The organism is Neorhizobium phenanthreniclasticum (assembly GCF_040066075.1).
Lineage (GTDB): Bacteria > Pseudomonadota > Alphaproteobacteria > Rhizobiales > Rhizobiaceae > Neorhizobium > Neorhizobium petrolearium.
Map to the genome: position 1 here is coordinate 1 of NZ_JBEAAL010000021.1, position 57,447 is coordinate 57,447.

53 protein-coding genes (1 of these 53 only partly in view) are annotated in these 57,447 nt (G+C 59.8%); 47 read left to right on the forward strand and 6 right to left on the reverse strand.

Annotated features, from left to right (window positions below; translation table 11 throughout):
• The 5 genes from ABK249_RS23370 to pqqE form a co-directional block, all read left to right on the forward strand.
• A partial coding sequence (locus ABK249_RS23370) for a hypothetical protein (RefSeq protein ID WP_348864216.1) occupies nt 1-215 on the forward strand: 215 nt, incomplete at its 5' end.
• Nucleotides 216-281: 66 nt separating this feature from the next.
• Nucleotides 282-1,220, forward strand: a complete 939-nt coding sequence (pqqB, locus tag ABK249_RS23375; RefSeq protein WP_227704082.1) for a pyrroloquinoline quinone biosynthesis protein PqqB — start codon at nt 282-284, stop codon at nt 1,218-1,220.
• A complete protein-coding gene (gene pqqC / locus ABK249_RS23380; protein ID WP_227704081.1) occupies nt 1,217-1,972 on the forward strand; it encodes a pyrroloquinoline-quinone synthase PqqC in 756 nt (251 codons plus the stop codon). Before pqqB ends, pqqC begins: the two co-directional genes overlap by 4 nt.
• Nucleotides 1,972-2,268 carry a pyrroloquinoline quinone biosynthesis peptide chaperone PqqD gene (gene pqqD / locus ABK249_RS23385; RefSeq protein WP_037153132.1) on the forward strand — a complete coding sequence of 99 codons (297 nt, stop codon included), beginning with the start codon at nt 1,972-1,974 and terminating at the stop codon, nt 2,266-2,268. The genes pqqC and pqqD overlap by 1 nt, the downstream gene beginning before the upstream one ends.
• A complete protein-coding gene (gene pqqE / locus ABK249_RS23390) occupies nt 2,265-3,368 on the forward strand; it encodes a pyrroloquinoline quinone biosynthesis protein PqqE (protein ID WP_037153130.1) in 1,104 nt (367 codons plus the stop codon). Before pqqD ends, pqqE begins: the two co-directional genes overlap by 4 nt.
• An 85-nt stretch (nt 3,369-3,453) precedes the next feature.
• On the opposite strand, the gene ABK249_RS23395 is transcribed toward pqqE, so the two are convergent.
• Nucleotides 3,454-4,683, reverse strand: coding sequence for a CaiB/BaiF CoA transferase family protein (locus ABK249_RS23395; RefSeq protein WP_037153127.1), 1,230 nt, complete (start codon nt 4,681-4,683; stop codon nt 3,454-3,456).
• Between the two features lie 693 nt (nt 4,684-5,376).
• Between ABK249_RS23395 and yghU the strand changes: the two genes are divergently transcribed.
• From yghU to ABK249_RS23410, 3 genes are all read left to right on the forward strand, one after another.
• Nucleotides 5,377-6,270 carry a glutathione-dependent disulfide-bond oxidoreductase gene (gene yghU / locus ABK249_RS23400; RefSeq protein ID WP_227704080.1) on the forward strand — a complete coding sequence of 298 codons (894 nt, stop codon included), beginning with the start codon at nt 5,377-5,379 and terminating at the stop codon, nt 6,268-6,270.
• A 172-nt stretch (nt 6,271-6,442) separates the two neighbouring features.
• Nucleotides 6,443-7,090, forward strand: coding sequence for a TetR/AcrR family transcriptional regulator (locus ABK249_RS23405; protein WP_227704079.1), 648 nt, complete (start codon nt 6,443-6,445; stop codon nt 7,088-7,090).
• Nucleotides 7,071-7,619 carry a sigma-70 family RNA polymerase sigma factor gene (locus ABK249_RS23410; protein WP_037153121.1) on the forward strand — a complete coding sequence of 183 codons (549 nt, stop codon included), beginning with the start codon at nt 7,071-7,073 and terminating at the stop codon, nt 7,617-7,619. Before ABK249_RS23405 ends, ABK249_RS23410 begins: the two co-directional genes overlap by 20 nt.
• A 69-nt stretch (nt 7,620-7,688) precedes the next feature.
• Here the strand turns inward: ABK249_RS23410 and ABK249_RS23415 are convergent, their stop codons facing one another.
• Nucleotides 7,689-8,762, reverse strand: a complete 1,074-nt coding sequence (locus ABK249_RS23415; RefSeq protein WP_227704078.1) for an ornithine cyclodeaminase — start codon at nt 8,760-8,762, stop codon at nt 7,689-7,691.
• A gap of 165 nt (nt 8,763-8,927) precedes the next feature.
• A complete protein-coding gene (locus ABK249_RS23420; RefSeq protein ID WP_227704077.1) occupies nt 8,928-9,578 on the reverse strand; it encodes a glutathione S-transferase family protein in 651 nt (216 codons plus the stop codon).
• Between the two features lie 368 nt (nt 9,579-9,946).
• Here ABK249_RS23420 and ABK249_RS23425 point away from each other — a divergent pair, with 368 nt between their 5' ends.
• Genes ABK249_RS23425 through ABK249_RS23455 form a run of 7 tightly spaced genes read left to right on the forward strand, consistent with a single transcriptional unit; the run spans nt 9,947 to nt 16,907 of the window.
• Nucleotides 9,947-10,981, forward strand: coding sequence for an ABC transporter substrate-binding protein (locus ABK249_RS23425; RefSeq protein WP_037153114.1), 1,035 nt, complete (start codon nt 9,947-9,949; stop codon nt 10,979-10,981).
• A 5-nt stretch (nt 10,982-10,986) separates the two neighbouring features.
• A complete protein-coding gene (locus ABK249_RS23430; RefSeq protein WP_227704076.1) occupies nt 10,987-11,802 on the forward strand; it encodes an ABC transporter ATP-binding protein in 816 nt (271 codons plus the stop codon).
• The gene (locus tag ABK249_RS23435) at nt 11,799-12,620 is read left to right on the forward strand and encodes an ABC transporter permease (RefSeq protein WP_037153108.1); all 822 of its coding nucleotides are present in this window, start codon (nt 11,799-11,801) and stop codon (nt 12,618-12,620) included. The genes ABK249_RS23430 and ABK249_RS23435 overlap by 4 nt, the downstream gene beginning before the upstream one ends.
• A gap of 42 nt (nt 12,621-12,662) precedes the next feature.
• Nucleotides 12,663-14,021, forward strand: a complete 1,359-nt coding sequence (locus tag ABK249_RS23440) for an FAD-dependent oxidoreductase (RefSeq protein ID WP_227704075.1) — start codon at nt 12,663-12,665, stop codon at nt 14,019-14,021.
• Nucleotides 14,018-15,175, forward strand: a complete 1,158-nt coding sequence (locus ABK249_RS23445) for a CaiB/BaiF CoA transferase family protein (protein WP_227704074.1) — start codon at nt 14,018-14,020, stop codon at nt 15,173-15,175. The genes ABK249_RS23440 and ABK249_RS23445 overlap by 4 nt, the downstream gene beginning before the upstream one ends.
• Nucleotides 15,172-15,948, forward strand: coding sequence for an enoyl-CoA hydratase-related protein (locus tag ABK249_RS23450; RefSeq protein WP_227704073.1), 777 nt, complete (start codon nt 15,172-15,174; stop codon nt 15,946-15,948). The genes ABK249_RS23445 and ABK249_RS23450 overlap by 4 nt, the downstream gene beginning before the upstream one ends.
• 35 nt (nt 15,949-15,983) lie before the next feature.
• Nucleotides 15,984-16,907, forward strand: coding sequence for a LysR family transcriptional regulator (locus ABK249_RS23455; RefSeq protein ID WP_227704072.1), 924 nt, complete (start codon nt 15,984-15,986; stop codon nt 16,905-16,907).
• Nucleotides 16,908-17,075: 168 nt separating this feature from the next.
• On the opposite strand, the gene fdxA is transcribed toward ABK249_RS23455, so the two are convergent.
• Entirely contained in the window at nt 17,076-17,411 is a 336-nt protein-coding gene (gene fdxA, locus ABK249_RS23460) for a ferredoxin (protein ID WP_037153094.1), read from the reverse strand.
• Between the two features lie 280 nt (nt 17,412-17,691).
• Between fdxA and ABK249_RS23465 the strand changes: the two genes are divergently transcribed.
• The 9 genes from ABK249_RS23465 (at nt 17,692) to ABK249_RS23505 (ending at nt 28,702) form a co-directional block, all read left to right on the forward strand.
• A complete protein-coding gene (locus tag ABK249_RS23465) occupies nt 17,692-18,480 on the forward strand; it encodes a GntR family transcriptional regulator (protein WP_227704071.1) in 789 nt (262 codons plus the stop codon).
• Between the two features lie 30 nt (nt 18,481-18,510).
• Nucleotides 18,511-19,614, forward strand: coding sequence for an ABC transporter ATP-binding protein (locus tag ABK249_RS23470; protein ID WP_227704070.1), 1,104 nt, complete (start codon nt 18,511-18,513; stop codon nt 19,612-19,614).
• Between the two features lie 9 nt (nt 19,615-19,623).
• Nucleotides 19,624-20,553, forward strand: coding sequence for an ABC transporter permease (locus tag ABK249_RS23475; RefSeq protein WP_227704069.1), 930 nt, complete (start codon nt 19,624-19,626; stop codon nt 20,551-20,553).
• 9 nt (nt 20,554-20,562) lie between these two features.
• Complete coding sequence (locus ABK249_RS23480) at nt 20,563-21,444, forward strand: carbohydrate ABC transporter permease (protein ID WP_037153085.1); 882 nt, start codon at nt 20,563-20,565, stop codon at nt 21,442-21,444.
• 69 nt (nt 21,445-21,513) lie between these two features.
• Nucleotides 21,514-23,034: an extracellular solute-binding protein gene (locus ABK249_RS23485; protein WP_407722132.1), complete on the forward strand. Its 1,521-nt coding sequence runs from the start codon at nt 21,514-21,516 to the stop codon at nt 23,032-23,034.
• A 75-nt stretch (nt 23,035-23,109) separates the two neighbouring features.
• Nucleotides 23,110-25,440, forward strand: coding sequence for an alginate lyase (locus tag ABK249_RS23490; protein WP_227704067.1), 2,331 nt, complete (start codon nt 23,110-23,112; stop codon nt 25,438-25,440).
• 30 nt (nt 25,441-25,470) lie between these two features.
• Complete coding sequence (locus ABK249_RS23495; RefSeq protein WP_227704066.1) at nt 25,471-26,220, forward strand: SDR family NAD(P)-dependent oxidoreductase; 750 nt, start codon at nt 25,471-25,473, stop codon at nt 26,218-26,220.
• 8 nt (nt 26,221-26,228) lie between these two features.
• Nucleotides 26,229-27,398 carry an SGNH/GDSL hydrolase family protein gene (locus ABK249_RS23500; RefSeq protein ID WP_037153077.1) on the forward strand — a complete coding sequence of 390 codons (1,170 nt, stop codon included), beginning with the start codon at nt 26,229-26,231 and terminating at the stop codon, nt 27,396-27,398.
• A 56-nt stretch (nt 27,399-27,454) separates the two neighbouring features.
• Entirely contained in the window at nt 27,455-28,702 is a 1,248-nt protein-coding gene (locus ABK249_RS23505) for a glucarate dehydratase family protein (RefSeq protein WP_037153074.1), read from the forward strand.
• A 19-nt stretch (nt 28,703-28,721) separates the two neighbouring features.
• Here ABK249_RS23505 and ABK249_RS23510 read toward each other — a convergent pair whose 3' ends face one another.
• Entirely contained in the window at nt 28,722-29,738 is a 1,017-nt protein-coding gene (locus ABK249_RS23510; RefSeq protein WP_227704065.1) for a LacI family DNA-binding transcriptional regulator, read from the reverse strand.
• Between the two features lie 129 nt (nt 29,739-29,867).
• Here ABK249_RS23510 and ABK249_RS23515 point away from each other — a divergent pair, with 129 nt between their 5' ends.
• From ABK249_RS23515 to ABK249_RS23540, 6 genes are all read left to right on the forward strand, one after another.
• The gene (locus tag ABK249_RS23515; RefSeq protein ID WP_037153067.1) at nt 29,868-30,902 is read left to right on the forward strand and encodes a Gfo/Idh/MocA family protein; all 1,035 of its coding nucleotides are present in this window, start codon (nt 29,868-29,870) and stop codon (nt 30,900-30,902) included.
• A 12-nt stretch (nt 30,903-30,914) separates the two neighbouring features.
• The gene (locus tag ABK249_RS23520; protein ID WP_227704064.1) at nt 30,915-31,817 is read left to right on the forward strand and encodes a sugar phosphate isomerase/epimerase family protein; all 903 of its coding nucleotides are present in this window, start codon (nt 30,915-30,917) and stop codon (nt 31,815-31,817) included.
• Between the two features lie 66 nt (nt 31,818-31,883).
• Entirely contained in the window at nt 31,884-33,116 is a 1,233-nt protein-coding gene (locus ABK249_RS23525) for an ABC transporter substrate-binding protein (protein ID WP_227704063.1), read from the forward strand.
• 113 nt (nt 33,117-33,229) lie between these two features.
• A complete protein-coding gene (locus ABK249_RS23530) occupies nt 33,230-34,132 on the forward strand; it encodes a carbohydrate ABC transporter permease (RefSeq protein ID WP_227704062.1) in 903 nt (300 codons plus the stop codon).
• Nucleotides 34,129-34,956, forward strand: coding sequence for a carbohydrate ABC transporter permease (locus tag ABK249_RS23535; RefSeq protein ID WP_227704061.1), 828 nt, complete (start codon nt 34,129-34,131; stop codon nt 34,954-34,956). Before ABK249_RS23530 ends, ABK249_RS23535 begins: the two co-directional genes overlap by 4 nt.
• Nucleotides 34,953-36,026 (forward strand): ABC transporter ATP-binding protein, encoded by a 1,074-nt coding sequence (locus ABK249_RS23540; RefSeq protein ID WP_227704060.1) that lies wholly within the window; start codon nt 34,953-34,955, stop codon nt 36,024-36,026. Before ABK249_RS23535 ends, ABK249_RS23540 begins: the two co-directional genes overlap by 4 nt.
• A 70-nt stretch (nt 36,027-36,096) precedes the next feature.
• Here ABK249_RS23540 and ABK249_RS23545 read toward each other — a convergent pair whose 3' ends face one another.
• Nucleotides 36,097-36,855 (reverse strand): IclR family transcriptional regulator, encoded by a 759-nt coding sequence (locus tag ABK249_RS23545; RefSeq protein WP_227704059.1) that lies wholly within the window; start codon nt 36,853-36,855, stop codon nt 36,097-36,099.
• Nucleotides 36,856-36,965: 110 nt separating this feature from the next.
• Here ABK249_RS23545 and ABK249_RS23550 point away from each other — a divergent pair, with 110 nt between their 5' ends.
• The 17 genes from ABK249_RS23550 to ABK249_RS23630 all read left to right on the forward strand — a co-directional run.
• Nucleotides 36,966-37,901, forward strand: coding sequence for a polysaccharide deacetylase family protein (locus ABK249_RS23550; protein WP_037153752.1), 936 nt, complete (start codon nt 36,966-36,968; stop codon nt 37,899-37,901).
• A 43-nt stretch (nt 37,902-37,944) separates the two neighbouring features.
• Nucleotides 37,945-39,438, forward strand: coding sequence for an ABC transporter substrate-binding protein (locus ABK249_RS23555; protein ID WP_037153048.1), 1,494 nt, complete (start codon nt 37,945-37,947; stop codon nt 39,436-39,438).
• A gap of 18 nt (nt 39,439-39,456) precedes the next feature.
• The gene (locus ABK249_RS23560) at nt 39,457-40,377 is read left to right on the forward strand and encodes an ABC transporter permease (RefSeq protein WP_037153046.1); all 921 of its coding nucleotides are present in this window, start codon (nt 39,457-39,459) and stop codon (nt 40,375-40,377) included.
• A 10-nt stretch (nt 40,378-40,387) separates the two neighbouring features.
• Nucleotides 40,388-41,251 carry an ABC transporter permease gene (locus ABK249_RS23565; protein ID WP_037153043.1) on the forward strand — a complete coding sequence of 288 codons (864 nt, stop codon included), beginning with the start codon at nt 40,388-40,390 and terminating at the stop codon, nt 41,249-41,251.
• A 10-nt stretch (nt 41,252-41,261) separates the two neighbouring features.
• Complete coding sequence (locus ABK249_RS23570) at nt 41,262-42,044, forward strand: SDR family NAD(P)-dependent oxidoreductase (RefSeq protein WP_227704058.1); 783 nt, start codon at nt 41,262-41,264, stop codon at nt 42,042-42,044.
• 5 nt (nt 42,045-42,049) lie between these two features.
• On the forward strand, nt 42,050-43,045 hold the full coding sequence (locus ABK249_RS23575) for an ABC transporter ATP-binding protein (protein ID WP_227704057.1): 996 nt from the start codon (nt 42,050-42,052) through the stop codon (nt 43,043-43,045).
• Complete coding sequence (locus tag ABK249_RS23580; RefSeq protein ID WP_227704056.1) at nt 43,042-44,019, forward strand: ABC transporter ATP-binding protein; 978 nt, start codon at nt 43,042-43,044, stop codon at nt 44,017-44,019. The genes ABK249_RS23575 and ABK249_RS23580 overlap by 4 nt, the downstream gene beginning before the upstream one ends.
• A gap of 24 nt (nt 44,020-44,043) precedes the next feature.
• Nucleotides 44,044-46,398 (forward strand): penicillin acylase family protein, encoded by a 2,355-nt coding sequence (locus ABK249_RS23585; RefSeq protein ID WP_227704055.1) that lies wholly within the window; start codon nt 44,044-44,046, stop codon nt 46,396-46,398.
• A 106-nt stretch (nt 46,399-46,504) separates the two neighbouring features.
• Entirely contained in the window at nt 46,505-46,933 is a 429-nt protein-coding gene (locus ABK249_RS23590; protein WP_037153749.1) for an RrF2 family transcriptional regulator, read from the forward strand.
• 204 nt (nt 46,934-47,137) lie between these two features.
• Nucleotides 47,138-49,342, forward strand: coding sequence for a 4Fe-4S binding protein (locus tag ABK249_RS23595; protein ID WP_407722129.1), 2,205 nt, complete (start codon nt 47,138-47,140; stop codon nt 49,340-49,342).
• A 25-nt stretch (nt 49,343-49,367) separates the two neighbouring features.
• Nucleotides 49,368-51,287, forward strand: coding sequence for a TAT-dependent nitrous-oxide reductase (gene nosZ, locus ABK249_RS23600; protein ID WP_037153028.1), 1,920 nt, complete (start codon nt 49,368-49,370; stop codon nt 51,285-51,287).
• A 32-nt stretch (nt 51,288-51,319) separates the two neighbouring features.
• Nucleotides 51,320-52,669 carry a nitrous oxide reductase family maturation protein NosD gene (locus ABK249_RS23605; RefSeq protein WP_037153027.1) on the forward strand — a complete coding sequence of 450 codons (1,350 nt, stop codon included), beginning with the start codon at nt 51,320-51,322 and terminating at the stop codon, nt 52,667-52,669.
• Nucleotides 52,666-53,568 carry an ABC transporter ATP-binding protein gene (locus ABK249_RS23610; RefSeq protein WP_227704053.1) on the forward strand — a complete coding sequence of 301 codons (903 nt, stop codon included), beginning with the start codon at nt 52,666-52,668 and terminating at the stop codon, nt 53,566-53,568. The genes ABK249_RS23605 and ABK249_RS23610 overlap by 4 nt, the downstream gene beginning before the upstream one ends.
• A complete protein-coding gene (locus ABK249_RS23615; protein ID WP_227704052.1) occupies nt 53,565-54,392 on the forward strand; it encodes an ABC transporter permease in 828 nt (275 codons plus the stop codon). The genes ABK249_RS23610 and ABK249_RS23615 overlap by 4 nt, the downstream gene beginning before the upstream one ends.
• On the forward strand, nt 54,389-54,949 hold the full coding sequence (locus tag ABK249_RS23620; RefSeq protein ID WP_037153017.1) for a nitrous oxide reductase accessory protein NosL: 561 nt from the start codon (nt 54,389-54,391) through the stop codon (nt 54,947-54,949). The genes ABK249_RS23615 and ABK249_RS23620 overlap by 4 nt, the downstream gene beginning before the upstream one ends.
• Nucleotides 54,942-55,937: an FAD:protein FMN transferase gene (locus tag ABK249_RS23625; RefSeq protein ID WP_037153742.1), complete on the forward strand. Its 996-nt coding sequence runs from the start codon at nt 54,942-54,944 to the stop codon at nt 55,935-55,937. Before ABK249_RS23620 ends, ABK249_RS23625 begins: the two co-directional genes overlap by 8 nt.
• Nucleotides 55,938-56,130: 193 nt before the next feature.
• Nucleotides 56,131-57,447, forward strand: partial view of a bifunctional sugar phosphate isomerase/epimerase/4-hydroxyphenylpyruvate dioxygenase family protein gene (locus tag ABK249_RS23630; protein WP_227704051.1) — the 5' portion only. It continues 573 nt past the right edge of the window; the window shows 1,317 of its 1,890 coding nt (coding positions 1-1,317); its start codon is at nt 56,131-56,133; its stop codon lies off the right edge, out of view.

Genomic DNA, 57,447 nt, shown 5'->3' on the forward strand with positions numbered 1-57,447 from the left:
GAGGTGCGATTGCGTTCGGATGTAACGCCGCGAATTTCAGAGCTTGCGCCCGAGGGCGCACGATGCCGGGAGGAGATCAAATTGTTGATCTCAGGCAAAGAGCGAAGAGGAGAAAGCTTATGAAGAAAAGCTGGAAAAAGCCGACAATGTGCACGGTCGCTGTCGGAATGGAAATGTCACGCTATTATTCCGCCGACCTCAAAGCCAAGAAGTAAGAGCATTTACCGCTCCATGTGGCGTTCACGCATGGAGCGGCTGCCGTCGGAAGGAAGCATTGTCACATGCGGCTGAAGATTCTCGGCTCCGCGGCGGGAGGGGGATTTCCCCAGTGGAACTGCAACTACCGGCTGAGCCGTTCTGTCCGTAATGGCGAAGACGGTTTTCGACCGCGGACGCAATCGAGTCTGGGTGTCTCTGCTGATGGCAAAAACTGGGTTCTCTTCAATGCATCCCCGGATATTCGCGAGCAAATTGCGGCAATTCCCGAGCTGCAGCCGAGGGAAGATGGCCCCCTGCGTGCTTCGCCTATCCAAGCCGTTATCCTGACGAATGCGGACGTCGATCACATTGCCGGACTCTTGAGCCTGCGTGAGCGGCATCGCTTCGTCATTTATGCAACCGCGCGGGTTCTACGCCTACTCGCGGAAAACAGTATTTTCAATGTTCTCGACAGTGAACTGGTCGAGCGCCGCGAACTTCTGCTGAATATCCCGACGCCGATTGCGGATTGGCAGGGCAAGCCGACATCCATCGTGGTCGAGGCGTTTCCGGTTCTCGGTAAGGTGGCTCTGTTTTTGGAGGATGCCGACAAGGCGGAAGAGGGTTTCGGCACGCAGGAGGGCGACACTGTGGGAGTTCGCATTTGGCAGGAGGGTCGTGAGTCCTCGGCGTTATATGTCCCTGGCTGTGCAGCTGTCGACGCCGATCTGAAAGAAAGAATTGCCGCTGCGACATGTCTGCTTTTCGACGGCACGGTCTACACCGATGACGAGATGTTGAGCGCCGGCGTCGGCGCCAAAACCGGCCGGCGCATGGGACACCTGCACATCGGCGGTCCTGAAGGGTCCATGGCTCTGCTTGCCGATGTTGCACCGGAGCGCCGCATCTATGTTCACATCAACAATACCAATCCGATCCTCGGCGAAAATTCCCCCGAAGCGGCAGCCGTGAGGGCAGGAGGCTGGGAGATCGGCTATGACGGGATGGAGATCGGCCTATGAGCGATTTTGCAGACGCGGCGCGCAATGGATTGACGCCGGCCGCGCTCGAAGAGGTACTTCGTCAGATCGGGGCTGAGCGATACCACAACAGGCATCCCTACCATCACAGGATGACGGCGGGCGCCCTGACCAAGGCCGAGCTTCAGGCATGGGCGCTCAACCGGTACTGCTATCAGGCGATGATCCCGCGCAAGGATGCGACGATCATCGCCCGGGCGGAAGACCCGGAATTTCGCGTCGAATGGCGCCGCAGGATCGAAGATCACGACGGAACGAATGGCTGGAATGGCGGCATCGCCCGGTGGATCAAGCTGGCGACCGGGCTGGGGCTCGACGAAGAGACAGTGAAGAGCGAGCGATTTGCCCTGCCCGCCACTCGCTTCGCTGTTGGAGCGTATCTGTCTTTCTGTACCAATCGCAGTCTGCTGGAAGCCGTGGCGTCGTCGTTGACGGAGTTGTTTTCTCCGGTGATCATCGGCGAGCGCGTTCCGGCCATGCTGGCGAAGTACAGCTACGTAACCGAAGATACGCTCGCCTATTTCATGCCGAGGCTGACGCAGGCACCGCGGGATTCCGATTTCGCGCTCGCCTATGTCCTGCAGCACGCGACCGACCCGGAAAAGCAGCAGACCGTCATCAATGCCCTTGTCTTCAAATGCGATATCTTGTGGGCGATGCTGGATGCCCTGGACTACGCCTATGGAGGTGGCGGCAGTATTCCGCCGGGCGCCTTCGTGCCGGAGGCGATCTGATGGAGGCCCGCCGTCAGCGTGTCATTCTGTCCGGAGAAGCGAGACCTCGCCTGAAGCGCTATGTAAGGCTGCAGTATGATCCGGTTCGCGGTGCCTGGGCGCTGCTTTCGCCGGAAAGGGTTTTCTGGCCGGATGAGGTCAGCCTTGATATACTCAGGCTGTGCGACGGCCAGCGCACGGTTTCGCAAATCGTCGACGAGCTCGCCGGCCAGTATGATGCAGCTCGCGAAGATATCGCACCCGATGTCGAACAGTTCCTGCAGGAATGGTCCGACAGATTTCTGGTGACGCTATGAGTGATGCACCTCTGCCTCCGATCGGCATGCTGGCTGAGCTGACGCATCGCTGTCCCCTGCAATGCGTCTACTGTTCCAACCCGCTCGAACTGTTGAAGGCCGACAAGGAGCTTTCGACGGACGCATGGCTTGCTCTCTTTGAAGAGGCGGCCGACCTCGGGGTCCTGCAGATCCATCTGTCCGGGGGCGAGCCGACGCTCAGGCCGGATCTCGAACAGTTCGTAAGCTGTCTGGCACGGCGCGGTGTCTATACCAATCTCATCACCGCCGGTGTCGGCATCGCCGAAGGGCGAATTGAGAGGTTATGTGACGCCGGTCTCGATCACGTGCAGTTGAGCATCCAGGGCGCCAATGCTTCGACGACAGAGAAGATCGGCAACAACCGCGGCGCGCATGAGAAGAAACTCGAAACAGCAAGGCGGGTCGTGGAACTCGGCCTGCCGCTTACGATCAATGCGCCCATCCACCGGCACAATATAGAGGAAGTACCGGCTTTCATCGATCTCGCGCTTTCCCTTGGCGCGCAGCGGTTGGAGATCGCCAATGTGCAATATGCAGGCTGGGCTCTCCTGAACCGCAATACCCTCATGCCCGACCGCGAGGCGGTGGAACGTCAGGTCGAGATCGTCGAGGAGGCTCAGTCGCGGTTGCAGGGAATTCTGGCCATTGATTTCGTCGCGCCCGATTATTTTGCGGTCTATCCGAAACCCTGTATGGGCGGCTGGGCACGCGATGCATTCATGGTTACGCCGGATGGCACGGTCCTTCCATGCCACGCGGCAGCAACCATCCCGACCCTGCATTTCGAGCGGTTCGGAGAACGAAGCCTGACGGATATCTGGCTCAATTCTCTGGCTTTTAATGCTTTCCGCGGCGACGACTGGATGCTGGAACCCTGCAAAAGCTGCGACCGGCGAGAGATCGACTGGGGCGGCTGCCGGTGTCAGGCCATGGCGATTGCGGGCGATGCGGCCGCGACCGATCCTGCCTGTGTCAAATCTCCCCTCCATAACCGTATGGCGATACTGATCGGGGAGGCCAACTCACTCCCTTCCTCCAACGCAGACGATTTTCGGTACCGCCGCATCGGACGGGCGTAACCGCCGATCTGGGCTTTTGTCTTGGTAGCAGAGGCGAGCGCTGTGGTATTGCCAGCTCTTCTACCTCAAGGGACGGGGGAGTGGATCATCTGGTGCCATCACTTCTTTGGGCGTCCTCGATAGCTACGATCTCGCGAAGAACGTCCTCGCGGTGCTGATCCAAATGAGGCGGCGCGCGGTGGAACCTGACGGGCGTGGCGGACATCTTCAATGGGTTGCCTAGAAGCCCTAGCAATTGGCCATCATCTGTGGGCATGCGTATTACCATGTCGCGTGCGATCGTGTGCGGATCAGAAAGGACCTGACCGATCGTTGCGACACGTCCGGCGGGAATCCCCGCTGCTATGAGACGCCGCTCCCAATTTTCCGCCGTGTCATTGCGCAGCGCCTCGGTCACCTGCGCATCAAGGGCATCAATGTTCATCACTCGATCGCGATTGCGGTGGAAACGTTCATCCTGGGCAAGCGCCGGCGAGCCAATGACTGCGGCAAATCTGGCGAATTGCTGATCGTTGCCGACCGCAATGGCGATCTCGCCCTTTGCTGTCGCAAAGGTTTGGTAGGGTGCGATGTTCGGATGCCGGTTACCGATCCGGCCCGGCACCTTGTCTGAAGCCAGGTAATTCGTCGCAGCGTTGATGAGCCAGGCGACCTGTGTGTCGTAAAGCGCGAGATCGATGTATTGACCTTCCCCGGTGTGGTCACGATGGCGAAGTGCTGCGAGGATGCCGACTGTTGCGTACATGCCGCACATGACATCGGCGATACCGAGACCAACCTTGACCGGCTTCCCGCCAGCAGCATCACTTTCGCCGGTTATGCTCATGATGCCGCCCATTGCCTGGATCAGGAAATCGTAGCCGGTTCGATCGGAGTAGGGGCCGCTCTGCCCGAATCCGGAAATTGCGCACCAGACGATATCCGGCTTGATCTTGCGGACATCGTCGTAACCAACACCGCGTCGCGCCAGGTCGCCCGGCTTGTAATTTTCGATAACGACATCGGAAATTGCGGCTAGTCGCTTGACCAAAGCGACGCCATCGTCCGTCGCAAGGTCGATCGCTATCGATCTCTTGTTGCGGTTGGCCGAGAGGAAATAGGCGCTCAGATCACTTTCGCTGCCATCGGCGTTCGCCACAAAGGGCGGCCCCCAACTACGCGTATCATCACCGAGGCCAGGTCGCTCCACCTTGATCACATCCGCACCGAGGTCGGCCAGGAGTTGCGTTGCCGTCGGCCCTGCAAGAATACGCGACATGTCCAGGATGCGCAGGCCTTGAAGGCAGGCCGGCTTCTGATCGCTCGATGTCGTCATTTACGATTTCCACTGCAAGTTACTGAACCAACGGACAGGCAGCGGCGGTTAGTCCGGCAGCCCACTGCCGGGTGAGGTCCGACAAAGCCACTACGGCTGCATGATACGGTTCGTTACAGCAGCAGGCCTTTTTTTGCTGAGACTGTCGATCGAATTGTATGTTGCCAACATTCAAACAGGACTGCATTGTAGAACGATCGAGTTAAAATGCGACGCTCGTGCCGCCAAGCGATGCTAGTAAGGCGGGAGACGACAAAGTGAGGGAATGCTGTCATGCGCTGGAGTGGGATTGCGCTATGTCTACACGGAGTTCTCGCGCGGTTCCCCTCAGTGGAGTGGCTCTTTTGTAAGACAAAAATCAAGAAACTATATGCCAGCTTCGCCGAGGAATGAAGCGATCGGCCCTGATGATCCAGCGCCAGATGCGTTCTCCTTCGGCGCAAAGAGTGTACCAGCACCCCCAAATATATGAGCCATCCAGAACGGAGCTTCACGATGACCGCTTGCACGACAACCCCCATCTGAAACGACTGTTTGAGGTCATCGACGCGCGATCAGCCGCGGCTCGCGCCCCGCGAAGTCGGCAAGGATCGCCCGTTCAAACATGTCAACGACGAGCAAACCAAGTGCGCTCTCTTCCCATCCACCATTTCCCGGCCCCACAAAGGTCGCGGGATAATTCAGGAGACAAAAATGACAGATTCCCCCGAATACGTTCCCCCGAAAGTCTGGACCTGGAACAAGCCAAGCGGCGGCGCGTTCGCCAACATCAATCGGCCGATTGCCGGACCGACCCATGAAAAGGAATTGCCGGTAGGCCGGCATCCGCTGCAGCTTTATTCGCTTGGCACGCCGAACGGACAGAAGATCACGATCATGCTGGAAGAGCTGCTTGCGCTCGGCCACGCCGGCGCCGAATACGACGCCTGGCTGATCAAGATCGGCGAGGGCGACCAGTTCGGCAGCGGTTTCGTGAAGGTCAATCCGAACTCCAAGATTCCGGCATTGCTGGATCGGTCCGGGCCAAAGCCGGTGCGGGTGTTCGAGTCCGGTTCCATCCTCGTCTATCTTGCCGAGAAGTTCGGGGCACTTCTTCCGACAGAGCAGCCGGCTCGCGCGGAGTGCTTGTCCTGGCTATTCTGGCAGATGGGGAGTGCACCATATCTCGGCGGCGGCTTTGGTCATTTCTATGCCTATGCGCCCGTCAAGATCGAATACGCGATCGATCGCTTTGCCATGGAGGTCAAGCGTCAACTCGACGTCCTCGATCGCCGTCTGGCCGAAAGCGAATATTTAGGTGGCAGTGAATATACCATTGCCGATATCGCCGTGCTGCCCTGGTACGGAGGCTTGGTCAAGGGCTGGCAATACGGTGCGGCCGAATTCCTGTCGGTTCAAGACTATAAAAATGTGCTGCGCTGGGCCGATCTCCTCCTGAGCCGCCCGGCCGTCAAGCGTGGCCGTATGGTGAATCGCCTCTCCGGCGACCTCTCCGAGCAATTGCACGAGCGTCACGATGCCGAGGACTTCAATACCAAGACCCAGGATAAATTGTCAGCGGGAAGAACCGAGGAAAATAAGGGGTGAGCTCTTCTTGGTGATGAGGAGAGCTTAAATCTGTCATCGCTGACATTGTCGCGAAGGCGGGCAACGAAACCCGCCTTCCGCGCTCGGCAGAGTGAAGCGCTCCCCAGGATTGCTGCTTGTTGCCACCGCTGTCGTCAGCAAGGTAACGCGAGCGGCAACATGAGAGATAAAGATGGCCAGACCGAGAGAATTCGATGATGAAAAGGTGCTTTTGCTGGCCGTCGAGCACTTCTGGGACCATGGATACGAGGCAACTTCGATCCGCGATCTGGCGCAAGTGATGGGATTGACCACGGCCAGCATCTACAATGCGTTCGGCGACAAACGGACCGTTTATCGCAAGGCTCTGGAATTTTACGTGAAGCAGAGTTTTGTCGATCGGGTCGGGCGTTTCGAAAAGAAACCGCCACGTGAAGCTATTCATGCGTTCTTTGTCGAAATTATCGACCGCTCACTAAGCGACACGAGGCGGAAAGGATGCATGCTGGTCAATTCGGCTCTCGAGGTTGCGCCTCACGATGAAGAGTCTCAGCGCGTGGTCGCCGACGTGTTGCTGCAAGTGGAGGCTTTCTTCAGGCGTTGTCTCCAGGCAGGACAGGAAGATGGAACGATCAGCCGCTACCAGACTGCAACCGACATGGCCCGCACACTTTTGTGCACCCTTCTTGGGATTCGGGTGCTCGCACGAACACGGCCAGAGAGGGACCTCATGGAAGGTCTGATCAAACCTATCTTCGCGTTGCTCGAACCCGACGTGAAAGACGACAAGCCATATGCCGCGCCGAAGAAGGACATGTCGGATGAGAAATCAGGCGCGTGAAATGGAATGGGCCGCCTGGATGCGGTTGGCAATCGCGGGCGACAGCCGTGCTTATCAAAAACTGCTGACTGCCCTCACGCCACACCTGCGCATGATGGCGCGGAAGCGTTGCGAACAGTTTGGCGCACCGACAAGTGAGGCCGAGGACGTGGTTCAGGAAGTGCTGTTGGCGATCCATCTGAAGCGAGGGACGTGGGATCCATCCCGGCCGCTCGGGCCATGGATTTCCGCAATCGTGCACAACAAGCTTGTCGATAGCATGCGCAGACGTGGACGACAGGCCAGCGTCCCGCTGGAAGATGTCATTGCAACGCTCGAGAGCGATGAGCGCGTTAACACCTCGGATCGCATCGACATAGAACGGGTGCTGGACCGGTTGAAGGATCCACAACGAACAATAGTGCAATCAATCTCGATTGAAGGATCGAGCGTGCGCGAAACCGCTGACCGTCTGAAAATGACCGAGGTGGCGGTGCGAGTCTCCTTGCATAGAGCTTTGAAGGCTTTGGCCGCACTATACTCCGACTGAGTAACGTGAAGACCGGCGATCTGATTGCGCTTCTCGCGCAGGATGCCCGCGGAGAAGAATTGCTTCGGTTCATGCGGGTTTCCGAGATGTGGCGGTCAGAGCTTTTCTGCGCAGGAGCATGCCGAAGAGGTCGCGCGGCTCGTCCGGATCGGCGAGCAGGTCGAGATTTTCATAGAGATTGGTGCCGGAGAGCTTGTCGCGGACATAGCGCAGTGCCGAAAAGTCTTCGATCGCAAAGCCGACACTGTCAAAAAGCGTCACCTGCGCGCCGTTCTTCCGGCCGGGTGCAAGGCCGGCGATGACCTGCCAGAGTTCGGTGACCGGATGATCCGCCGGCATCTGCTGGATTTCCCCTTCGATGCGGGTCTGCGGCGGATATTCGACGAAGATATCCGAACGCAGGAGAATGTCCCGGTGGAGTTCGGTCTTGCCCGGGCAATCACCGCCGACGGCATTGATGTGAACACCGGGGCCGACCATGTTGTCGGTCAGGATGGTGGCGCACTGCTTGTCGGCCGTTGCCGTCGTGATGACATGGGCGCCTTCGACCGCCTCTTCAGACGATCGACAGGCTTGGATTTCGAATCCCAAGTTTCGCAGGTTCTTGGCGCAGCGTTTCGTGGCATTCGGGTCGATGTCATAGAGGCGCAACCTTCTTATGCCGAGCAGCGCCTTGAAGGCGATCGCCTGGAATTCGCTTTGCGCGCCATTGCCGATAATCGCCATGCAGTTGGCGTTTTCCGGAGCAAGATATTTGGCGGCCATTGCCGAGGTCGCTGCCGTGCGCAGCGCTGTCAGGATGGTCATTTCCGAGATGAGGAGGGGATAGCCGCTATCGACATCGGAGAGAACACCGAATGCCGTCACGGTCTGTCGGCCGGTGCGCGTGTTCTTCGGATGGCCGTTGACATACTTGAACCCATAAAGCGTACCGTCGCTGGTCGGCATCAGCTCGATTACGCCCTCGCGTGAATGGGAGGCAATGCGCGGCACCTTGTCGAAGACTTCCCAGCGGCGGAAATCAGCTTCGATATAGGCCGCCAATTCATCGAGGAATGTCTCGATCCCGATATTCAGCACAAGGTCCATCATGTTCTCGACGCTGATGAACGGTACGATATTCAGGGTGGGTAGGGCTGGCATCGTCGGCTCCTTGGCAACTTTCCTTGGGTGACAAGTTGCCACGAATGGCCTGACGTGCCAATCGCGTAGGCTGCTTCGCGCAAGGCCATTGCTTTGCGAGTTGCCAGGGAGCGGGCCTCATAAACTGGGCGAAAGACCCGGCTTCGAGCCCGGAGCGGATCTATATCAGCCGGTCGATGCGGCGGTGAAAACCGCCAACTGAGCATCGAAAGCACGCTTGTAAGCGGGACGCGCTTCGCCGCGGGCGACGTACGCTGCGAGGTTCGGATATTCTTCCAGCATGCCCGATCCCTGCAACCTGCGCAGCACCGTCACCATCAGCAGGTCACCGGCGCTGAATGCGCCATCGAGCCAGTCGGCATCGCCAAGGCGGGTGGAAAGACCGCTCAGCCGTTTCCGGATGGTGTCCTCGAGGACACGCAGGCGCTGCTCGTACCAGGGCTCGTCACGTTCGAGGATCCTGACGAGGGCGCGATCGAAGATCGGCGGCTCCACCGTGTCGAGCGCAGCAAACATCCATGTGATCGCACGTGCCCGGGCATTCGCATCGTCCGGCAGCAGGCCCGGCTGGCGCTCCGCGATATGGAATACGATCGCCCCTGATTCGAACAGGGCGAGATCGCCTTCTTCATAGGTCGGAATCTGGCCGAAAGGATGAAGCGCGAGATGGGCGGGTTCCTTCATCGCTTTGAACGAAAGAAGGCGAACGTCGTAAGGCTGGTCAACTTCTTCGAGCGCCCAGCGAACGCGCATGTCACGCGCCAGACCCTTGCCGCGATCTGGCGATCGTTCAAAGGCGGTAATGGTAATAGTCATTGGTGTTCTCCATAGCTCGTCCATCTTGAAGACGACTGGCTAAACGAGATTCCGACACCCCATGCTTGAGATAAATCCAAATGCAGCTCAAGGCATCCGTTCAGCGGCTGTCGAGCGTCAGGCTTTTCCGTATAGCAGACCTTGGCGACCCCGGATTTCATCTGATGTGCCGTCGCGATTCAACTGCGGCAGCGGTCTGCCGGAGTTTGATCAATTCTGGTGGGCGTTGCCTTTTCGGCAATCATATATACGAAATATTGTGCTTTATTAGAACGCGGCATTGCGCCATCCTACCTTCAATCCGGCAGTTGAGACCGGACGCAGCCAAGCCGGCACTTCCGGTGTCGGATCCAAAACAGGGGAACACTATGTCCAATTTCATGCTGAATCGCCGGCGATTCATGTCTCAAACAGCCGCCATCGGCAGCCTTGCTGCAGCATCCAGCTTCATCGGTATAAAGGCAGGCCTTGCCAAGGATACGGCCAAAGTCAGGATGCAGCTCGGCTGGCTCGCCTCGAACGGCTTGCTGGGGGAGGTCGCTGCGATAAAGAAAGGCTTTTTCGAAGAGGAGGGTGTCGAGCTCGAAATCGTGCCTGGCGGGCCAAGCGTCGACGGCGTGGCCGGCGTCGCTTCCGGTCAGTCTGCGATCGGTCAGATCTCGTCGAGCCCTTCGGTCATGCTGGCGCGATCGGCGGGAATGCCCGTCAAGGCCTTCCTGTCCGGATACCAGAAGCATCCCTTCACTTATTTCTCGCTGAAGACCAAGCCGATCCGCGAACCGAAGGACATGATCGGCAAGACGATCGCCACTCAGCCGACGGCCTTTATCCTGCTGCGCGCCCTGCTCGCCAAGAACGGCATCGCCGAAGATCAGGTGAAGATGGTGAACATGGGCTCGGACATGAACCAGCTTATCACCGGACAGGCCGATGCGGCCACCGGCTGGCTCACCAACGTCAACGCGCTCGACGTGCTTGGCGATAACCGCGTAGACATGATGCTTTGGGACAGCGGCCTGCAGCTTTATGCCAACGTCTATTACACGACCGACGATCAGATCGACAAACATTCCGACGTCCTGGAGCGCTTCACCCGCGCTGCGGCCAAGGGGTGGGGCTTTGTCCGTGAAAATCAGCAGGAAGCCGTGGAATATCTCTGTGAGGCCTACCCGATCCTCGATAAACCGAGCGAGCTCCGGGCCGTAGGCCCCTGCGTCGACTTCTCCTTCGGAGACACGACCAAGGCTGCCGGCTGGGGCACGATGACGCGCGAGAACTGGGCCGCGCAGATCAAGGCCTATGCCGACCTCAAGCAGTTCAAGGGCACTGTGCCGGCGGTGGATGATGTCGTCAACTTCTCCATCCTCGAAGCAACCATCGACGCCCGCAAACAGGTGGGGTAATCGCAATGTTGGGAGCGGCGCAGTTGAAGCCGAACGTTCCACGCACCGAGCCAGCCGCCACGGCGGTTTCGATCCGGAACCTCTTCGTCCGGTTCGGCGACAGGAACAACGAATTCACCGCACTATCCGATGTTTCCGTGGAGATTCCGGAAGGTGCCTTCGTCACGATGCTCGGTCCTTCCGGCTGCGGGAAGTCGACGCTTCTGAGATGCGTGGCTGATCTCGTGCATATCAGCGACGGATCGATTTCCGTGTTCGGCCGCAGTCCGCAGGAAGCGCGTGAAGGTCGCGACTTCGCCTTCGTCTTTCAGGATGCGACCCTCTTGCCCTGGCGAACCGTGCTCGACAATGTGCGGCTGCCACTGGAAGTCGGCAAGCACGCCCAAACCGGCGACCATGCGGACCCGTATGAACTACTGGCCATGGTCGGTCTGAAGGGGCGCGAAAATGCGCTTCCTCACGAGCTTTCCGGCGGCATGCGGCAGCGCGTGGCGATCGCCCGTGCGCTCATCACCCGGCCGCGCATTCTGCTGATGGACGAACCGTTCGGTGCCCTCGACGAGATCACCCGCGACCGGCTGAACGAGGAATTGCTGCGCGTCTGGCAGGAGACGGGAACGACGATCCTGTTCGTCACCCATTCCATTCCGGAAGCCGCCTTTCTCGGCCAGAACGTCCTGATGCTTCAGGCGCATCCGGGCCGGGTCAAGGAGTTCATGAAGGTGGAACTGCCCTTCCCGCGTTCGCTCGCAGCGCGCGACACGGTGGAGTTCATCAAGGTCACCGCACATCTACGTGGCCTCCTGGAGGAATGCCTATGAGCCAGGTCGTCTCATCCCGGGTCGATACGGAGCGCAAGATCGCGCTTCTCGACGCCACGGCTGGCGTGTTCGCCAGGCACATGCCGGCGATTTCCGCAGCCATGGGCCTCATCGTTCTCTGGCAGTTGGTTGTCTGGTTCTTCAAGATCCCGACCTTCATGGCACCGAGCCCGATCGATGTCGCCTACGCTTTCCAGCAGAATGCCGGAATTCTCTGGACGAACATGTTGCCGACACTGCTCGAAGCGGTGCTCGGCTTCTTCTTCGGCAATCTCGTCGCGATCCTACTGGCGATCTGGTTCGTACACAGCTCGATGGCGGAAAAGGCCTTCTATCCGATCGCGGTCTTCATCAAGGCGATCCCGATCATCGCGCTGGCGCCCATCCTCGTGTTGATCTTCGGCAACGGACTTGCGCCGAAAATCATCATCGCCGGGCTGATCTGCTTCTTCCCGACGCTCGTCAACATGGTGCAGGGCCTGAAATCCGCAAGCCCGGCCATGCTCGACCTGATGCGAGTGCTTTCGGCCAGCAACAGCGAAATCCTCTGGAAAGTGCGGCTGCCGAGTTCCATGCCGTTCCTGTTTGCGGCTCTGAAGATCGCCGCGACCAGCAGCGTCATGGGAGCGATCGTCGCCGAATGGATCGGCTCCAGCTTCGGGCTTGGGGCGGTCATCATCGAGGCCACCTATAATTTCCGCTCACCGCTGCTCTACGCGACCGTCGTGATCGCCGCGGCCCTTGCGGTCGTCCTCTTCTTCATCGTCTCGGTGATCGAGGCCCGGATGATCCGCTGGAAGCCGGCCGGCTCGCATTAAACCCGACCGTCCTCTGATCCGGTTCCCTGGGAGTTTGAACCAATGCAACAGACAATTCTTCAGGCGGCGCGCGACGTCGCAGTGGTCGACCGTTCCGATGTGGTGGTCGTCGGCGGGGGACCCGCGGGCATTTCCGCGGCGGCTTCCGCAGCCCGCAACGGCGCCAAGGTGACGCTGCTCGAACGCTACCCCTATGTCGGCGGACTTGCCGCCGGCGGCATGGTGCTGGTGCTTGACGATATGATCAACGGACTTGAGGTCACCGTGCAGGGCATCTGCATGGAGATGATCGAGCGGATGAAGAAATGGGACCTCTGCGTCACGCCGACCGGTCGCGATCGCGAACTCGACATCCGCGAGACACCGGAAGCCTGGCGACGCTGGGCGCGTTGGGGCCTCTTCGACTTCCACACCCAGTCCATGCCGCACCCGATCTGCTTTTCCGCCGCCTTCGACCCGGACGGCTTCAAGCGCGCCTCCTATGATGTGCTGACGGAAGCCGGCGTAAAGCTTCGAACCCATAGCTGGTTCTCGTCCGCGATCATGGAAGGCAAGACCATCAAGGGCGTCATTTGCCAGACCAAGTCGGGCATGGAAGCGATCCTCGGCGATATCGTCATCGACACGACCGGCGACCTCGACGTCGCGGCGTCGGCCGGCGCCTCGCATGTGGAATCAAACTTCATCCTGACGACCGTCTCCCGTTGGGGCGGCGTCGATACGGATGCCGCCGAGCGCTTCGAATTCGAGGAACCGGAAGCGTTCAAGACGATCGATCACGAGGCCAAGCGCCTGATCGGTGGTTGCTGGTCCTTCTGGTGGCTGAAGACCCCGCTGCCGGGCATTGTCTGGCTCAACTGCCCGCATATGCCGAACCTCTCCGGCCTCAAGACAGAGGACCTGACCAAGGCGGAACTCGAAGGCCGCGCCCGCATCGGACGGCTGCTCGATTTCGCTCGCGAAAAGATGCCGGGATTCGAGAAGGCCTATGTGGTGGATTTCGCGCCGCAGACAGGTGTGCGCCAGACGAGGCTGCTTGAGGGCGAATATGTCGTGACGAAGGATGACGTCATGAACCGCGTTCATTTTGCCGACACAGTCTGCCGTGGCCGTGACTATTATACGCCTTACCGGTCGATGCTGCCGCGTGAAGTCGATCAGCTCATCGTCGCCGGGCGTCACTATTCGGCAACCCCGCAGGCACAAAAATCGAGTCGCGAAATCCCGCCCTGCATGGCTATGGGCGAGGCCGCCGGCGTCGCCGCCGCCGTGGCTCTCAATGCCGGAACCACCGTTCGGAAAGCCGACATTCGCGCGATCCAGAAACAGATGCGGGCGCAGGGTGCCGATCCCGGCGACATCCCGTCCGAAAATGCAACATTCCTGGAGGCTGCGGAATGAACTCTCTCCCACTCGACGGCATCCGCGTGATCGATTTCACGCAGGTCATGCTCGGTCCCTGCTGCACGCAGACGCTGGCCGATTACGGCGCCGAGGTCATCAAGATAGAGAAGGCCAAGATCGGCGACCTGTCGCGCTGGTCGCTCGGTTCGGACCCGGATGGCCTCAACAATCCGGTCTTCTGCTCGCTAAACCGCAACAAGAAGAGCCTGGCTCTGGACCTTAAACTCAAGGAAGCGCGCGATGCCGTGCTTGCCTTGATCGCCGACGCGGACGTTGTCGTCAACAACTTCCGTCCCGGCGTCATGGAACGGATGGGCTTCGGCTACGATGATCTGAAGAAGATCAACAAGCGGCTGATCTATGCGGTCGGTACCGGCTTCGGACTAACCGGCCCCTACCAGCACAAGGGCGGACAGGATATCCTCGCCCAGGCGCTCTCGGGAGTGATGCGGCGCAAGTCCGACAGCAGCCATCCGACCTCCATCTATGCGACGCCGCTTGCCGACTACTCCGCCGGCATGCATCTCGTCCAGGGCATCCTGCTTGCACTCCTGCACAGGGAAAAGACCGGCGAAGGGCAGCAGGTGGCCGTCAGCCTCTATAATTCCATGCTGGCGATGCAGATGCAGGAAGGTGCGGCGCACATGATGCGCAAAAAGGATCTCAACTGGGGCGCCTTTCCGCTGACCGGCGTGTTCGACACCACGGATGGCGCGATCGTCATGGTCGGCGCTTTCAAGCAGAACCCGCTTCAGGACATCTGCAACGCGCTCGATATCGAGGACCTGTCCCAGCAGCCGCGGTACAGGGATTTCGACGCTCAGATGGAGCATCGACCGGAACTGCAGGCGATCTTCCGCGAGAATTTCGCGAAGAACAGCAACGCCCATTGGCTGAAGCGGCTGGAGGAGGTGGATATTCTGTGCGCCCCCGTCCGCAACCTTGCCGAGGCATTGGAGGATGAACAGACGATCATCAACAAGATGATCCTGGAGGCCGGTGAAACGGCGGCCGGTCCCATCCGCCTGATCGGCTCGCCGATCGACATGTCGGCGGCACCGGTTTCGGTTCGCATCCCGCCGCCAGGTCTCGGCCAGCACAATGACGAGATTCTCGCATCGCTTGAAGCCGAGCGTGGAGACGCGGCATGACAGTCGGATTTTCCGTCGAGAACCGGGTGGCGCGCGTTACTCTTGATCGTCCGGAGCGGATGAATGCCGTGGATGCGGCGACCGAGCAGGAGCTCGAAGCCATCTGGACCGAGATCGAAGCTCGCGACGACATCTCTTGCGTGGTGCTGACCGGCAGTGGCAGCAAGGCCTTCTGCACAGGAGCCGACCTTAAAGGCAGTGGCACGAAGACCGGCCTCGAATACTGGGCAGAAAGCCGGGTGAACGGATTCGGCGGCCTCGCCTTCCGCAGGTCGCTCGACGTGCCGGTGATCGCCCGCGTCAACGGGTATGCGCTCGGAGGCGGCTTCGAGATGGTGCTAGGCTGTGACATCGTGATCGCGGCGGATACGGCGAAATTCGGTCTGCCGGAAGCTCGTGTCGGGCGCATGCCGCTCGACGGGGGGATGGTGTTGCTGCAGCGGAAAATCGCCCATAACCAGGCTATGGCGGTGATGCTGACCGGTCGACAGTTCACCGCAGCAGAGATGCATGGGTTCGGCATCGTCAACGAGATCGCCCCGTACGAAGAACTCGACGCAGCCGTGGACCGGTGGGTGAACGAGATCGTCGCCTGCGCTCCGCTTTCCCTCAAGGCGATCAAGCAGACGGTGAACCGTACCGGCCACCTTAGTCCTGCCGACGCGCAGGGATTGCGCACCCCGGCACTCGTCCGCGCGCTCCAGAGCGAGGATGCCATGGAAGGTGTGGCGGCTTTCCGCGAGAAACGCGCTCCAGTTTGGCGAGGCCGATGAGCATGGTATGAATTTCGGGATATTGGGGGACATTCATGCACGCCAGCATCCTGAAATATTTCATCGAAGTCGCACGCTCCGGCTCCATCCGGAAGGCGTCCGAGGAGTTGCACGTGGCGACCTCGGCGGTGAGCCGGCAGATCCGCAAGCTTGAAGACGAACTCGGCACTCCATTGTTCGAGCGCTTTTCAGATGGTCTGCGCCTGACCGCCGCGGGTAAGGTGGTCCTGAAGCATGCCAAGGAAACCATGCAGCACTACGAGATCATGAAATCCGATCTCGGCGATTTGCAGGGGAAGCGCACGGGCCGGGTGCATATCGCCTGTCTCGATAGCCTCACGGTGCAGTTCCTGCCGGAATTCGTGGTGGGTTTCCATCAGAAGAACCCGGCCGTCGACTTCCGCATCCGGGCGGACAATTTCAACAACATCTTTCATTTCGTTGCCGATGGCGATTGCGATATCGGCGTTACCTTTGATCTGGCGCGACCGCACGACATCAAGCTCGTATACGGTGTACGCATGCCGCTGATGGCAATCGTTGCGCGTCACCATCCACTCGCCCGGCAAAAGAGCGTGACATTGCAGGAATGTGCGCAATTCAAGTTGCTGCTGCAGCTCGATAACGAGGTGATGAGTTCTATGATTGCCGTGGAACTTGCCGCGCTGGACCGCGTCGGGCGTACCTTCGTTGCGACGAACAACCAGATGATGCTGAAGCCGCTGATCCTGTCGGGTGCAGGCGTCGCCTTCTTCACGCCCCTTGGCCTGTTGAAGGAACTGAATGCAGGTGAAGTGGTGGCGCTCCCGATCGCCGGCTCCCGGCTGCAGAATATGGAGGTCGGCATTGTGGCACCTCGACAGAGGCAGCTCACCCACGCCACGGAGGCGGTAATAGAGGCCATGAGCACCGATCTCGAAAAATTTGCGGAACAGATCACGGAGGTTATCAGACAGTGACGGCGGAAGGGACCTACCGCGTCATCGTCGAGAGAGACCGCTGCCGCAAGCTTGTTGCGACGACGCGTGCCTATTGCGAAAGCTGGCCGATACATTCGGCTCCAACCCGGACCTGACGCTCTCGGGATCGCGAAGCGCTGCTCTTATGCAGCCTGATTGCAAAGTAGCCTACCGGATTGCCGTCTTCGACGCACTCATAACCAGTGGGTGATCCTTGGCCGTCGTACGGCTCTTGTCCCAGCCACCGGGAGAGCCGAGTGCCGCGATCCCGGGTCCGAAATAATCGCGATTGACCGGAATGAACCTCTTCTGCGCCTCCGTCGCTTCTTCGTCGTAAGCGATGGCATCCACCGGACAGATCGACAGACAGAGACCGCAGTTGATGCATTCGTCGGGGTGGATGTAAAACATCCGCCCCCCCTCATAGATGCAGTCGACGGGACAGGCTGCGGTACAGGCGCCGTCCTTCACGTCGATGCAGGGTTCGGTAATGATGTAGGCCATCGCAGTCTCGATCCTGCCGGGAATTTTCCGAAATATCTCAAACGTTTGTGTTGCCGAAAAGTGCTATCTTTCGTTTGCTCCGTTCGAATTTTGGCAACAGGCGAGGCTGTGAACCGGCCCCGACCGGTCATCTCATCTCGTATGGGAAGCCGCGACGATGCGCATGCATTGGAAGGTGCCAGTCTTGTCCCAGGCAATTTCTCATCCATGGGCGTCTATTGACAGCCGAGAGCCTCCAAGATATCAAGTTATAAACTAATATCTCAGATATGGATTTGATATGTCGGATACGGTCGAGTTCCCGTCGCTACCTCTCTCCGATCTCGTTACACCCCTTGAGTTGCCGCCAGGCGGCAACATGACCAACCGGATTCATGCTCTGCTGCGCAAGCTTATCGTTGAGGTGAAGCTTCTGCCGGGGCGCGCGCTTTCTGAAAAAGAGGTCGCGACATTCCTGAATGTCAGCAAGACACCTGTGCGGGAAGCCATTATTCGGCTTGCGGAGGAAGGGTTCGTCATCGTCGTGCCGCAGGGAGGCACATACATCGCCCCGATCGACGTGCAGCGCTACATGGAGGCCTGCTTCATCCGCTTCAAGCTGGAGGAAGGCGCCGTCATCGAGGCAACCAAGCGGCATTCTTTTGAAGACATCGCGCGTTTGAAAACCTGCCTGGTTCAGCAGCGCGCTGCCGCAAAGGACGAGCAATTCACCGATTTCTTTTTGCTGGACGAGGAATTCCACCGAACGATCTTCGCAGCGGCCCGCCTTCCCGGCGCATGGAGCGTGGTCAATCAGGCCAAGGGCGAGATGGACCGGATGCGCCATCTCAAGCGCGTATTCGCGGTTCGTCGCACTGAAAAAGTGATCGAGGAGCACGAGAAGATTGTCGCTGGCATCGAGTCTGGCGACATCGAGCAGGCGCGGGAGGCTGTTGTCTGTCATCTCGGATCGCTCGAATCCAAGATCGCCGAACTGTCCAAGAACCCGAAGATCTGGGCTTACATCGAACAGGTCAATACGCGCGTCACCAAGAAGCGGGTCGCAAGAGGCTCCAAAACGATCGCTTGACCATCCAAGGCTTTTGAGGAGGGGCCTTTTATGTCTGCAGTCCAGATCAGTGACGTCATCAAACGGTACGGCGCCTTCGAGGTCGTCCACGGTATCAGCCTGGCGATCCAGCCTGAAGAGTTCGTCGTGCTCGTCGGGCCTTCCGGGTGCGGCAAGTCCACGACGCTGCGCATGGTGGCGGGGCTGGAAGACATCTCCGAAGGCACGATCTCGATCGGTGGCCGGGAGGTCAACAAGATCGCGCCGAAGGATCGCGACGTTGCGATGGTGTTCCAGAACTATGCGCTTTACCCCCACCTCAGCGTTGCGGAGAATATTGCTTTCGGGCTGCGTGTGAGAGGAGAGCGCCGTGAGGTGATCAGCCAGGCGGTTTCGGAAGCGGCGCAGATCCTGGGCCTGACCGACTACCTTTCTCGCAAACCAGCCGATTTGTCAGGAGGCCAGCGTCAGCGCGTCGCCATGGGGCGAGCGATTGTCCGCAAGCCGAAGGTCTTTCTGTTCGATGAGCCGCTTTCCAACCTCGATGCCAAGCTGCGCACCTACATGCGTGCCGAGATCAAGCAACTCCATCGGCGGATGAAGGCAACCAGCATCTACGTGACGCACGACCAGGTGGAAGCGATGACGCTCGCCGATCGCATCGTCATCATGAATTTCGGCAACATCGAGCAGGTGGGGTCGCCGATGGAGGTCTTTCTCGAGCCGGCGAACACCTTCGTCGCGGGCTTTATCGGATCTCCGCCGATGAACCTGCTCGATGCCTACATCGCCAAGCGGGGTGGCGCGGTGAGGGCCGTGCTTGCCGGCCAGTCCGGGCAAAGTCTTGCCGTTCCCGATGCCTTCGCGTCTGCCGCAACGGATGGACAGCCGATCAAGCTTGGGATCCGCCCCGAAATCATGTCGGTCAGAACAGACAGCGCTCCCGACGTGCTCGAATGTGCGATCGAATTGGTCGAGCCGCTTGGGGCCGAAGCCCTCCTCCATGGGAAGGCAGGCGGCCAGTCGTTCATCGCAAAGGAGGAAACCCTCTATTCCAATCACCAGCTGAACTCCGTTTCCCGGCTGGGTGTCGATAGTACCCGCATTCACATCTTCGACGCTGCGACCGGTCGCACGCTAAAAACCGAAGTGTGAGGGCAGATCATGAAGCAGAAATTTCGTGACGCCCTACGCACCCACGCAGAGGATCTGCAGCGGGATTGGCAGCTCTATCTGCTGCTGGCCCCGATGATCATCTGGTTCGCGCTGTTTCTCTACAAACCCATGTACGGCCTTCTGATCGCCTTCAAGGATTTTTCGATCTTCCGCGGCATCGAGCGTAGTCCCTGGGTCGGATTTGCCCATTTCGAGGTTCTGTTCCAGAACGACATGTTCATCAGGGCATTCTGGAACACAATCACCATCAGCGGGCTCGGGCTTATATTCGCCTTCCCTGTACCGATCATTCTCGCCCTGATGTTCAATGAGGTGCAAAACGCCGTCGCCAGGCGCTGGGCGCAGACGATCGTCTATCTGCCGCACTTCATCTCAGTCGTGATCGTCGCCGGCATTGTCATCAACTTCCTGTCGCCGTCCACAGGGGTCGTCAATCTGCTTCTGACCCGCCTCGGTTTCGAACCCATCTACTTCCTGATGAAGCCTGAATGGTTCCGGCCCGTGTTCGTCAGTTCATCCGTATGGAAGGAAGCAGGCTTTGAATCGATCGTCTATCTCGCCGCGATCGCCGGTGTCAGCCCGACCCTTTATGAATCAGCGCGAGTAGATGGCGCTTCGCGTTGGCAGATGATGTGGCGCATCACCCTTCCTTGCATTCTTCCCACGATCATCATCATGCTGATCATCCGCATCGGCAATCTGGTCGAGGTCGGCTTCGAATATATCATTCTGCTTTACCGACCGCCGACCTATGAGACTTCCGACGTCGTCTCAACCTTCATTTACCGGACCGGTCTGCAGGGGACTCAATACGATCTGGCGACAGCAGCCGGGCTGTTCAATGCAGTGATTGCCTTCGTCCTCGTCTATTCGGCAAACCGCATCAGCCGAAAAGTCTCTTCAACGTCACTTTGGTGAGGGCCTGAGATGAGCAGTTTCAATCTCTATTCCCGTGGCGACAGGATATTCGGCTGGGCCAACGCCATTCTTCTCGGTCTGTTTGTCCTGTCGACGCTTTATCCTTTCATCTACATCATCTCGGCGTCACTCTCGTCCGGCGCCGCCGTCACCGCGGGCCGCGTCACGCTCTGGCCGGTGGACATGACTCTTGCGGCATACGACCGCGTCCTATCCGACCGCATGTTCTGGATCGCTTACGGCAATACATTCATCTACACCTTCGGCGGCACGCTGATGAGCCTGGCGATCATGATACCCGGCGCCTACGCGTTATCACGCAAGCGACTGCGCGGCCGCACCTTTTTCAATCTTGCGATCGCCTTTACGCTCTGGTTCAACGCCGGGATGATCCCATTCTTCCTCAATATGCGGGATCTGGGTCTTCTCGACAGCCGGTTCGGCATCATCATCGGCTTTGCGGCCAATGCCTTCAACGTGATCCTGCTGCGCAACTTCTTCGAGGCCGTGCCGAAGTCGTTCGAGGAAGCGGCCAAGATGGACGGCGCCAGCGAATTTCAGCTGCTGTGGAAGGTCTTTATCCCGCTTTCCAAGCCTGCGATCGTAACCGTGGCGCTCTTCTGCATCGTCTCACGCTGGAACGGCTACTTCTGGGCCATGGTGCTTCTGCGCGGTGAGGAGAAGATTCCGCTGCAGGTTTATCTGAAGCGCGTGATCGTCGATCTCAACTCGAACGACGAGTTCGCCTCCAGCCTGCTGACGGCGCAGTATTCGTTCGAGACGGTGACCTCAGCCATCATGGTCGCCTCCATCATTCCCGTTCTCATCATCTATCCCTACGCGCAGAGATATTTCACGAAGGGAATTTTGCTGGGCGGGGTCAAAGAGTGACGACAAAGGGAGGAACTACCGATGAGTGCATTTCATAAAGGAATATCTGTCTTGGCGCTGGCCGCGGCCATGATGACGGCATCGCCGGGCTGGTCTCAGGAGACAACCAAGATCACCGACGACCCATTGGAGCTGACGATCCATTTCCATTTCCGTGACAAATACGTCTATTCGGAAAAGTGGCCGGTCGAGCAGAAGGCGGCCGAACTCACCAACGTCCACGTCCGTAACGTTGCATCGCTGGCGACCACCAGCAGCCGCGACGCCTTCAACCTCCTCATCGCTTCCGGCAACCTTCCCGATATCGTTGGCGGAGATGCCAGCGGCGGTCTGAAGGAAGATTTTATCCGATACGGCCTGGAGGGCGCATTCATTCCGTTGGACGATCTGATCGAGGAGCATGCGCCCCACTTGAAGGCCTTCTTCGACGGTCACCCGGAGATCCGTCGTGCGATCTCCGGTCCGGACGGCAATATCTATTTCATCCCTTATGTTCCGGACGGGAAATTCTCCAGAGGCTGGTTCATCCGCCAGGATTGGCTCGACAAGCTCGGGCTGAAGCAACCCGAAACGCCGGAAGAAGTCCACGAGGTCCTGAAAGCCTTCAGGGACAAGGATCCGAACGGAAATGGCGTCAAGGATGAGGTGCCGTATTTCGCCCGGGAAGAGGTGGATGCAGTCCGCTTGATCAACCTGTGGGACGCGCGCGTGTCAGGATCGGAACGCTACGGCGATTTCGCGGTCTATGACGGTCAGCTCCGTCATCCGTGGGCCGAGGAAAACTACAAGACAGGCATTGCCCATGTCGCGCAGTGGTACAAGGAAGGCCTTATCGACAAGGAGATCTTCACGCGTGGTGCGCGCTCCAGAGAATATCTCCTTGGCAACAATCTGGGTGGCATGACGCATGACTGGTTCGCCAGCACATCGACCTACAATGATGCGTTGTCCGGCAAGATCGAGGGATTTGCGCTTCGGCCGATGCTCCCGCCAAAGACAGTGAGCGGCCAGAGGTTCGAAGATGCCCGTCGGTTGCAGGTGCAACCCGCCGGCTGGGCCATCTCCGCGACCAATGAGCATCCCGTGGAAACCATCAAATATTTCGACTTCTGGTTCTCGGAGCAGGGCCGGATTCTTTCCAACTACGGTGTCGAAGGCCTGACTTACGAAATGGTCGACGGAAAACCGCAGTTCAAGAAGGAGATCCTGGGCAACAAGGATCCCGTCAACGCGCAGCTCTGGGCGGTGGGCGCCCAGATCCCGCGGGGGTACTGGCAGACCTACGACTACGAGCGGCAATGGACCAACAAGATCGCACTCCAAGGCATCTCCATGTATGAGCAGTGCAACTGCCTGAAACAGGAATTTCTCGGCGTCTCTCTGAATACCGAAGAGAAGGCAGTCTATGACCGTTATTGGCCGAGCCTGCTCACCTACATGACCGAAATGCAGCAGACCTGGGTGCTTGGCGCTCAGGACATCAATGCCACCTGGGATGTCTACAAGAAGCGACTTGCCGAGCTTGGCTACGACAAGGTCATAGCCATGATGCAATCGGCCTATGACCGCCAATATGGTGCCGCCCGCTAAATCCTGCGTCGTTCTGGATGGCGGCGTGCATCGTCGCCATCCACCACCAGATTTTCCCACAGGAGTTCGAGCCGAATGCGTCACTCTGCGCCGGCGATTGTCAAGCAAACTCATCTCGATGAACCCCGCCCTGGTTCGTTGACCATAGATTATGTGCCAAGCGAGCAAAGACCAGCGCGGGAGAACCCGCCGCGTTTTTCCTGGTTACCCGACATCGATGATGGCGCCAGATATGTGCTTCGGATCTCGACAGATCCTGTCTTTACCGACAGCAAGACGCAGACTTACGAGAACCTGGCGTGGAATTTCTTCACGCCGAACGAGGTTCTTCCGGCGGGCCGTTATTACTGGTCCTATGCGCTCTGGGACCCGGTGTCCCGGGCATGCAGTTCGAACTGGAGCATTGTACGCAGCTTCGAAATCAATGACGCTCTACCGCGGGCGCCGCTTCCCGATCGGAAGACCCGGCATGGCGCAGCCGGCACCGGTCATCCCCGGCTCTGGCTCAATCCAGACAAGCTCAAGTCCTTTGCGTCTGCGGTTGCCGATGATCCAAATCATTGCGGTTGGTCGGATTTCCTCTCCAAGTCGGTCGAACCGTGGATCGAACGTCCCATCATCGCCGAACCTCAACCCTATCCCGACAATGTGCGCGTCGCCTCCCTTTGGCGGCAGATGTACATCGATTGCCAGGAGGTCATCTATGCTATCCGGCATCTCGCGATAGCGGGGCGGGTTCTTGGAAGAAGCGACCTGCTCGACGCTTCACGTGCCTGGCTGCTTGCTGTTGCCGCCTGGGATCCGCAAGGTCCGACCTCGCGCGCCTACAATGATGAAGCCGCCTTCCGCATCGTGGTGGCTCTCGCCTGGGGCTATGATTGGCTTTACGACCACTTGAGCGAAGAGGAGCGCTCCACAGTCCGGGCAGTTCTCCTGCGTCGGACGCGGGAGGTTGCCGATCATGTCATCGCCCATGCACGCATCCATGTCTTTCCCTATGACAGCCACGCGGTGCGGTCACTGTCAGCGGTCCTCACGCCGGCCTGCATTGCGCTTCAGGGCGAGAGCGACGAGGCGACGGAGTGGCTGGACTACACCGTCGAGTTCCTGGCGACGCTCTATTCGCCTTGGGCGGGTACGGAAGGCGGATGGGCGGAAGGCCCGCACTACTGGATGACGGGCATGGCCTATCTCATCGAGGCCGCCAATCTCATCCGATCCCATCTGGGGTTTGATCTCTATCAGCGTCCCTTCTTCCAGAACACCGGCAGCTTTCCGCTTTACACCAAAGCCCCCGGCACCCGACGCGCCGGTTTCGGCGATGATTCCACTCTCGGTGACCTGCCGGGATTGAAGGTGGGCTACAACGTCCGCCAGTTCGCCGGTGTAACCGGCAATGGCCACTATCAATGGTATTTCGAGCGCATCAAGGCTGATGCGGCCGGCACCGAGATGGCCTTTTATAACTATGGGTGGTGGGACCTGAACTTCGACGATCTGGTCTACCGCCATGACTTTCCGGAGGTTCAGGCAATTTCGCCTGAAGATCTGCCGGCGGTCGCCTGCTTCAGCGACATCGGATGGGTGGCGGTGCAGAGGCATATGGAAGATCCCGACCGGCACCTGCAATTCGTCTTCAAGTCCAGCCCCTATGGATCGCTTAGCCACAGCCACGGTGATCAGAACGCATTTCTGCTCTACGCCTATGGCGAGGATCTTGCGATCCAGTCAGGGTACTATGTCGCGTTTGGCTCCAGCATGCATCGTGACTGGCGCCGGCAGACGCGGTCGAAGAATGCGGTACTGATCGGCGGCAAGGGCCAATATGCGGACAAGGACAAGGCGCTTGCCCGTCGGGCCGCAGGCCGGATCGTCGAGACTGAAGAAAAACCTGGATATCTTCGCATCCTCGGCGATGCGACGGCGGCTTATCAGCTCGTCAATCCACTGGTTCAGAAGGTTGAGCGGGAAGTTCACTTCGTCAACGATTCCTATTTCGTCATTGTCGATCAGGTCGAATGCCTGGAGGCGCAGGAGCTTCAATGGCTGTGCCACATCATGGGCGCGCCGCAGGTGGGGCGTTCGAGTTTTCGGTATAAGGGCCAGAAGGCCGGTTTCTACGGCCAGTTCGTCTTTTCATCCGCCGGCGCGCCTCAGATCGTCGCAGTCGAGGGTTTCCCCGACATCGATCCCGCGGAACTGGAAGGACTGGAGCGGCATCATCATGTCCGCGCCACAGCCCCGGCATCGACGAGCCATAGCCTTGTGACGCTTTTGGTCCCCTACAGTTTGAAGGAACCGAAGCGGATCTTCAGCTTCATCGACGATCAAGGCTTCTCCACTGACATCTATTTCACCGACGTCGATGATCAGCGCTTCAAGCTGACCCTTCCCAAAAAATTCTAGTTCCAGGAATTCCAGCCAAAGAGGTTCATGATGAAACGTTTCGCCAACAAGACGGTCATTGTTGCCGGTGCGGGGCGCGATATCGGCCGCGCCTGTGCTTTGCGGCTCGCGCAGGAAGGTGCGAATGTCGTGCTAACGTATAATGGTGCCGAGGAAGGTGCCAGAAGCGCTGTTTCCGAAATCGAGCAATTCGGCCAGGCTGCGATCGCAGTCCGTGCGGATCTGACGCGGAAAGAAGAGGTCGAAAGCGCCATCACGACAACTGCGGACAGGTTTGGAGATATCCATGCGCTCGTGCATGTCGCGGGGGGCATGGTGGCGCGAAAAACCATGGCAGACATGGATGAGGCGTTTTGGGGTCAGGTCATGGATGTCAATCTGACTTCGCTTTTCCTGACCACCAAGGCTGTGCTTCCCAGGTTGGCAAAGGGCGGCGCGATCGTCACCTTCTCCTCGCAGGCGGGAAGAGATGGTGGTGGACCGGGCGCTATCGCCTACGCCACATCCAAGGGAGCCGTAATGACCTTCACCCGAGCGCTCGCCAAGGAGGTTGGACCGGTCGTTCGGGTCAATGCCGTCTGCCCCGGCATGATCGCCACCACCTTTCACGACACCTTTACAAAACCGGACGTGCGCGAGCGCGTCGCCGCTGCCGCCCTGATGAAACGGGAAGGGACCAGCGAGGATGTTGCCGCCCTTGTCGCCTTCCTTGCCTCGGACGATGCAGCGTACATTACCGGCGCCTGCTACGACATCAATGGTGGCGTGCTCTATTCCTGAGGCATAATATGTCCGTTTTTCTTCCGCGGGCAGGGCGTATCGCCATAGTCGGTACGTCACTTGTGCAGCAGAATCACATTGGCGATCACTCCTTCATCGGCACTTCGGCGCGCGGCTGGATGAGCTGGGCGGAGGTGCTGTCACATGGCCGGCTGGCTTGCCCTGTCCATCACGATCCTGCAATCGTCCCGGGTTGGGAACCTTCCAATCGTGCTGGTGGCAGCCGGTTCTTTGCCGGCCTCAATTTCGGTGTTTCCGGACAGAAAGCGATCGAGATCGAGCGGCGCCTGCCACGGTTGCTGGCGTCCGATTTCGATCTCATCATCGTCGACGCGGGTACCAACGATATGATGGTGGAGACAAGGCAGACGATCGCCGACACCCGGGACCGGATCGTCAAGGCCTTGCTGAACGCGGGCAAGACGGTGATCCTGCTGCCAATCCTGGCGAGGGGCACGCAGAAATGGCCGGCAGGCGGCCCGGAGCGTGCCAAGGCCCATTGGATCAATCAGCACAGCCGCGATTTTGCGGCCAGGCACGCCAATTGTCACGTCTTCGACTGGAACGACGCCTGGGTGGACCCGGAGAGCAGATTCGGCGAGCCGCGAGATGGTTACTCCAATGATGGAACGCATTTTTCCGTCCGTGGAGGTTTTGCGGTCGGAAGCCTTCTGGCCGGTTATCTTGATCATATCCTTCCCAATGCACCTGATCGCGTGTTGTCGCAGGACGACTGTTACGACGCGGCAGACAATCCGCTGGGTAATCTTGCTTCCGAACTCTCTGCCTCGACTTCGTCTGAGGCGGGAGAGACGAGCCATCGGTTGGGTGGTGAACTGTCCCATCCCGGTGCGGGCGTTTGGATCGAGGCCATATGTGACATGGAAGTACCCTCACACGGGGGCATCGTGGGTGTCTCCCTCAGGCTGCGCGATGCTGCCGAGGAGGGGCTTGAAAGCATTGCGCTTGCGCCCTTCCGGTCCGAAGACGGGTCGCCTTTTCCGTTCCCGTCACAATCCTGGCGAGGGACGCTCAGGACGCCTCCATTGAAGTTGAAGCCGGGGAACAAGGTTCCCGAACTTCATCTCGACGTGATCTTGAACACGCAAGCCGAACCGCTGCGGCTCGATGTGGCGAAAATCGAGGTCCGTCCCGTTCCCAGTCCGGTACGAGCATGACGCCGATACCTGCAAAGACCGAAGGTCCGGTCCTGATGGTGAGAAGGAGCTATTGAATGCGCATTGCCGAAATCCATCTCACGCCCGTGGCCATCCCGGACAAGCCGCTGCTGAACTGCAAGGGTGTTCACCAGCCTTATGCCCTGCGGACAATCATCGAAGTGATCTGCGATGATGGCACAACCGGCCTCGGCGAAAGTTACGGGAGCATCAAGGCGCTGGAAGGATTGCGGCGCGCCGCACCCGCGTTGAGAGGACTTGATCCGTTTCACCTTCACGAGTTGAAATCCCGTGTGGCCGCTGCCCTGCCGGAGGGGGGCGGTATCAATGCCAGGACGGCGGTCGCCGACCACAAGCTGACGGATGTGGTGACATCGGCCTTTGAAGTTCCCTGCATGGACATACAAGGCAAGATGCTTGGCAGATCTGTGGGCGACTTGCTCGGCGGTGCGGTGCGCGAAACCGTGCCATTCAGCGCGTATCTGTTCTTCAAGTTCGGCGCTCATATCGGCCAGGACAAAGACGAGTGGGGAGAGGTGCTCACACCCGATCAGATGGTCCGCGAAGCGAAGAAAATGGTCGCCGACCATGGCTTCAAGTCCCTTAAAGTCAAGGGCGGTGTTCTTCACCCGGATCTCGAAATCGAAACCATGTTCAAGCTGAGAGAGGCATTTCCTCACCATCCGCTGAGGATTGACCCGAATGGCGGCTGGACCGTCGAGACCGCTATCTATGTCGCGCGCAGGCTGGAAGGCGTTCTGGAATATCTCGAAGACCCCGTTGCCGGCATGGATGCCATGGCACAGGTCGCCGCCGCGACGTCAATTCCGCTCGCCACCAACATGGTTGTCCTGGAATTCGATCAGATTGCCGAAGCCTTTACAAAGCGGGCAGTCAAGGTCGTCCTTTCCGACCATCATTATTGGGGCGGGATGCGTGCATCCACCCATCTTGGCAAGGTCTGCGAAGTGCTGGATATGGGCATCTCCATGCATTCCAACTCGCATCTTGGCATAACGTTGGCCGCTATGGTTCACGTCGCGTCGGCCACACCCAATCTCGGCTATGACTGCGATACGCATTATCCCTGGGTCGGCGCGGATGTAGTTGAAGGGGCGCCCTTCGTGTTTCGTGACGGTGCACTGGCTGTGCCTCGCGGGCCAGGGCTGGGCGTGACCCTGGATCGCATCCGGCTGGCGGAATTGGCTGCCCTTTACGAAGTGGCAGGCGTCAGGGAGCGTGACGATACGCTTTATATGAAGCAGTTCGACCCCGGTTATGAGCGTCGCGTTCCGCGCTGGTAGAGAGCCGCCGCGCGCCCCGTTAGCCGCTTTCGCCTTCGACCAGAGCCATCGGCCAGAGCTTTCTGCGCACGGCCTGAGGATAGAGTCCGGCATAGGCGGGCATAGTGGACAGGAGGCTTTCGGCGAGCGCGATGCCGAGCTCCCTGAGCGATAGGTCGAAGCCCGTCAGGCGTGGAGACAGAAACCGCGCCTGGGGGCTTTGCCGGCCGATAACGGCGATGTCGCGCCCCGGTTTCAGACCGACCTCGTCGAGGCCGCGATAGAGCCCTGCGACAAGGGTCTCGTTGACCAGGATAATGGCCGTCGGCGGATCGCTGCTTGCTTTGATACTGCGTGCGACCGCATAACCGCCGGCCTCGTTCGGATTGGTGCGAAAGATATGTTCTTCGGAAAGCGTAAGGCCGTGCCGTGCCAGCGCTTCCCGGCAGCGTTCCACGAACACGTATCCGAGATTGAGATCACCGTGCGGCCAGACGAAGCCGATCTTGCGGTGGCCGGCCTTCACGAGACGCTCGACCGACATTTCCGCCATGCCTTCGAAATCCAGGTCAATCCATGGTTGATCCACGTCGGTGAGGCTGCGCCCCAGCGTGATGAAGGGAATCTTGTGACGCGCCAGGAACTCGAAACGCGCGTCGTGGCGCCGTGTCGCCGAGAGGATGATACCGTCGGCAAAACCCCGGGCGACCATCCGTTTCAAATAATCGTCCGGATCCTCTTCGGATGAACACAAGAGAGCGACGAGATCGAGCTTGTGGCGGGCCAGCACCGTCTGCACACCGTCGAAGACACTCATAAAGAAGATATCGCCCTGGCCGGTGATTTCCGGCCCGGTCTGCATCATGAAACCAATCACTCCGGTCGCGCCCTTGCGCAGTGCGCGGCCTGACTGGTTGGCGACATAGCCGAGCTGTTCGGCCGCCTCCAGCACGCGCCGGCGCGTTTCCTCGTTCACGTCCGGCTTGCCGTTAAGCGCGCGGGAGACCGTGCCGATCGAAATGTCGAGATGTTCTGCCAGCCGGCGAATGCCCTTCATGATCCCGTCCTATCAGACCGTAATCGTTTTCGGAAATCCTATTGACAAAGACCATAGCCTGTAAATAGGATCGTAAACGTTTACGGAGCCCGATGGAGGAGCATCGGCACCGTCGGCAAGGAGGGTATCGTGACATTGAAGGCAGTCCTATGCGGATGCGGAGCCATGGCACATGGCTGGATGCGGGCGTTGAAGACAACGCCCGGCCTGGCAGAGGCCATCACGATCGTCGGGTTGGTCGATCTCGATCGATCGGCCGCCCGTTCGCTTGCGGAGGCTTTCGACCTGACGGACGCGGTTGTCGGGACCGATCTTGATCGGGTGCTGGAAGAGACCAGGGCCGATCTTCTGTTCGATGTGGTCGTGCCGGTTGCCCGCAAGGCGGTCGTTGCCGCTGGGCTGAAACATGGTTGCCACGTCTTGAGCGAGAAGCCGATGGCGACTTCGCTGGAAGAGGCGAGGGAACTGATTGCGCTGGCCGAGACAGCCGGTCGGATACATGCGGTGGTGCAGAACCGCCGTTTCATATCCGGCATCCGCCGCATGCGCCGCTTCGTCGAGAGCGGTGCCATCGGCGAGTTGACCGGCGTTCATTGCGACTTCTTCATAGCCCCGCATTTCGGTGGGTTTCGAGAGCAGATGGAGAACGTGCTGCTGCTCGATATGGCGATCCACACCTTTGACGCCGCCCGCTTCGTCAGCGGCAAACGGCCGCTCTCGGTTTATTGCCTTGAAACCAATCCGGCCGGCTCCTGGTATGCCCACGGGGCTTCGGCGAACGCGATCTTCAAGTTTTCCGACGATGTCGCCTTTACCTATCGCGGCTCCTGGTGCGCCGAGGGCCGCCGCACGAGTTGGGAAAGTGCCTGGCGGCTGGTCGGCTCGAAAGGCATGCTGACCTGGGACGGCGAGGAGGCCTTCGAGGCGACAGTCGCCGGCACGGGAGAAGGGCTTCTGCGTGGCCACCGGGCGATCGATGTGCCGCCGCCACCGCGCGAGGAGGAAACGCACGGCCATGCAAGCGTGATCGCCGATTTCCTCAACGCGATCCGGTCCGGCCATCCGCCCGAAACGGCGGGTTTCGACAATATCAAGAGTCTGGCCATGGTGTTCGGCGCCATCGAAAGCGCGCGAACCGGCCAGCCTGTCGCCATTCAAGTGTGAGGACCAGGAACAGTGAGCAATCCGGCCAAATCCATCCGTATCGGCACCATGATCCGTGGCACCCAGGGGCACGCCGCAGAGCGCATCGCCCAGATTGCCGATATGGGTTTCGAGAGTTTCCAGCCGTTCTTCTGGCAGACGACGAACGGTCAAAACCTTGCGGAACTTGGCAAGCGCTGCCGCGAGGCCATCGGTGATCGCGACATCACCATTCCGGCGATCGGCATGTTCGGCAATCCGCTGGAAGAGACCGATGTCGACCTCCAGACGCTCCAGGGCTGGAAGGACTGTATCGACAATGCCCATCACTTCGGTGCGACTTGTATTGCAGGCTTCACTGGCCGATTGCGAGGCCGACCGATCCCCGAGAGCCTGCTGCGCTATCGTGAGATCTGGAGCGAGCTTGCGAAGCGCGCTGCGGACAAAGGCGTCAGGATCGCCTTCGAGAATTGCGCCATGGACGGCAACTGGCAGTCTGGCGACTGGAACATCGCCCACAATCCGGATGCCTGGGAGCTGATCTTCAACGAGACGCCGGACGACAATATCGGCCTCGAATGGGAGCCGTGCCACCAGATGGTCTATCTGATCGACCCCCTGCCGCAGATCCGCAAATGGGCATCGAAGATCTTTCACGTGCATGGCAAGGACGCGACGATCCGCCGGGGCGTCATTCGCGAGCACGGAATTTTCGGCAAGCATCCGTTCGTTTTCATGCGCACGCCCGGTTTCGGGGACACGAACTGGACAGACGTCATTTCCGAACTGCGGCTCGCAGGCTGGTCGGGTTCGATCGACATCGAGGGATGGCATGACCCCGTTTATCGCGACGAGCTCGAAATGACCGGTCAGGTGCACGCGCTGAATTATCTGAAGTCCTGCCGGGGCGGCGATTTCGTTACGGATCCGGTTTGATGCAGCCGCTCGCCGCGTGCGGCCTGGAGGAGGTCGCATCGGGAGCACAACCTGAAGGAGGAGAGCATGGGTATTCGCAATTTGGCTTTGGCCGGCGCGCTCGCGGTCGCCAGCATGTCGGCATTCTATACCTCGGCCCACGCCGAGGACGTGAAGATCACCGTCTGGTCGCTTGACCGCGACATTCAGCCGGCTCCGAACCTCATCAAGGATTTCAACAATCTCAAGAGTGGCATCACGGTCGAATATCGCCAGATCCAGTTCGACGATGTGGTAAGCGAGGCAATGCGTGCCTATTCGACCGGGCAGGCGCCCGACATCATCGCCGTCGATAATCCGGAACATGCACTGTTTTCGTCGCGTGGCGCATTCGTCGACCTGACCGACATGATTGCGCAGTCGAGCGTCGTCAAACCGGAGAACTACTATCCCGGTCCCTTGAAATCGGTGATGTGGAAGGACCGTTACTTCGGTATCCCGAAGGCGACGAATACAATTGCGCTCTACTACAACAAGGACATGTTCCGGGCGAAGGGACTCGATCCGGACAAGCCGCCGCAGACATGGGACGAATTGGTCGAGACCGCCCGCAAGCTGACCGATCCGGCCAAGAACGTCTATGGCATCACCTTCTCGGCGAAGGCCAACGAGGAGGGGACCTTCCAGTTCCTGCCCTGGGCGCAGATGGGCGGCGGCGGTTATGACAAGATCAATGCGCCGGGCGCAGTCAAGGCGCTGGAAATCTGGAAGACGATTATCGACGAGAAGCTTGCCTCGCGCGACACGCTCACCCGCAGCCAATGGGATTCCACCGGAACCTTCAATTCCGGCAATGCGGCGATGGCGATTTCCGGCCCATGGGAGCTGGATCGCATGGTGAAGGAGGCGAAATTCGACTGGGGCGTGGCATTGCTGCCGCTGCCCGAGCCGGGTGCCAAGCGCTCATCCGCCATGGGCGATTTCAACTGGGCGATCTTCGCCAACACCAAACACCCGAAGGAAGCCTTCAAGGTGCTGGAATATTTCGTCTCGCAGGACAACCGGATGTTCAAGGATTTCGGCCAACTGCCGGCCCGCTCTGACCTTGCTATTCCGCCCACCGGGCAGCCGCTCAAGGACGCTGGATTGAAGGTCTTTCAGGAGCAGCTGAAATATGCCCAACCCCGCGGGCCGCATCCGGCCTGGCCGAAAATCTCGAAAGCGATCCAGGATGCCATCCAAGCGGCTTTGACCGGCCAGATGAGCGCTCAGGAGGCGCTCGATCAGGCGGACCAGAAGATCAAGGCTGTGCTTGGTTGAACCATGGGAGCGGGCCCCTGACAGACGGCTCTTAACCTTTCCTCCCGGCCGGGGTCGCGACGGTTTTGCCGCGCGGCTCCGGACCGGAAGATGGATGCCTATCCGGAGGTGTCATGAGAAGATTCCTGCTTTCCATCAGCGACGGGCGCGGCTTCGACATCGGCCTCGTCTCCGTGCCGCTCGCCTTCCTGTTCGCGATGGCCGGCCTGCCGCTCATCTACAATATTGTGATGAGTTTTCAGGAAGTGGACATGTTCAGCCTCGGGACTTTCGCGCGGCCGTTCGTAGGATTCAAGAACTATGTCACGCTGTTCTCGCTGCCGGAAACCTGGCCGATCCTCGGGAATACGGCTGTTTTCGTGATCGCTTCGATTGCCGGGCAATTCACCATCGGTTTTGGATTGGCGCTTTTCTTCTGGACCGGCTTTCCCGGTTCTTCCTGGCTGCGCGGGTTGTTTCTCGTCTCCTGGGTCATGCCGGGTCTGGTCGTCGGCGCCATCTGGAACTGGATTCTCTCGGGCGATTTCGGCGTGCTGAATTACATTCTCCGAGAGTCGGGGCTCATTTCCGGCAATATCTTCTGGCGCTCCGATCCCGATTTCTCGCTCTGGGCCGTGGTCATCGCCAATATCTGGCTCGGCATCTCCTTCAACATGATCCTGCTCTCGGTTGGCCTTTCGGCCATTCCTCAGGACCTTTACGAAGCAGCCGAGCTGGATGGCGCCAATGTCATCCAGCGGTTCTATACGATCACCCTGCCGATGATGCGTTCCACGATCGGAGCGATCATCTCGCTCGGCCTGATCTTCACCTTGCAGCAGTTCGACCTTTTCGCCGCGATCACCGCCGGCGGGCCGAACAATTCCTCGAATGTGGTGCAATACTGGGCCTGGGACCTGTCCTTCCGCCAATATGATTTCGCGCAAGGGGCAACGGTCTCCGTCATCATGATCGTCTTCGTGATGATTGCGTCGGTCGTCTATGTCCGCTCGACACGGCATGAGGTGCGCGGATGAACCTTGCCTTGCGCGACAAGCTCATGCTGGCGATCGCAGTCCTGCTCGCGGCGGTCTATCTTTTCCCGCTCTATTGGATGTATGTCACGGCCATCAAGACGGGATCGGCGATGTTCGCCTCTCCGCCTGCCTTCTGGCCCAGCGATCCGCAATGGGGCATCTACGGCTCCGTCTGGGAGAGCCGCAATGTCGGTCGCTATCTCTGGAACTCGCTCGTCATCGCTTCCGGCGCGGTCTCGCTGATCGGCATACTCGGCACGGGCTGCGCCTATGTGCTTGCGCGTTACCGGAATGTCTGGGTGGATATCGGCCTGTTCCTCATCCTCATGCTTCAGGTGCTGCCGGCCTCGCTGATGATCACGCCGATCTTCGTCGGCTTCTCCCAACTCGGCCTGCTGGACTATCCGCGCACCGCCGTCATCCTGGCGATCGCGGCAAAAAGCATGCCCTTCTTCGTCGTACTGGTCAGGGCGACCTTCATGAGCGTGCCGATGGAACTGGAAGAGGCCGCACTAGTGGACGGCAATTCCCGCCTCGGCGCCTTTTTCAACATCGTGCTGCCGCTCGCCCGAAACGGCATTCTTGTCAGCGCCATTCTGATCTTCATGCAGGCCTTCGGCGAGTTCGTCTATTCGAAGTCGATGATCCAGGCGATCGAATACCAGCCGGCAAGCGTCGGGCTCAATTCCTTCATGGGACCGAACACCAACGAATGGAACAATATCATGGCCTATGCCGCGATGTACGTGACGCCCATCCTCGCCATCTTCGTTCTCTTGCAACGCCGGATCGTGTCCGGCCTGACCTCGGGAGCTCTCAAATGACCGCGAACCAGATCGAACTTTCCGGGGTGAACAAGTATTACGGCGCCTATCATGCGCTGAGGAACATCGACCTGAAGATCCGCAAGGGTTCTTTCGTGGCGCTCGTCGGTCCTTCCGGCTGCGGCAAGTCCACGCTGCTGCGTTCGCTCGCCGGGCTGGAATCGATTTCCGAGGGAGAGCTAGTCATTGCGGGCGCCCGGATGAACGGCGTTCCGCCTCGTAAGCGAGACCTTGCCATGGTCTTCCAGTCTTACGCGCTCTACCCGCACATGACGGTCGAGGAGAACCTCACCTACAGCCTGCGAATGCGCGGTGTCGGCAAGGCCGAAGCCAGGCGCAAGGCGGAGGAAGTCGCGGCCACCACGGGCCTTTCAAACCTTCTCGGTCGTTACCCGCGCGAATTGTCCGGCGGTCAGCGACAGCGCGTAGCGATGAGCCGGGCGATCATCCGCAATCCCAAGGCCTTTCTGTTCGACGAGCCACTTTCCAACCTCGATGCGGCGCTCCGCGTCCATATGCGCAAGGAAATCCGGGCGCTGCATGACCGGCTGGGTGCCACGTCCGTTTACGTCACCCATGACCAGATCGAGGCGATGACCATGGCCGACCATGTGGTGGTCATGCGCCAGGGCGTCATCGAACAGCAGGGCGCGCCGCTCGAACTCTATGACCGGCCGGCAAACCAATTCGTGGCGGGGTTTATCGGCTCGCCGGCCATGAATTTTGTGCCATGCATAGCCGGAGCGGACGGACGATCGCTGGTGCTTGATTTGGGAACTCCTCAGACAGTGATCGCGCCCAAGGCCGTCGCGGCCGGTCGGGTGCTGATCATGGGGATTCGCCCGGAGCATATCGAGCTTTCCAGCGAGGCCGACGCGACGCTCCGGCTGCCGGTTGGGGCCGTCGAAAGCACCGGTGCTGCAACCTATGTCACGACCGCGACGCTGCCGGAACTGGTCATCGTGCTGAACAGTCGCATTCAGATACGTCCGGGGGAGACGGTTCCACTCCGTCTCGACCAATCCCACCTGCACCTTTTCGATAAAGAGACGCAGCTGCGTTTGCCCTAACCTCAGATTCCAACAATCCGAGGGGAGAAGCGGCCAGCAATGCGAGCGAGATCATATACCGCTGTGCGTATCAACGGCGATATCCCAGCGCCCGGCTGATCTCGTCAGCGATGCTACGCACCATCAGGAGGAGGGTCTCGCGCCGCTCGACATAACGGATCGTCGGCATGCCGAGATTGAGGGCAGCAACGACAGCACCATGGGCGTCGAAGACGGGGGCGGCAAGGCCGGTCGAGCCGGTGATGAACTCCTGGTCGTTCAGTGCGTAGCCATCGCGCCGTATCTTGACGAGCATCTCCCGGATACGATCAACATCGGTTACCGTATATCGCGTGTAAGAGAGGAGCTGGACCCGGGCCAGATAGTGCTCCAGTGCCTCCTTCGGCGCATGGGCGAGAAGCATGCGGCCCGTGGCCGTGCAGTAAGCCGTGATTGCCGCATCCAGGTTCACATCGTAACGCACCCGGTGACGGCTTACGCATTTGGCGAGGCGGCGCATGTCGCAATGGGCGTTCATGGTTGCGAGCAATACCGTTTCACCGGATTCATCACGCAGCCGTTCCATGAACGGCCGTGCCGTCACCACCAACGGCTCTTCATGTCGGCGGAAGGGAAATCCATGCCGGCTCGCTTCGACCAGCATGTAACGCCCGGCGGCATCCTGGACAAAGTGCCCGCGGGCCGCCAGCGTCTGAACGAGGCCATGTGCGCTGCTTTTCGGAAATCCAAGATCGCGGACGATCTGTGCCAGCGGCACCGCTTCCCGCTGCGAGGCCATATATTCGAGCAGATCCAAAACCCGGCCGGCGCTTTTCACTTCGAAGTTCATGTATGTGAACAAAACCCCCGTTGATGGCTATTCGGTTGGCTCATAACAATTCTGCCCAGAAAGCGGCCACTCACATTTTCACGTGCTGTGGCGAAAGGATGAACGATCTCATGAACGCGCCAAATAAGCAAAACGATGCCTCAGAACCATGGCTGTGGCCCGATAGGGTCTGGCAGCAAAAGGTTCAGAAAGTGCGGGCGGGGCGTTCCCTGAAACCGGCGAAATGGAAGGATGGCGCGCGCATGGCGGTGGCGTTGTCTTTCGATTCCGATCACGAGACAATGGAATTGCGCAACGGGGGACTTTCCTTCGGCAGGATGAGCCAAGGCCAGTATGGCGCCCGTTCCGGCATGCCGCGCATTCTGCGCCTGCTCGAGAAATATTCCATTCCGGCCTCCTTTTTCATGCCGGCCGTCTCCGCGATGATCAACGCCGAGGAGGTGAGAACGGTGGTTTCCGCTGGGCACGAGCTCGGCATGCATAGCTGGATCCACGAATTCAATTCCCGCCTGGATGAAGCGACGGAACGGAATCTTGCACTGCGTGCCGCTGACGTGCTGGAGCGGCTCTCTGGCGCGCGTCCGGTCGGCATGCGCACCGCCTCCTGGGATTTCAGCCCCTACACGCTGAAGATCGCCCGCCAGATGGGGCTTCTCTACGATTCCTCCCTTATGGCGGACGACGAGCCTTACGAGCTTATCGAGGACGGCGAGCCGACGGGCGTCGTCGAAATTCCCGTCGAGTGGATCCGCGACGACGCCCCTTATGTAGCGATGGACCGCATGACCGGCGCTCGGCCCTATGGCGGCCCCTCAATGGTCTTCGACATCTTCAGCCGGGAACTGGAAGCCGCCTGGGATGAGGGAGGGCTGTTCCAACTCACCATGCATCCGCACCATGTCGGCCACCGCTCGCGCATCTTCATTCTCGAAGAAATCATCCGACTTGCCAAATCGAAGGGCGATGTCTGGTTCTGCACCCATGCGGAACTGGCACGCTATTGCGCCGATGAAGCCGGCCTCAAGACCGCCGAAAAAGCCGCGTGAGCAGATTTTAAATGAAGCAACAACATCTAAGAGGGTAAGGAACATGTCTGCCAGAATCGCATCCATAGCCGCAGTGCTCTTGGCGTTCACCGCCTCGACCGCGCTTGCTCAAACCAAGGACACGCTGACCATCGATCTTCCGGGCGATGCCGCGACGCTTGATCCGCATCTGCAGTGGAATACGGACAGCTATACCATCTATCGCAACATCTTCGACAACCTCCTGACCCGCGATGCCTCAGGCGAGATCGTGCCGCAGATCGCGAAATCCTGGAAATATCTCGACGACAAGACGATCGAGTTTCAGATCCGCGATGACGTCACCTTCCAGGACGGCAGCAAGCTGACCGCCGAGGATGTCGCCTTTTCGATCAACCGTATCATCGATCCAAAGCTGAAGAGCCCGCAGCTCTCGCAGTTCGACCAGATCGAAAAGGCGGAAGCTACAAGCCCGACGACCGTGAAAATGACGACCAAGTCGCCTTATCCGGCGCTGCTTGCCCAGCTCGTCAAGCTCTCGATCGTGCCAAAAGCCTATGTCGAGAAGGTCGGTGACCAGGAATTCAATCTGAAGCCGCTCGGCTCCGGCCCTTACAAGATGGTCAACTGGCAGAAGGGCATTCAGACCGAGTTGCAGGCCTATGACAATTACTGGCGCGCAAAGCCCCCGTTCGAGAACGTGGTCTTCCGCGCCGTTCCGGATGTCTCGACGCGCATCGCGGACCTGAAGACCGGCAAGGCGGACCTCATCCGCGATGTGCCCCCGGATCAGACGGCGAGTGTCGACGGAGATTCGAACTCTCAGGTCCTTTCGGTTCCCACCGAGCGTGTCGGCTATATGTTCATCAATGCCGAGGCCGGCCCGACGAAAGATGTTCGTGTCCGCCAGGCGATCGCCTACGCGATCGACCGTGATGCGCTGATCCAGTCGCTGCTCGAAGGTTACGGTGCGCTGGTCAATATCGTCGGGGCCAAGCCGGTGTTCGGTTACACCGACAAGGTTCAGGGTTACTCTTACGATCCGGAAAAGGCGAAGGAACTGATCAAGGCTGCCGGCGCCGAAGGCGCCAAGGTCGAGTTCCTGACATCGCCTGCTTACAATCGCGCCATGGTCGAAGCGATCCAGCAGATGGTCAACGAGGTCGGCCTCAATGTGGAAATCTCGTCCAGCGACCAGGCGACCTTCCTCAAGCGCCGCCAGGGCGATCCCGCCAATGCGGGCGGCCTTGCGCTCGGAGCCTGGTCCTGCGCCTGCCAGGATGCGGACGGTATCATCTTCCCGCTCTTCCGAAGCGGCAGCATCTGGGCAAAGTACAAGAACGAGACGTATGATGCCCTGGTCGATAAAGCCCGTACGATCCTTGATGAGGACGAGCGGCTGAAGCTCTACGAGCAGGCTTACGAGATCCTCCGTGAGGATGTTCCGGGCATGGGGCTTTATCAGGCGTACGCGCTCTACGGCGCAAGCAAGAAGCTGAAATGGCAGCCGACGGCCAATGAGTCCATGTTTGTCATGGACATGGGCTGGCAGCAGTAAAAAACGGATATCGGGATCATGTTGAGATACGCCGTCGAGCGTTTGGTACAGGCAATCATTGCGATCTTCGGCGTTCTCACCATCGTGTTTGTCATCATGCATCTTTCGGGCGATCCAACCCTGCTGCTCGTGCCGCAGGACGCATCGGCCGAAATGATCGCCGAACTGCGCCATCAGCTCGGCTTCGACCGGCCGATCTGGGTGCAGTATCTCGAATATCTTGGAGATCTCGCCCATCTCGATTTCGGCATTTCCGTCGTGCAGCGTGTGCCGGCGATCGACATCGTCGCCTCGCGCATACCCTACACCGTGATGCTGGCGACCGGCGCTATGGTCGTGGCGATCGGCATCGGCATTCCGGCCGGCATCCTGATGGCAACGAAGCGCGGCGGCTGGCTCGAACGCCTGCTGACCGCCATCGTCGTTACTGGCCAGAGCGTGCCGACGTTCCTTTCCGGCATCGTGCTGATCTTCATTTTTGGCGTGACGCTCCGCTGGCTGCCGACTTCGGGCTCTGGCGACTTCGCTTCGCTGATCATGCCGTCGCTGGCGCTCGGCGCAATCTCGATGTCGACCTTCGCCCGCATGACGCGGATTTCCATCATCGATGAACTCGGCAAGGATTATGTGCGGGCGGGACGGGCCCGCGGCCTTTCGCTTGGCTCGGTGGTTGTTCGCCACGTGTTGCGCAACGCATCGATACCGGTGATCACTATCGCCGCGCTGGAAATCGGCAACCTGCTCGCCGGCGCGGTCATCATCGAGACGGTCTTTGCCTGGCCAGGCATTGGTCAACTCGCGATCCAGTCCATCCAGGCGCGCGACTTCCTTGTCGTCCAGGTCATCGTGCTTCTGATTTCTTTTGTCTATGTGCTGACCAGCGTGCTTGCGGATTTCGTCTACGCGCTTGTCGATCCGCGCATCCGTCTGGTCCGGTGAGGAGGATTTCATGAGCACCGCCGTTCTCGTCCTTCGCCAGCGCCTTCGCCGGGTTCCCATCTCGGTCGTCATCGTCTCGATCATCTTCCTGGTGATCGTGCTGCTCGCAATTCTCGCGCCCTGGGTTGCACCCGCCGACCCCGCCAAGCAGAATCTGCTTGCCCGCCTGAAGCCGCCGGGTTTCGAACTGCGTGGCGTGACCTACTGGCTCGGCACCGACGATCTTGGCCGCGACCTGCTCTCGCGCACCATTTATGGTGGGGGTGTGTCGCTCTCCGTCGCCGTGCTTTCCGTCGTCGTTTCGACGCTCGTCGGGGTGACGCTCGGCATGGTCGCCGGCTGGTTCCGTGGTAAGATCGAGATCGTCATCATGCGCCTGGTCGACATCATGATGTCGATCCCGGCTATCCTGCTTGCGGTGCTGACCGTCGCGGTCCTCGGTCCCGGTTTCCTGAAGCTCGTCCTGGTGCTCGGGCTGACCCGCTGGCCGCGCTACACCCGCGTCGCCTATGCCCAGACACTTCAGATCGCCAACCTGCCGTTCATCAAGGCATCCGAACTCGCCGGCGCCGGTGCTGCTCGCATCCTCTTCCACCACATCCTGCCCAACATTGCCGGCCCGGTGCTGATCGTCGCGACCGCCGAATTCGGCCTGATGATCCTGATGGAAGCCGGCCTTTCTTTCCTCGGCCTCGGTATCCAGCCGCCGGCCTCGAGCTGGGGTTCGATCATGAGCGTCGGCCGCCAGTATCTCGAAAGAGCCTGGTGGATCGTCGCCTTCCCGGGCGTATGTCTCTTCCTGCTTGTCTTTTCCGTCAATGTGCTGGGCGACTGGTTGCGTGACCAGATCGATCCACGTTCCCGTTCGCGCTGAGGTTTCTCAAATGGAATTTGAAAACAAGACCATGGTCATCACCGGCGCCGCCGGCATTTTCGGCCGCTGGATTGCCGCCCATTTCGCAAGGGAAGGCGCGAGGCTCTGCCTCAGCGACATCCGCATGGACGCGCTGGAAAGGATGGTGGCGGAACTCGGCCTCGACCGTTCGAAGGTGCTTCTGCATGCGACCGAACTGACCAGTGACGCATCCATGCTGGAATTGGTCGATCTCGTGCGACGTGAATGGCAAGCGCCGGACATTCTTGTCAACAACGCCGGCATCTATACCCGCTTCAGCCTGCTCGACATGGAATTCTCCGACTGGGATCGCGTTTTCGGCGTCAACCTGCGCGCGCCTTTCGTGCTGTCGCGCGAGATGGCCAAGCTGATGATTTCGGAAGGCAAAAAGGGCTCGATTATCAACATCTCGTCTGGCGCGGCGCGTAAGATGAATCAGAATTCCGTGCCTTATTGCACCTCCAAGACGGCGATCGAGCGGCTGTCGAAAGGTTTCGCTATGGAGCTCGCCGAATACGGTATCCGCGTCAACGTCGTCGAACCGGGCTTCGCGCCGGGCAGCGAAGTGAGCGAGCTTTCCGATGAATACGTCACAAACATGCTGAAGAACATCCCACTCGGTCGCTCCAGCGGGCCTGAGGATGCGCCGGGTGCGATCGCCTATCTCTGCTCTGACAAGGCCTCTTTCATTACCGGTGCCGTGCTCTCCGTCGACGGCGGCAATTCGATCGGCAATTACAAGCGCCCCGAGCGCTACACCGCGAAGGCTTGAGATTGATGAATGCCGCCGCAAACCCGCTGCTTGCCGTCGACCGGCTCACCATTGATATCGGTGGCGCCAAGGTTGTCGACGACGTGTCGTTCACCGTCGCGCCTGGCAAGGTCATGGCGCTGGTAGGCGAGTCGGGCTGCGGCAAGTCTTTGACTTCCCATGCCATGCTCGGCCTGCTGCCATCGGCGGCGCGGCGTACCGGTGGCCGGATCATGCTCGAAAATACCGATCTTGCCGCCTTGTCCGAACGGCAGTTCCGCAAGGCGCGCGGCAAGGATATCTCGATCATCTTCCAGGAACCGAGCGCCTCGCTCGATCCGCTGACGACGGTGGGTGAGCAGATCGCCGAGGCCTATCGCGTCCATCACGGCGTCTCGAAGACCGAGGCTTTCGTGAAGGCGCGGCAGATGCTGGTGGATGTCGGCATCCCCGATCCCGACCGGCGTCTGCACCAATATCCCTTCGAGCTCTCCGGCGGCATGTGCCAGCGCATCATGATCTCGATCGCACTGATCAACGGCCCGCGCCTGCTGGTCGCCGACGAGCCGACGACAGCGCTCGACGTGACGATCCAGGCGCAGATTCTCGATCTGATGAAGAAGCTGGTCGCCGAACGCGGCACGGCAATTGTGCTGATCACGCACGACATGGGCGTGGTCGCCGACATCGCCGATGAAGTTGCGGTCATGTATGCCGGCCGCATCGCCGAGATTGCGCCGGTGCATGCCCTTTTTCGCGCGCCGAAACACCCGTATACGGCCCTGCTTCTGGCCAGCGTGCCGAAACTCGACGACGCGCCGAAGGCGGACCTTGCGACCATCGAGGGAATGGTGCCGAGCCCAAGTGAATTCGGCATCGGCTGTCGTTTTGCCGATCGCTGTCCGCTCTCTACCGACAAGTGTCGCTTGGAACAACCATCGCTGATCGATTGCAACGATGGGCATCGTTCCGCCTGCTGGCATATCGACCGAATGGCCGAAATCCGCGAGGTGGCGGCATGAGCGAGACGAAGAACGTTCTCGAAATCCGCGACGTCGCGGTGCATTTTTGCGGCCGCGGTGGGCTGCTTGGCCAGTCCGGGCCGGTCGTGAAGGCCGTCAATGGCGTGGATCTAGACATTCCTCGCGGCGAGACGGTGGCACTGGTCGGCGAATCCGGCTGCGGTAAGTCCACGCTTTCCAACACGATCGTCGGTCTGCAGGCGCCGGCGTCCGGCAGCGTGAGGATCAGCGGCGAGGAAGTGGTCGGAGCCGACAAGAGAAAGCTCAATGACATTCGCCGCAAGGTGCAGATGATCTTCCAGGATCCGGCGTTGTCGCTCGATCCGCGTTCGACGGTGGGGGCGACGATAGCCGAGCCCCTGATCGTGCGTGGTATCGCCAAGGGTAAGGTACTGAAAGCACGCGTCGCGACGCTTCTGCAGCAGGTGGGCCTCCGACCGGAACACGCGGACCGTTATCCGCACCAGTTCTCGGGCGGCCAGCGTCAGCGGATCGTCATTGCCCGGGCGCTCGCACTCGAACCAGACCTCGTCATCTGCGACGAGCCCGTCTCCGCGCTCGACGTTTCGGTGCGTGCGCAGATCCTCAATCTGCTTGTAGCGTTGCAGAAGCGCACCGGTGTTTCCTACCTTTTCGTTTCACACGATCTCGGCGTGGTTCGCCACATCTGCGACCGCGTCGTGGTGATGTATCTCGGCCGCTTCGTGGAGATGGCGGACCGGGATACATTCTTTTCCAATCCAAAGCACCCTTACACGAAGGCGCTGATGTCGGCCGTTCCGGAAGCCGATCCCGTCGTCCAGCGGTCCAAGGAGCGGCTGATCCTCGGCGGCGAACTGCCAAGCCCCGCCAACATTCCCGCCGGCTGCGCCTTCCATACGCGCTGCCCGCTGGCGACCGAAATCTGCTCGAAGGAGCGACCTGAGTTGACACCGCGCCCGGACGGTGCTCGCGTCGCCTGCCATCACGCCTAACCGCCACTGCCCATAGGGAATGCCATGACCGATGCCCCGACGAACGAAACGCTCCGACTGGCCGGCCTCAGTGCCGAGGCGGAGATACGCATCGACGGCTGGGGCATCCCGCATCTCAAGGCGGCAAACGAGAACGACCTGTTCTTCGTGCAGGGTTTCAACGCTGCACGCGACCGGCTCTGGCAGCTCGATCTGTGGCGCAAGCGCGGGCTCGGGCTGCTTGCCGCGGATTTCGGCCCCGGTTACCTGGCGCAGGACCATGCGGCCCGGCACTTCCTCTACCGCGGCGACATGGCACCGGAATGGACCTCCTATGCGCCGGATACGGAGACGATCTGCAACGCGTTCGTTGCCGGCATCAATGCCTATACCGCGCTTTGTGAGGCCGAACCCGCCCGCCTGCCGCCGGAATTCGCTGTCTTCGGCACTAGGCCGGCCTACTGGCAACCCTCAGATGTTGTGCGCATCCGCAGCCACGCACTGACCCGCAACGGCCTTTCGGAAATCCTGCGCGCCAACATCATGGCGCTTGCCGATGCCGAAACCGATCTTCTCCGCTACGAGATCGATCCGCCGGTTGAGTTGAAGCCTGCCGAGGGCATTGTGCTCGCCGACATTCCACTCGAAGCGACCCGCCTCTTCAAGCTCGCCACCGCGCCGGTAACCTTCGACAAGGTTCGGCTTGCCGCGACCCTCGACGACGTCTGGAAATGGACCGAGGTAACCGATCTCGGCGACGTCATCCAACGCGTCACGGAAGAGGGCTCCAACAACTGGGCCGTTCACGGTTCGCGCACGGACACCGGCCGGCCGATCCTGGCGAGCGATCCGCACCGGGCGCATGCTGTGCCGTCGCTGCGTTATCTCGTGCATCTCCAAGCGCCCGGCCTCAATGCCATCGGCACCGGCGAGCCGACCGCGCCCGGCATTTCGCTTGGCCACAACGAGAAGGTCGCCTTCGGACTCACAATCTTCGGCGCCGACCAGGAAGACGTTTATGTCTACGAGACAAAGGACGGCGATCCGGATTCCTACCGTTATGGCAGCGGTTGGGAGAAGATCAACCGAATCGAGGAGCGCTTCGGGGTCAAGGGCTTCTCCGACCAAGCGTTGACATTGTCCTTCACCCGCCACGGACCGCTCCTGTACGAGAACCCGAAGAAGAAACTGGCGATCGCCATGCGTTCCGTGTGGCTGTCGCCGGGCTCGGCCGCCTATCTCGGCAGCCTGGCCTACATGCGCAGTACATCAGTGAAGGCGTTCTCCGAAACGCTCGGCCACTGGGGTACGCCATCGGTCAACCATGTCAGCGCCGACGTGGACGGCAATATCGGATGGTTCACGGCCGGTTTCACACCGGTACGACATAACTGGCAAGGCCTGCTGCCGGTGCCGGGCCACGGATCCCATGAGTGGGACGGTTTCCTGCCGGCCGACCAGTTGCCACGGAGATATAATCCCGCCGAAGGCTTCGTCGCTTCCGCCAATGAAATGAACCTTCCCTCCGACCGCGACCCGAACGCTCCTTCGATCGGCCATGAATGGGCGGAGATCAGTCGCGCCCAGCGCATCAAGTCCGTGCTCGCCGCCGATCTGAAACATACGTTGAAAGGCTCGATGGCGCTGCAGACGGATACGTATTCCCGTCCCGCCGCAACGATCTGCAGCCTGCTGGAAAAGGTTGCCGTCCGGCATCCACTCGATGGCACGCAGCGAATGGCGCTCGCTCTCGTCAAGGGCTGGGATCACCGGCTGGAAGCGACGAGCGCTCCGGCCGCACTTTTCGAAGTGTGGTGGATGAAACATCTCCGTCCAGCGCTGTTGTCGAAATTCGCACCGAACCAGACCGTGCGCCAACTGCTTTTGCCGGGCGATGTCGACCGCATGCTCTCTCTGCTGACCGAGCCCGGCAGGCATTGGGACGAAGCCGAACGCGACGCCATGCTGCTTTCGACACTCTCGGCGGGCTTTGACGATTGCGAAAAGCGGCTCGGTTCCAGCCCTGCCGCCTGGCAATGGGGTGATCTGCACAAGGCGACTTTCGAGCACGCCACCAGCCGCATCACGACTGGAGGCATCGCAAATTGGAACGTTGGCCCGCTGCCGCTAGGTGGCAGCCGTTCGACACCCATGAATGCGGGTTACCGGATGAGCGATTTCGGCGTCACTGCGGGTGCTTCCGTGCGGCTCGTGATGGATGTCGGCGATTGGGACAACAGCGTGTGTATCAATGCGCCCGGGCAGTCCGGAGATCCTCGTTCACCGCATTATGGCGATCTCGCCGAAATCTGGTCAAAGGGTGGCTATGTGCCGCTGGTCTACAGTGAAGCTCGCATCGCTCGGGAGATTGTCCGACGCATCACCCTTCTGCCTGGCTGAGTGCGATGCAGGGATTTCAAAACCGTTGACAATCCGGACATCCAGGGCGGAAAATATTTCGCTCTGCGCGATAAGGCGTAGGGACGGAATGAAAGTCGCCTCGATCATGCAGCTTACGGTTTTTTCCGACTACGGGATGCGGTTGATGATGATGGCGGCCGCTCATCAGGACAGGCTCATCACGATCGAGGAAGCCGCCAGGGTTTACGGCATCTCCCGCGCCCACCTGATGAAAGTGGCCCAATTGCTGGTCAAGAAGGGGTTTCTCAAGGCTGTACGCGGCCGCACCGGCGGCCTCATGCTCGGGCAGCCGCCCGAAGCCATCCGCATTGGCGATATCGTACGGGCCACAGAACCGGATTTCGCGGTCGTTGAATGCTTTAAACCCGACAACAGGTGCCGGATTACCCGCTCCTGCCGCCTGCAGGGAATCCTGGGAGAGGCGGTTATGGCATTTATAGATGTTCTGGATCGCCATACGTTGCAGGATCTCATGCTCAACCCCGAAGATTTCGGCACCCCGAACGCTGCCTGAACTGACAGGGAAGCCGGCGAGCCAAAATTTCAATCGCAAAAAGATGCATCCCTTATAGTTGATTTAGCTCAAAGAGTATTTTCCCGAGTCCCCTAAAGCTCTGCTCGTAATTCACAGAAGACCGAGCAGATGCCACAGAGATCACGTTTTTCGCTGCGCCCTTCGATCCTGTTTGCCTGGTTTGCGGCCTTCTTCGTTGCATTCATGATTGCAACGCAAGGCCATGCTGCCGGGCAGCTCTCTACTTTTCTCGACAAGGTCCAGCCGGGAGATCTTTTTCAGGGCGCAGATCGTTTCGGACCGATTGCCGGAGACCCGCCGATCGTTCCGGTTCTCCGTGGCGACGAGCTGCTTGGCTACGCCTATCTCAATTCCGATTTCACCAGTTCCGTCGGTTATTCCGGCAAGCCCATCCGCATCGTTGTCGGCATTGATCCGAAGGGCGTCATACGGGGCTTCAAGCTGGTCGATCACAAGGAACCCATCGTTCTTATCGGCATACCGGAGAAGAAAGTGGTCGCATCGATGAATGCGATCATCGGAAAGGATATGGGACGCGTTGCGGCGGGAGCGGAACGACCGCCGCAGGTCGATATCGTCAGCGGTGCGACCGTCACCGTCCTTGTCATGGGCGACAGCGTGGTGCGGTCCGCAGTCCAGCTCATCCGCAGCAATCGGCTGAATGCAGGTAGCGGCGAGACGGTTGCGACGGTGACCGAAATCAGAAAGGTCGATCCATCCAGGACTGCCGTGAGTGACTGGCAGACGCTCATCGGCGACGGCTCGATCCGCAGCCTTCGGCTGACAGTCGGGGAAGTGTCGGATGCGTTTCGACAGGCGGGCCAGCCGATCGCCGCGGAGAAGGCTGAAACCCAGAATCCCGAAGACAGATTCATCGATCTTTTCATGGCGCCTGTCAGCGTCCCGGCGATCGGCAGAACGCTTCTGGGAGAGGAGGGTTACCAGCGTCTGACAGCCAGGCTTAAGCCCGGACAGTCCGCCCTCATCGTGGCTGGTGATGGAGCCTATTCCTTCAAGGGCTCGGGCTATGTTCGCGGCGGCATTTTCGATCGGGTCGAACTGCTGCAGAACGGCCAGGGCCTCCGCTTCCGTGATCGCGACCATACGAGGCTGCCGGCATTTACCGCACCTGACGCGCCACACCTTCGCGAGATCGCTCTGTTCATTGTGCCAAGCGAGTTTGCATTCGATGTCACGGAGCCCTGGGAGTTGCAACTGCTCGTGCAACGCAGTGCTGGCGGTCGTGAGAAGGCTATCCTTCCCTATAACCTCGGCTATTCTCTCCCCCCTGCCTTCATGACGGTCGAGAGCCGCCCGGCTGTACCACCGGTGCCTGTCGCGACTGACGAAAAAGCAATCACGGCCGCGTCAACTGATCCGCTGCAGGAGGGCCAGCCCCTGTGGATCAGCATCTGGCAGATGAACCGCATGTCGATCGGCATCACGGTCGTAGCCGTGCTCGTGCTGACTGCGATCTTCTTTTTTCAGGATTGGCTGGTCCGCCGTCCCAAACTTTTCGCCTGGGTCCGCAACGGCTATCTCATCTTCACGCTGGTCTGGCTCGGCTGGTATGCCAATGCCCAGCTATCGGTCGTCAATGTCCTGACATTCGCCAATGCCCTCGTCGCCGGCTTCAACTGGGAATTCTTCCTCGCGGCACCGCTCATCTTCATCTTGTGGGCGTCGGTGGCAGCTGCACTGCTTTTCTGGGGACGCGGGCCGTTTTGCGGCTGGCTGTGCCCGTTCGGCGCGCTTCAGGAACTGACCAACAAACTGGCCCAACGGCTGAAGGTGCCGCAGCTCAAGCTGCCCTGGGGGCTGCACGAGAGGCTCTGGCCGGTCAAATACATTATCTTTCTCGGACTGTTCGGCCTTTCCTTCTATTCGATGGCGCTCGCTGAGACAGTCGCAGAGGTCGAGCCTTTCAAGACGGCGATCATCCTGAAATTCGCCCGCCAGTGGCCCTTCGTCCTCTTCGCCGTGACATTGCTCGTCGCCGGCCTTTTCATCGAGCGTTTTTACTGCCGCTACCTCTGCCCGCTCGGCGCAGCTCTCGCCATACCCGGTCGCATCCGCATGTTCGAATGGCTGAAACGCTGGCCGGAATGCGGCTCGCCCTGTCATCGCTGCGCCAAGGAATGTCCCGTGCAGGCCATTCATCCGGAAGGGCAGATCAACGTCAACGAGTGCATCTACTGCATGCACTGCCAGGAACTCTACCAGGACGACCAGCGCTGTCCGCACATGATCGAGGTGCGGAAAAAGCGCGAGAAATTCCTGCGGCTGTCTTCCCCCGCTTCCCGCGGCGAAACGCCACCCAAAACCCAGGTCACCTACAAGGGTGCACCAATCACCAGCTCTGACGCCGTATCGGATCAGCCGGCGTGAAGGACCAACCAAGGAGAGACGAACAATGTCTGACGAACACAACCCACCGCGCCTGAACAGGCGGCAGATACTGGGGACGACCGCCATGGCCGCAGTCGCAGGCGCGACCGGGGTCGGTGGTGCGCTCACGCTTTCCGGCGCGGCTGCGACGCCGGCGCTCGCGCAGAAGGTGGGCGACCAGCCATACGAGGTGAAGCCGGGCGAGCTGGACGAATACTACGTATTCTTCTCCAGCGGGCAAACGGGCGAAGTCCGTATCGTCGGCCTGCCCTCCATGCGCGAGCTGATGCGCGTTCCGGTTTTCAACCGGTGCAGCGCGACTGGCTGGGGCCAGACCAATGAAAGCCGCAAGATCCTGACCGAAGGTCTGCTCCCGGAAAGCGTCGAGTTCCTGGAGGATAAAGGTGGCATCTATCTCAACGGCGACCTCCATCATCCCCACCCGTCCTTCACGGAAGGCTCCTATGACGGGCGTTATCTCTTCGCCAACGACAAGGCGAATACCCGCGTTGCGCGCATTCGCCTCGATGTCATGAAGTGCGACAAGATCATCCAGCTTCCCAATCAGCACACCGTCCATGGGCTGCGTGTCCAGAAATATCCGAAGACCGGCTATGTCTTTGCCAACGGAGAGGATCGTGCGCCTATCCCGAACGACGGCAAGATCCTCGACGATACCAAGCAGTACCATGCGATCTTCACCGCTATCGACGGCGAGACCATGAAAATCGCCTGGCAGGTCATGGTGGATGGCAACCTCGACAACGTCGATGCCGACTACCAGGGCAAATATTGCTTCGCCACCTGCTACAACTCCGAGGAAGGCGTCAACCTCGAACAGATGATGTCAAAGGAGCAGGACTGGGTCGTCGTGTTCGACCTGAAGCGGATCGAGGAAGCCGTTGCCAAGGGTGACTACAAGGAAATGAACGGCGTGCCTGTCGTCGACGGCCGCCATGGCTCTCGCTTCACGCGCTATATTCCGGTCTCCAACAGTCCGCACGGCATCAACACGGCACCGGATGGCATTCATGTGGTCGCCAACGGCAAGCTGTCGCCGACCGTGACGGTCTTCGACGTTCGCAAGTTCGATGACCTCTTCGCCGACAAGATCAAGCCGCGCGATACCGTCGTCGCCGAACCGGAACTGGGCCTCGGCCCGTTGCACACGGCCTATGATGGCAAGGGCAATGCCTATACGACGCTCTTTCTCGACAGCCAGATATGCAAATGGAACATCGAGGATGCCAAACGTGCCTTTAAGGGCGAGAAGGTCGATCCGATTCGCCAGAAGCTCGACGTCCAGTATCAGCCAGGCCACAACCACACCTCCATGGGCCAGACCAAGGATGCCGATGGCAAGTGGCTGATCTCGCTTAACAAGTTCTCCAAGGATCGCTACCTCAACGTCGGTCCGCTGAAGCCGGAAAACGACCAGCTGATCGACATTTCCGGTGATCAAATGGTGCTCGTGCATGACAATCCGACATTCGCGGAACCGCATGACGCCACGATTGTCCACGCTTCGAAGATCAACCCCATCAGCATCTGGAAGCGCGACGACCCCTTCTTTGCCGACGCCGTCAAGCAGGCGAAAGCCGACGGTATCGATCTGCTCGTCGATTCCGAGGTCATCCGGGATGGCAACAAGGTGCGTGTCTACATGACCTCCGCCGCCCCCGCCTTCGGCCTGGAAAGCTTCACGGTCAAGGAAGGGGACGAGGTCACGGTCTACGTCACGAATATCGACGAGATCGAGGACCTGACCCACGGCTTTGCCCTCGTCAACTATGGCATCAACATGGAAATCGGGCCGCAGGCGACTTCCTCGGTGACGTTCAAGGCCAGCAAGCCGGGCGTCTACTGGTACTATTGCTCGTGGTTCTGCCATGCCATGCACATGGAGATGAAGGGCCGCATGTTGGTCGAGCCCAAGACGGCATGATGCGGCGGAGATCAACAATTGCGACAATCGGGATGGCGGCCTTCTGGGCCGCCCTTCCAGCCGTGGCGCTTGCGGAAAATCACATCGTCGGGCCGGGCGAGGGAGTGTCGTTGCAGGCGGTCATCGATGCAGTTGCCCCAGGCGATCTCATCGCCTTGGAACCGGGTATCTATCCAGCGCCTATCGTTATCGACAAGCCCCTTACGATCTCCGGCAAAAAGGGAGCAAGCGTTGTCGGCAACGGCAGGGGCAGTGTGATCACGATCAATGCGGCGGGCGTCACTATACGCAATCTCGCTATCAGCGGCTCCGGCCACGATCTGACAGCACTCGATTCGGGAGTGCTGGCGACGGAGGCGGCGACCGGCGCAGTGATCGAGGGCAATGTGATGACCGGCAATCTTTTCGGCATCTATCTGCACGGCGCGGCCAATTCCGTCGCGCAACGGAATACGATTGTCGGACTGCAGGGCGAGCGCCTCAGCGAGGCCGGCAACGGCGTTTCCGTCTGGAACGCGCCCGGCGCGCAGGTGCTGGACAACGTGATCAGCTACGGACGGGACGGCATCGCCACCATGGCGAGCAAGCGCAATGTCTTCAGCCGCAACCGCTTCAGCGATCTGCGCTTCGGCATCCATTACATGTACACGAACGACAGCGAGATCAGCGACAATATCTCCACCGGCAATTCCGTCGGTTACGCGATCATGTTTTCCAACCGCCTGAAAATCACCGGCAATGTCTCGGACGGCGACCGCGACCACGGTCTGCTGCTCAACTATGCCAACAGCTCGGTCATCACCGGCAATTCCGTCTTCGGCCGCCTGCAGCCGGCGAGCCGCTGGTTGCTCGGGGGAAACCGGAACGCCGATCCCGACATGCCCAAGACCGAAGACACGACATCGATGGACCGGAATCCCGTGGGATTACGACCAGGCCCGGAAAAATGCGTGTTTATCTACAACGCCAACAAGAACCGCTTCACCGACAACCTCTTCGAGGGATGTGCGATCGGCATTCATTTCACTGCGGGCTCCGAAGCGAATGCTATCAGCGGGAACGCCTTCATCAACAATCGCAACCAGGTCAAATATGTCGGTACGCGCTATATGGACTGGTCGAAGGACGGGCGGGGCAACTACTGGAGCGACAATCCGGCCTTCGATCTCGATGGCGACGGTATTGCGGACAATCCCTACCGGCCAAACGACCTGATCGACAAGGTTCTGTGGACGGCGCCGCAGGCCAAGCTTTTGACGACCAGCCCTGCAGTTCAGGTCATCCGCTGGGCACAAGCGCAATTCCCTGCCTTGCTGCCGGGCGGCGTGGTCGACAGCCATCCTCTGATGAGGCCGATCATCGGAAAGAGACAAATCCAATGACAGCAACGGTCGAACTCACGGGCGCCTCCAAGCGCTATGGCAAAATCGAGGCCACGAAGGATATGTCCTTCGCGCTGAAGGCCGGAGAGACCATTGCCCTGGTCGGGCATAACGGTGCGGGCAAGACCACGCTGATCAAGCTGATGCTTGGCCTGATCCGCCCGACCACGGGCTCTGTCAAGGTTCTAGGCGAAGACCCGGCGACAGGCGACTTCGCGGTCCGCCAACGGCTAGGCTATCTGCCGGAGAGCGTTTCCTTCCATATGACGCTGACAGGACGCGAGACGCTTGCCTTTTATGCCAGGTTGAAGCGCGTGGCGGTTTCCCACATGGATATGCTCTTTGAACGTGTTGGGCTGGCGCCCGAAGCCGCAAACCGACCGGTGCGCACCTATTCGAAAGGCATGCGTCAGCGACTAGGTCTCGCCCAGGCGCTCCTCGGCGAGCCGCGCATCCTGCTGCTCGACGAGCCGACCAGCGGGCTGGACCCGGCGCTGCGGCGGAATTTCTACGACCTGATAACCGAGTTGCGCGGTGGCGGGACGACGGTGCTCCTCTCATCGCATGCCCTGACCGAGCTCGAAGATCGGGCAGACCGCGTCATCATCGTCAATCGTGGCGCCAAGATCGCGGACGGAACCCTGGATGAATTGCGCAAGCTCGCGCGTCTGCCGACCCGCATCAGCGTCCGGCTTGCGAACGGAGGAGGCAGCCTTGAAGGGGCAAGCTGGAGCAGAACGGCCGAAGGACGTCTCGAAGCCAATGTCGCGCCGGAGGACAAGATCGCGCTGCTGCGCGAAGTCACGGGCGATCCCTCCATGCTGGCTGATTTGGCTATCACCGAGCCTACGCTCGACGATCTCTACGCACATTTCCTGAACGGGCAGAAGACGCAATGACCAACATCCTCATCGTCGCCCGCAAGGAAATCCAGGAGGGCCTTCGCAATCGCTGGGTCCTGGCCACCACGCTACTCCTGGCGGCCCTCGCGCTTACGCTTTCGTTCCTCGGAAGTGCGCCGACCGGTAATGTCGGTGTCAACCGGCTGGATGTCGTCATCGTCAGCCTGTCGAGCCTCACCATCTTTCTCATCCCGCTGATTGCGCTCCTGATCTCACATGATGCGATCGTCGGCGAAGCGGAGCGCGGGACCATGCTGCTGTTGCTGAGTTATCCACTCGGCCGGAGCGAGGTGATGCTCGGCAAGTTTCTCGGACATGTGTCCATTCTCGCTTTCGCGACGCTCTTCGGTTACGGCGCATCCGCGCTGGGACTTGCTCTGACCAGTACGGGGATCGACATCGAAAGCTGGGAATCCTTCGCCTCGATGGTGGCATCCTCGGTACTGCTGGGCGCGGTCTTTATCGCCATCGGTTATCTGGTCAGCACGCAGGCAAGCGAACGCAGCACGGCGGGCGGGATCGCCATCGGCATCTGGCTGTTTTTCGTCCTGATCTATGACATGGCCCTGCTCGGCGCGCTAGTCGCCGGGCAAGGTCAGGCCTTGCCCTCGGGGCTCCTCGACCTGCTTCTGGTCGCCAATCCGACTGACGCCTATCGCCTGCTCAATCTTAGCTCCGGAGGCGCGAGCGCTCTTTCGGGCATGGGAGGGATTGTAGGCCATACCCGGCTTTCCACGCCTGTTCTGGTCGGTGCTCTGGGGCTGTGGACCGTCCTCCCGCTCGCCGTCGCCAACTTTATCTTCGCCAGGAGGGAAGTATGAGATTGATCCTAGCCGCAGCGGCAGTCGCTGCATCTTTCCTTCTTGTCGGCTGCAAGGAGGAAAGCACCATTGTCCCGCCTCCGTTTGCCCTGACGGAAGAGGCGATGGGCCGTTATTGCGGCATGAACGTGCTCGAACATCCAGGCCCAAAAGGGCAGATCATCCTGCAGCAAATACCTGAGGCGATCTGGTTCTCGTCCGCACGCGATGCTCTCGCCTTCACCATGTTGCCGGAAGAACCGAAGGACATCGCCGCGATCTATGTGTCCGACATGGGCAAGGCACCGAACTGGGATCAGCCGGGAGCGGAAAACTGGGTCGACGCGCGCAGGGCATTCTTCGTCATCAACAGTTCTGCGCGCGGCGGAATGGGTGTCGATGAGGCCGTGCCCTTCTCCAATGAGAACGATGCGCACGCGTTCGCCTCGAAGAATGGTGGGCGCGTGGTTGGTTTCGCCGAAGTGCCGAAGGCCTATATCCTCGGAGCCGGCGCGGAACTACCCGCAGCGGATTCCTCCCAAACAAACGACAACGGTGGGGGCCATGATCATGGCTGAGACTTTCACACGCCGCCGTGCAATCTGTATTCTTGCCGCTGCTGCGGGGCTTCCGCTCATCCCATCTGCCGGACTTGCGGCGCAGACGATGGAACCTGTCGGCTGGAAAGGCCAAGCCCTTGGAGCTCCGGCGACGCTGATTCTGAACCACGACGATCCCGTGCTGGCCAGGCAGTTGGTCAATCGCGTCATTGCCGAAGTCTCCCGGCTGGAAGCGATATTCAGCCTGTACAGAAGCGATTCCGTTCTGGCGGAGCTGAACAGGTTCGGCGCAATCGCTGCCCCCCCTTCAGACATGATTATGTTGCTGGAAAGGTCCCGCGCCATTTGGGAAGCAAGCGACGGTGCCTTCGATCCGACGATACAACCGCTCTGGGCCCTCTATGCGAAGCATTTCTCCAGGGCTGATGCCGATCCTGCCGGACCGAAAAACGACGAACTCCGGACTGCCCTTTCTCGTGTCGGTTTTGATGGCGTTCGCTTCAACCGGGATCGCGTCGCTTTCGCTCGATCACACATGGCCCTCAGCTTCAATGGCATTGCGCAGGGTTACATTACCGACGGCATCGTTCAGATGCTTCGCGATGCCGGGGTCACGAGCAGCCTTGTCAGCATGGGGGAAAATCGTGCCATCGGCGCCGCGTCCGATGGTCGACCCTGGCGTATCGGCCTCGCTGAAATGGAAGCCGGTGAAACCCCGAATACGGTCATCGATATCATCGACAAGGCGGTTTCCACTTCGAGTTCATCAGGATTCCATTTCGACCGTTCGGGCCGCTTCGGACATATCCTGGACCCAATCCGTGGCTGCGTTCCGGAGCGTTACCGGCGCATGAGCGTGATTGCTCCGGATGCGACGACGGCCGATGCGCTCTCCACCGCATTTAGCCTGATGGAACCGGCAAGAATTCGGCATTTCCTTGAAGCGCGCCCGGATATCGCCGTAGATATGGTCGCAGCCTCCGGCGAGCATGTTCGTATCGGCTAACTCGAAATCAGTATGGCAAATCCGAACCGTCGTTGGCGATGGCGTTCATGGCCGAGCTTCGTGCAGATACCCCTCAAACCATTTGATGTTACGAACCATTTAGTACAAAATCCCTGACCTCTAGCGAGGAGCAATCGGCGGCGGCCGATGCCCTCATGAAACGTTCTGCGGAACTGGAGGAAGGGAGGAGTACATGAAGACCTCGATAGCGACCGTATCGATCAGCGGGGAGCTGCCTGAAAAGCTTGAGGCCATTGCAAAAGCCGGCTTCGATGGCGTGGAAATCTTCGAAAACGATTTCCTGGCCTTCGACGGCAGTCCGGTGGATGTCGGCAGGATGGCGCGCGACTACGGCCTTGAGATTACACTATTCCAGCCCTTTCGCGACTTCGAGTGCATGCCGCCTTCCCACCGGCAACGAACCTTCGACCGTGCCGAGCGCAAGTTCGATGTCATGCAGCAGCTTGGCACCGACCTGCTGCTTGTTTGCTCGAATGTCTCGCCAGTCTCGCTCGGCGGGATCGACCGGGCGGCGGCGGATTTCCACGAGCTCGGCGAGCGGGCTGCTAGGCGCGGCCTGAAAGTCGGCTACGAAGCGCTCGCCTGGGGGCGCCATATCAACGACCATCGCGACGCCTGGGAGGTCGTGCGGCGCGCCGATCATCCGAACATCGGCCTCATCCTCGACAGTTTCCATACGCTGTCGCGCAAGATCGACATCAATTCCATCCGTTCCATCCCGAAGGACAAGATTTTCATTGTCCAGCTCGCCGATGCGCCGCTGATTGACATGGACTTGCTCTACTGGAGCCGGCATTTCCGCAATATGCCGGGCGAGGGGGACTTACCCGTAACGGAGTTTGCAACAGCGATCGCCGAAACCGGTTATGACGGCTACTTCTCACTGGAAATCTTCAACGACCAGTTTCGCGGCGGTTCGACCCGCTCGATCGCGGCGGACGGCCACCGTTCGCTGATCTATCTCGGCGATCAGGTGCGAAGGAGCCCGAATGTGTCTGGCCTGACCCTTCCCGCCATGCCGGATCGGGCAAAGGTGAAGGGTGTCGGCTTCGTGGAATTCTCTGCCGATGAAAAGGAGGCCGCGGATCTTGTTGCCATCCTCCATACGCTCGGCTTCCGCAAAGCGGCTGTCCACAGAACAAAGAAGGTCAGCCTGTTCAGCCAGGGCGATATCCGGCTGCTCGTCAATACGGACGAGAAAGGGTTTGCCAACGCGTCCTTCGCCGTGCACGGGACCTCCGCCTATGCGATGGCACTCCTCGTCGACGACGCCAAGGCCGCGCTCGCGCGTGCCGTGACACTCGATGCCGAACCCTTCAACCAGCCGGTCGGGCTGGGTGAGGTGGAGATACCGGCAATCCGCGGCGTCGGCGGCGGGCTGATCTATCTGATCGATAACAAAAGTGAGCTCGGGCGCTTTTCCGAAATCGATTTCCTGCCCGTTGAAGAAGGTATGGAGATTACCCCGGCCCATCTCCTGCGCATAGAT

Coding starts and splice junctions, on each gene's coding strand:
- pqqB (WP_227704082.1), top strand. CDS start 282: ATGCGGCTGAAGATTCTCGGCTCCGCGGCGGGAGGGGGATTTCCCCAG.
- pqqC (WP_227704081.1), top strand. CDS start 1,217: ATGAGCGATTTTGCAGACGCGGCGCGCAATGGATTGACGCCGGCCGCG.
- pqqD (WP_037153132.1), top strand. CDS start 1,972: ATGGAGGCCCGCCGTCAGCGTGTCATTCTGTCCGGAGAAGCGAGACCT.
- pqqE (WP_037153130.1), top strand. CDS start 2,265: ATGAGTGATGCACCTCTGCCTCCGATCGGCATGCTGGCTGAGCTGACG.
- ABK249_RS23395 (WP_037153127.1), bottom strand. CDS start 4,683: ATGACGACATCGAGCGATCAGAAGCCGGCCTGCCTTCAAGGCCTGCGC.
- yghU (WP_227704080.1), top strand. CDS start 5,377: ATGACAGATTCCCCCGAATACGTTCCCCCGAAAGTCTGGACCTGGAAC.
- ABK249_RS23405 (WP_227704079.1), top strand. CDS start 6,443: ATGGCCAGACCGAGAGAATTCGATGATGAAAAGGTGCTTTTGCTGGCC.
- ABK249_RS23410 (WP_037153121.1), top strand. CDS start 7,071: ATGAGAAATCAGGCGCGTGAAATGGAATGGGCCGCCTGGATGCGGTTG.
- ABK249_RS23415 (WP_227704078.1), bottom strand. CDS start 8,762: ATGCCAGCCCTACCCACCCTGAATATCGTACCGTTCATCAGCGTCGAG.
- ABK249_RS23420 (WP_227704077.1), bottom strand. CDS start 9,578: ATGACTATTACCATTACCGCCTTTGAACGATCGCCAGATCGCGGCAAG.
- ABK249_RS23425 (WP_037153114.1), top strand. CDS start 9,947: ATGTCCAATTTCATGCTGAATCGCCGGCGATTCATGTCTCAAACAGCC.
- ABK249_RS23430 (WP_227704076.1), top strand. CDS start 10,987: ATGTTGGGAGCGGCGCAGTTGAAGCCGAACGTTCCACGCACCGAGCCA.
- ABK249_RS23435 (WP_037153108.1), top strand. CDS start 11,799: ATGAGCCAGGTCGTCTCATCCCGGGTCGATACGGAGCGCAAGATCGCG.
- ABK249_RS23440 (WP_227704075.1), top strand. CDS start 12,663: ATGCAACAGACAATTCTTCAGGCGGCGCGCGACGTCGCAGTGGTCGAC.
- ABK249_RS23445 (WP_227704074.1), top strand. CDS start 14,018: ATGAACTCTCTCCCACTCGACGGCATCCGCGTGATCGATTTCACGCAG.
- ABK249_RS23450 (WP_227704073.1), top strand. CDS start 15,172: ATGACAGTCGGATTTTCCGTCGAGAACCGGGTGGCGCGCGTTACTCTT.
- ABK249_RS23455 (WP_227704072.1), top strand. CDS start 15,984: ATGCACGCCAGCATCCTGAAATATTTCATCGAAGTCGCACGCTCCGGC.
- fdxA (WP_037153094.1), bottom strand. CDS start 17,411: ATGGCCTACATCATTACCGAACCCTGCATCGACGTGAAGGACGGCGCC.
- ABK249_RS23465 (WP_227704071.1), top strand. CDS start 17,692: ATGTCGGATACGGTCGAGTTCCCGTCGCTACCTCTCTCCGATCTCGTT.
- ABK249_RS23470 (WP_227704070.1), top strand. CDS start 18,511: ATGTCTGCAGTCCAGATCAGTGACGTCATCAAACGGTACGGCGCCTTC.
- ABK249_RS23475 (WP_227704069.1), top strand. CDS start 19,624: ATGAAGCAGAAATTTCGTGACGCCCTACGCACCCACGCAGAGGATCTG.
- ABK249_RS23480 (WP_037153085.1), top strand. CDS start 20,563: ATGAGCAGTTTCAATCTCTATTCCCGTGGCGACAGGATATTCGGCTGG.
- ABK249_RS23485 (WP_407722132.1), top strand. CDS start 21,514: ATGATGACGGCATCGCCGGGCTGGTCTCAGGAGACAACCAAGATCACC.
- ABK249_RS23490 (WP_227704067.1), top strand. CDS start 23,110: ATGCGTCACTCTGCGCCGGCGATTGTCAAGCAAACTCATCTCGATGAA.
- ABK249_RS23495 (WP_227704066.1), top strand. CDS start 25,471: ATGAAACGTTTCGCCAACAAGACGGTCATTGTTGCCGGTGCGGGGCGC.
- ABK249_RS23500 (WP_037153077.1), top strand. CDS start 26,229: ATGTCCGTTTTTCTTCCGCGGGCAGGGCGTATCGCCATAGTCGGTACG.
- ABK249_RS23505 (WP_037153074.1), top strand. CDS start 27,455: ATGCGCATTGCCGAAATCCATCTCACGCCCGTGGCCATCCCGGACAAG.
- ABK249_RS23510 (WP_227704065.1), bottom strand. CDS start 29,738: ATGAAGGGCATTCGCCGGCTGGCAGAACATCTCGACATTTCGATCGGC.
- ABK249_RS23525 (WP_227704063.1), top strand. CDS start 31,884: ATGGGTATTCGCAATTTGGCTTTGGCCGGCGCGCTCGCGGTCGCCAGC.
- ABK249_RS23530 (WP_227704062.1), top strand. CDS start 33,230: ATGAGAAGATTCCTGCTTTCCATCAGCGACGGGCGCGGCTTCGACATC.
- ABK249_RS23535 (WP_227704061.1), top strand. CDS start 34,129: ATGAACCTTGCCTTGCGCGACAAGCTCATGCTGGCGATCGCAGTCCTG.
- ABK249_RS23540 (WP_227704060.1), top strand. CDS start 34,953: ATGACCGCGAACCAGATCGAACTTTCCGGGGTGAACAAGTATTACGGC.
- ABK249_RS23545 (WP_227704059.1), bottom strand. CDS start 36,855: ATGAACTTCGAAGTGAAAAGCGCCGGCCGGGTTTTGGATCTGCTCGAA.
- ABK249_RS23550 (WP_037153752.1), top strand. CDS start 36,966: ATGAACGCGCCAAATAAGCAAAACGATGCCTCAGAACCATGGCTGTGG.
- ABK249_RS23555 (WP_037153048.1), top strand. CDS start 37,945: ATGTCTGCCAGAATCGCATCCATAGCCGCAGTGCTCTTGGCGTTCACC.
- ABK249_RS23560 (WP_037153046.1), top strand. CDS start 39,457: ATGTTGAGATACGCCGTCGAGCGTTTGGTACAGGCAATCATTGCGATC.
- ABK249_RS23565 (WP_037153043.1), top strand. CDS start 40,388: ATGAGCACCGCCGTTCTCGTCCTTCGCCAGCGCCTTCGCCGGGTTCCC.
- ABK249_RS23570 (WP_227704058.1), top strand. CDS start 41,262: ATGGAATTTGAAAACAAGACCATGGTCATCACCGGCGCCGCCGGCATT.
- ABK249_RS23575 (WP_227704057.1), top strand. CDS start 42,050: ATGAATGCCGCCGCAAACCCGCTGCTTGCCGTCGACCGGCTCACCATT.
- ABK249_RS23580 (WP_227704056.1), top strand. CDS start 43,042: ATGAGCGAGACGAAGAACGTTCTCGAAATCCGCGACGTCGCGGTGCAT.
- ABK249_RS23585 (WP_227704055.1), top strand. CDS start 44,044: ATGACCGATGCCCCGACGAACGAAACGCTCCGACTGGCCGGCCTCAGT.
- ABK249_RS23590 (WP_037153749.1), top strand. CDS start 46,505: ATGCAGCTTACGGTTTTTTCCGACTACGGGATGCGGTTGATGATGATG.
- ABK249_RS23595 (WP_407722129.1), top strand. CDS start 47,138: ATGATTGCAACGCAAGGCCATGCTGCCGGGCAGCTCTCTACTTTTCTC.
- nosZ (WP_037153028.1), top strand. CDS start 49,368: ATGTCTGACGAACACAACCCACCGCGCCTGAACAGGCGGCAGATACTG.
- ABK249_RS23605 (WP_037153027.1), top strand. CDS start 51,320: ATGGCGGCCTTCTGGGCCGCCCTTCCAGCCGTGGCGCTTGCGGAAAAT.
- ABK249_RS23610 (WP_227704053.1), top strand. CDS start 52,666: ATGACAGCAACGGTCGAACTCACGGGCGCCTCCAAGCGCTATGGCAAA.
- ABK249_RS23615 (WP_227704052.1), top strand. CDS start 53,565: ATGACCAACATCCTCATCGTCGCCCGCAAGGAAATCCAGGAGGGCCTT.
- ABK249_RS23620 (WP_037153017.1), top strand. CDS start 54,389: ATGAGATTGATCCTAGCCGCAGCGGCAGTCGCTGCATCTTTCCTTCTT.
- ABK249_RS23625 (WP_037153742.1), top strand. CDS start 54,942: ATGGCTGAGACTTTCACACGCCGCCGTGCAATCTGTATTCTTGCCGCT.